Here is a 42307-nt window from a genome sequence, read left to right as displayed (position 1 = left end):
AACCAAGGACTAATCAGCTTGTATGAGACATATCGGAAACTCTGTAGTGTTTCATGAACCGCCGTATACCGAACGGTACGTACGGTGGTGTGAGAGGACGGGGGTTAGCCGCCCCCTCCTACTCGATTCAGAACGGTGATAAGCTAGTTTGGGGGAGGAATACCGATTGGGGGTAAGAATAGGGATCACTTGCTCTTTTGAGCCGGACGAAAACCGTCATAACCTGAGAAGGGACTACATAGACAAGATACTGAACGCCGGGGGTGTGCCTGTAATCCTGCCGCCGACGAATGACAGAGATGTTATAACGGAATACAAGAAAACTTGTCATGGCTTGCTCCTAGCCGGGGGTGGGGATGTTGATCCAGTTAACTGGGGCGAAGAGCCGCATCCTGATTTAGGAACAGTGGATCCAACAAGAGATGAGTTTGAACTGGCCTTGATGAAGTGCGCTATGGAAGAGGATTTGCCTGTTTTGGGAATATGCCGCGGGGCTCAGGTCATAAACGTAGCTTTTGGAGGGAGTCTGTACCAACATTTGGCGGGAGGGATTTCCCACCAGCAGAAAGCGCCCCCAAGTCACGCTTTTCATGGTATATTGGTAGTAAGGGACACCCGCTTGTATCGCATTTCTGGTAGTGATACTTTAAGGGTGAATAGTTTTCATCACCAAGCAGTGCGAGAAATCGGAGAAAATCTCATCATATCTGCGACTGCTCGTGACGGAGTGATAGAAGCGGTAGAGTCGGTATGCCACCGTTTTATTCTTGGGGTGCAGTGGCATCCGGAGTTGATGACGGATAAAGTCTCGGAAAATCTGTTCAAGGCGTTGGTCGATGCTGGCCGAGAAAGGATTAAGAGTTAAGAATTAAGAATTAAGAATTATAAGGCCGGTTTTTGGGAGCGGGTTTTGGGGCGAACCGGGGAAAGACAGTTTTCAAGTTTTCATAGGATAAAGTATGCGGGAGGTTTGGGATGCTAGCGATACGTGGGGGTAGGGTTTATACGATGTCAGCTGCCGGGGTCCTGAACAATGCGACTGTCTTGATTGACGGAGACCGGATAAAGGCAGTTGGCTTCGACGTGGAGATTCCCGCGGGATGCGAGGTCATAGAGGCGGCTGATAAGCACGTGTGCCCAGGGCTGATCGACGCCCACTGCCACCTGGGATTGGAGGAAGAAGTCTACCGGGTGGAAGGGGATGACCTGAACGAAACCACAGACCCTCTGACTCCGTACCTTATGGCCTTGGACGGCATCAATTTTTGGGATATCGGGTTTACCGATGCGGTTCGTGCCGGAGTGACAACGGTCTTGGTATTGCCGGGAAGTGCCAACGTTATCGGGGGGCAGGCGGCTTTGCTCAAGACTTGGGGCCCCAGACCTTTGGATATGGTTTACCGCAGTTCTTGGGGCTTAAAGGCGGCACTGGGAGAAAACCCCAAAAGAGTCTACGGATCCCAGAACAAGGCCCCGCGTACCCGCATGGCCAGCGCTGCCATGTTAAGGGAAGCGTTCTATGTTGCGGCCAAGTCATTAGATCAGCCTAAGGACTTGAAAGCCAAAGACGAATTCGAGCAAATGCCTTTGGGTAAAGTGTTACAGGGGAAAATGCCTCTTTATATACATGTCCACCGAGCGGATGATATTTTGACTGCTTTGCGTTTGAAGGACGAGTTCGGGATTGATATGGTCATACAGCACGGAACCGAGGCTTTCATGGTAGCTGACGAGCTGGCGGCAAGAGGAGTAAAGGTGGCATTGGGCCCGCTTTTGGTCAATCGGGCGAAAGTGGAGCTGAAGGAGGTTTCGTTCAGAAACGCGCGGCGCCTTCACGAGGCCGGGGTCGAGTTTTGCTTTATTACGGACCACCCGGTAATTCCCATTCAGTATTTGAGCGTTTGCGCGGGACTGGCGGTAAGGGAAGGACTGGATGAAGAGGTTGCGATGGCGGCGATTACTTCTCGGGCAGCTGTCATATTGGGGATGCAAGACGAAATAGGCACGATTGAGGAAGGGAAAAAGGCGGATATTGTGATTTTTTCCCACCATCCACTGGAAATCAAAGCCAGAGCTGAAGCCGTACTGGTGGGTGGGCGGCTGTGGAGGGATACTTGTCATGGATAAAGGGGATCTGTTTACCGTTTACTTAGATGGGGTTCAGATGACCGTGTGTATAGTGAATATTTATAAAGAAGAGCCGTCGGGGCGTGATGTGGCGGTATTGGCGGTTATTGACCAGGATAATCTTATTCACATTCCGGTGTCTGATCTAAAAGCGTTTTTTGCATCTAAACAATGGGCTAACTAGTGCGGATAAGGGGTGAACGGGACCGGTTGCGTTTAGCTAGGTACTTGGCGGCTGCAGGTATAACCTCGCGTCGCAAGGCTGAAACCTTGATTCAAGCGGGAAGGGTTAAGGTCAACGGCCGGGTGGTCAGGGAGTTAGGATTTGTAATAAACGAAGAGAAAGACCAAGTGGAACTGGATGGGTGGCTTTTGCACAGGGAGGAGCCTGTCTACATTTTGCTGAACAAGCCTTCAGGTTATCTATGTACTTTGGCCGATACCCACGGGCGACCCACGGTACTAGACTTATTAAGGGGCGTGACCCAACGGGTGTACCCGGTCGGGAGGTTGGATTATGATACCGAGGGCCTGCTTTTGCTTTCAAATGACGGTGATTTTACCCATTTGATGACGCACCCCCGCTTTGAGATAGAAAAAGTGTACGAAGCTTGGGTTCAGGGGATGGTCAGCCGCAAGGCGATAGAACGGCTTAGAGCAGGGGTAATAATTGACGCGGTTAAGACAGCCCCGGCTAAGGTTAGAGTACTAGCAAAGCGAAAGGATCAGACCTTAATGGAAATAAGGATTCATGAGGGGCGAAAGCGCCAGGTGAAGAAGATGTGCGCTTCCGTAGGACATCCTGTCGTTGCCTTGAAACGGACCAGGTTTGGCGACCTAACCCTAGATGGGTTACGGCCCGGGGAATTTCGCTATTTGACCAAGGATGAGGTGCAATATTTGCAGAATCTAGCAAAAGGACAAATTGGATAGACCGCTTCGAAAACGGAAGGACAAATGGATTTTTTTCTCGAAGTACACTAATTGAACACATATCGGTCAAGTACTTTGTTTTGGAGAAAAACATCAAGGCAGGTGACGAGGGACAGGTGGAGGGTCTGAGAATTAGAGTTCGTTTCGATTACAAGGGGGTACGGGCCGGAAAGCTTTTCGGCGGCAAGAGCGCGGAACAGGTCGCGGAAGAGGTGCGAGAACAGAAGGTAGCTTTTCTGCGTAATGTTCCGTTCCAGGGCATTCATATTGAAGATATTGATTTAAGCCCGGACGTGTATACGGTGATGGATGAGTTTTCTGGGCAAACGGTGGGGTTTGCTCCGGCTAATATAACCTTCTGGGCTGACAGTTTAGACGATGCCCTTCGTTTTATAGTGAAAGAAGAGTTTCGTAAAGTGGAGGTGCTGGAACCGGATCAGGCAGTTTTGACCAGGTATGATATGGAAAGGTTGCTTTTCAAGGCTAATGAGGCACTTAGAGAGTTTAAGGTGTATATGAGGAGAAAGTTAGAGAGAAGCTAGGGGAATGGCGATGACGAACATCACACTGGAACAACTGGTGGCCTCGGTAGATGACATACCGGCCTTACCCAGCGTGACTATCCAGGTTATTAAGCTTACCGAAGATCCCGATTCGACTGCTGAAGACGTCAACCGGGTGATAACCCAGGATCAGGGACTCACCGCCAAGGTTTTGAGGTTGGCCAACTCGGCGTATTACGGGTTTCCACGGAGGATAAGGACTGTAACGGAAGCTACGGTACTCCTCGGTTTCCAAACTATCAAGAGTCTTGCTCTTGCTGCTTCTGTTAGTGAGGTCTTGAATCGGGAAGTGCAAGGCTACGCGCTGCCGGCGGGAGAGCTTTGGCGTCATTCCCAGGCGGTAGCCATTTCTTGCCGGATGATAGCGAGAACCGTAAAGTTCAGGAACCAGGAAGAGGCATATACGGCCGGCTTGCTCCACGATATAGGCAAGGTTATACTTAACCGCCACCTACAGGAGGCGTATCAGGAGGTCATCGACAGTGTCCAAAAGAATGGAACCTCGTTTATAGAAGCGGAGGAGAAGATCCTTGGGTTTAACCACGCCCAGGTCGGCTCTCGGATTGCAGAAAAGTGGAACCTCCCTGACGGATTGGTGGAAGCCATAGCTTGTCATCACTCGCCGGGTGCCGCCCGTATTAATTCTACTTTAACCTCGATTGTTCATTTAGCTGATGCTATGGTCATGATGATGGGGATAGGTTTAGGGGTGGACGGACTCGATTATTCATTTGAGTTCAGTACATTACACGCGCTGGGGCTCTCAGACAAGAGTGTCGAAGAGATGATGGCTAGGCTGAGCGAAATTCTGGCTGACGAAAGCTGCTTTCTTTTGTAAACGAATCCGAATGCAAAACGGGAAGACACAGCCAGGAGATACTCGGATCGAGTATCTCCTGGTATGTCATTTTTATTTATTAGTTAGACTACCGAATAGGTAATGGGTTTTCTCACCGGCTCCGGAATAAGATCTCCGACCTTACCGGAAGCTACACAGACGTGCGTATCGGCAGCGCCGTAGTATACGAGGATTTCGTCTTCGGCACCGAGAACAGGTTTATCCTCTACCGGAACAGCTCCGCAGGTGAAAACGACATTCGGGACCCACGATTCTCCCGGTTTGCCTATTTCATATTCGGTTTCGGGGGAAAGTATAGGGTTGGGTGAACGGTACAGAACCCGCGCGGGGTTGTTGTGATCCACCAGTATTACTCCCAGACGATAAACCCGATTACGATCTACCCCGTGGTAGATCATCAACCATCCGTATCTGGTCTTAATGGGCTGAGTCCCCGCTCCGATCTTCAGAGAGTCCCACATCCGCCCGGAGCGCGGACCGAATATGATGGCATGTTTCTCTTTCGGAACTGGGAAGGCCAGCTCATCCATGTAAGAGACCCATACGCTGGGCTCGATTCGGTGATAAATGACGTACTTGTTATTTATCTTTTCCGGGAATATAATGGCGTCTTTATTCCATATATCTTCGAAAGCCAGGCCAATTCGTTTCCAACGGTCAAAACGGCGGTTCAGAAAGTCGTCCAGGCTGATGGAGGCCGCGGCGATCTGGGCAATCTGGCCGTCATAAGCGGTGTAAACCATGTACAGCTCGTTATCGATGACTACTACCCTCGGGTCTTCACATCCCTTTTTCTCTTTGGCATCAGCCGGGAAGTATACCGGTTCGGGCAGCCTTTCCAGGATGTTATAACCGTCAGATATTGCCAGCCCGATACGCGATACCTCATCATCTCCGTAAGCCCGGTAGAGGATATAGACTTTATCTTTGAGACGGAAGGTACCGGCATTGAGGACGTATTTGCTTTCCCAAGGATGGTCTTTTATGGGAGAAAGGATGGGGTTGCCTTCGTATCTCACCAGGGGCTTGGCTGGAGGATAATCTGCCATTTCCTGTGGTACCACTATTACGTCTTTGGGTATGCCGCCAACCAGTGCTTGTAACAAGTTTTCGCTGGCTTTACCTTCACCGATGAGTTGGACCGTCAGTTGCATGATGTCCTGCACGTCATAGCCGAGTTCACTATAAATATCTTCGAGCAGGTCATGGTTGAACCATTTTTCCTCTACGTGGCTGGAAAGAGGAGTTGGTATCCCTTTGCCTCCTTTATAACTGTAACTGGCCCAGGTCCAGGCAGAGCAGGGAAGGAAAGTACCATCATCAAGAATCTGGCTGAGTCCATAGCTTTCAGCCATCAACTCGAGGGCACGCGCGTTGTCGAGTTGATCTTGGGTACGCAGCTTTTGCGCCAGTTCTCTTAGCATGTTCACCAAAGCCCGATGATGGGAATTCTCGAAAATATTGTGAGCAGAAAAGGCGTCGGTCTGATAGCGACCGATCAAGGAGTTCCGGATTTTCTCACCGAGGTTTTTCTTTTCACGTGCATACGTTTTCCAGAGCAGAGAATAGTTTTGGGCTATCATTATGTGTCGCAATATATGCAGGCAGTATCGCAGCCGCGGAAATTCGCCACCTAGTCCTTTGCTCAAGGGGTTAACAGTTATGCGGGTTGTAATCTTGTTGATATCAGAAATGCTGCCCTGACGAACTGTTCCTCCCAGAACCTTGCTCCCCAGGACAATCGGCTTGATGTCAACCTCAGCCATGTCCTCAGGCGTAATGTTGTCCAGAATCCACAACAAGGCCCGGTCCACGTATTTCCTGTTTTCCATAAGATTGGCCAGGCTGGTAGCATCACGGGCATCCATGTTATCTATGAGCTCGCGGGCTGTCTTGAAGCCGGCAGGAATGATGACGTTGAGCGGCGGAAAACGGAGGAGCATTTCTTTGAAGACATCGGTCTTGATGCTGAACATCTTAGGTATGGGCATCAACCCGAAGATGCCTTGTACCACTGCTTCTGCTCCTTCCTCGGCGTAGAGATCTCCCGGAATCATGCGCTCTAAGACTATTTCTAATTCGTACATAAAATCCCGTAGAGCCCGGACGATGGCACCGGGATCCGCATCTTGTGCGAGCCCTAGGCCGGAAGTGATAAACCGGTTAAAAGCATCCTGGTACTTGTTTTGCAGTCTATTGAACACACCTTCCGTCCAGACGACCCGGCCGCCCCTGCCTTCGATTCGTTTAGGCAAGATGACCGGCATGCCGGGGATAAACTCTAAGTAATAAGTTGGGGTCAGTGGAGGTTTTATCTCTTGGGCTTTTTCCAACCAAGTTTTCGTAAAGTCTTCTTTCAGTTTGCGAAATTCATCGCTTTGCTGGGTTTTCAAGGCGTTAGCTGCCGCTTTCATGAAGGTCGGTAAGCTAACCGGGACCGCGGTCTTACCAAAGGATTCTTCTATTTCTGTTAACTCTGAGACAAAGCAGGCCAGCCTGCCGTCGAAGGCGAAGGTGAGGGCGTTCAAAATGTCATCCCGCTGTATGCCGTTGTCAAACCAGTAATGGATAAGGAAACGGTTGACCAGCTGAGCCCAGATGTTGGCGTTGAAACTGCACACCGGGTCAGTGTGGTTAAAGTCCCTGGTAGGCGTATAAACTATTTTTTCTAAAACGTTGTACACTTCTTGAGACAGAGTTTTTCGGTAAAGAACGTTGTAGTGATTGAAACTGCGCTTGAAAGTCAAAACGAGGTCTCGCAGAGAAAAAGACGCTGCATAAGGAGTGTCGCGATATTCGCACCCGGATATGTCGGGAGTTCGAGCTATGGAACTCGGGCGAGCGGCCCAGTAGTCTTCATCTTTCTTTAAGCAAGTAAAGAGCGAAGCCGCGGTTTCTTTGAAGACGTAGTTAACTTTTTCCAGGGAAGCAGCGGCCAGTTTGGCTCCGAGCTTGACTTCGCAAATTTTCTTATTCCAAATAATAGCTCGGGTGACTAGCCAGGGGTCGATGCCGTAACCCTGGGTGATGTCAGTCCAAAACTTGATTTCTATAGCATAGTTTTCTACTAGATCGTGGGACATGGCGTAGACACCGCTCAAGGGATCTTGAAACCGGTAGCCGTAATAGGTTTCAAGCAAAGGAGCCGCGAAGAGCCCTCCGATGACATCTTCGAAGTGATGCCGTTCGAAATTACCTACGGCCAGATCGTGTTCTTCTCTTATAGGTGTCAGCAAGCGGCGAATCCAGTCGGGTTGAAAACCCCGCAATCCTTCTTGCTTAAGGTCGGCAGCTAGTATGACCAAGTCGGCTGTAAGCAGGTTCGCTATCTCAATTATGGCCCTGATACTTGATCCCCGTCCGTTGATACCGGGTTTCATCAGGAACCCGCAAAAAGGAACGTTCAAGCCTGCCTGGTTGATTACTTCCAGCACTTCAGCTCCAGCCGGATCCCCTACACAGAGGAGAAGGGCAGCCCTAAGAGGCTCGATATCTTGAAGGCCTTTTTGTACCAGGGCCAAGACCTCAGGCAGGACTTCTTTTTCGTTGTAAAAGGGTATACCGATGATGAGGTCGACGTCCTGCATCGTCTGCACTTGTTTTGCTGCTTCTTCTATGCTTTGATCAAATAAGGCTTCCAGAATTGCGCTTTGTTCTGAAGACATTACGATCCTCCCCAAGACGTTTATCTACTTATACTTCATTGTAATGCACTTGTCCTGCCGGGTCACCAGTCTTGGCGCCGATTTTTTTGGCTCGACGGGTAAAGTCGAACCCGGCAATTTCATGTTGCTTTTGCGGGTAATGTATTCTATATTATCGATTAGTATTAGGGATTCGGGAAGGTAGAGGTATTGGGCAATATCACTATATTTGCCGGCGGGTTTGGGAGCGGTAAGAGCGAGACCGCTCTGAATTATGCTCTGAAGCTGGTTCGTAGCTGCGAGCAGGTGGTTTTGGCCGACCTGGACATGGTAAACCCCTACTTCTGCTCGCGGGAATTGGAAAAGGTATTAAGTGTAAACCGGGTGAAGCTGCTGGCTCCTGTGGAGCGGCTTCGTTTCGGGGACGTGCCTCAGGTGCCGCCCGAAATAGTGGGTTACCTCGGGATGGAAAACGAGATGGTGCTGGATGTGGGAGGCGATGAGGTAGGAGCACAGGTCTTGGGATATCTTCGTCCCTATATGCGTGACCGTCCTTACAAGATGTTTTTGGTTGTTAATCCATACCGTTCTTTTGCGAGGGAACTGGGTGCGGTTGCGGAGCTGAAAGATGCTTTGGAGAGGGCTTCGCGGCTGCGGTTTACCGGAATAGTGAGCAACCCTAACCTGGCTGGCGATACCGACGTGGAGATTATTATTTCCGGGCATGAACGGGTACGGGAATATGCCCAGGGGATGAATTTACCAGTAGTTTTCTTGGTAGTAGAGAACTGCTTTTACGAAGCGGTTCGAGTTCGGTTACCGGACACGGAGGTCAAACCCTTAACGCTTTATTTGCGGCCGGAATGGTTATAGCATGAGGAGGAGACAAGTTATGGCCCAGGGGAGAGTTTTGTTTGATGAAGGACGGTGCAAAGCGTGCGAGCTTTGCGTGCACTTTTGTCCTAAAGGTGTCATAGGCATCGACAAGATCAGGATAAACAGTCTGGGGTATCACCCGGCCAGCGCGGTTAACCCGGAAAACTGCAACGGCTGTGCGATCTGCGCCCGCATGTGCCCAGATCTGGTTATCGAAGTGGAAAGGGAGTGATGACATGGCCAAGGTTTTGATGAAAGGCAACGAGGCTTTGGGAGAAGGAGCAGTCATAGCCGGATGCAGGTATTTTTTTGGCTATCCCATTACTCCCCAGAGTGAGGTAGCGGAATACCTGGCTCGTCGGTTGCCCCAAGTGGGCGGGGTTTTCCTGCAGGCTGAAAGCGAGCTGGCAGCTATAAACATGGTCTACGGGGGAGCGGCTGCGGGAGCCCGGGTGATGACAGGATCGTCAGGCCCCGGTATCAGTCTAAAACAAGAGGGCATCTCTTTTATCGCGGAGGCGGAACTGCCTTGCGTGATTGCTAACATATCTCGGGGCGGACCGGGACTCGGGGGAATCCAACCTGCTCAATCCGACTATTTCCAAGCCTGCAAAGGAGGAGGGCACGGGGATTACCATTTAATAGTATTGGCCCCTTCCAGCGTGCAGGACATGATGGATTTCGCTCTTTTGGCTTTTGACTTGGCAGATCGGCACCGGTCACCGGTCATGATCATGAGCGAAGGCATGTTGGGGCAGATGATGGAACCAGTTGAGGTACGTGAACCGGTAGTCGAGCAGTACGCGAAGCACTGGGCTACTACCGGTTGCGCCGGCCGGAGTCCCAACATAGTGAACACCCTGCACCTGCCACCCGATGAGCTGGAAATGCGGAATCTTCACCTGCAGCAAAAATACGCGCGAATACGCGCTGAAGAAAAGAGAGCCGAATCCTTTATGACCGAAGACGCGGAGCTGGTGGTGGTTGCCTTCGGGTTGTTATCGCGGGTGGTCAAGAAGGCGGTCACCGAACTGAGAAGTAAAGGGTTAAAGGTGGGGTTGGTTCGTCCTATTACCCTGTGGCCTTTCCCCGACGATACGATAAAGCAGTGTTTGGATACGGCTAAGATGTTTATGACGGTGGAAATCAACATGGGGCAGATGATCGAAGACGTGCGACTGGCGGTAAACGGTCGAGCCCCCGTGGACTTCTACGGGCGAGTAGGGGTTATTCCTAGTCCTCGGGAAGTAGAGGCAGCGATTATGAACGTGGCAGCAAAGGGGGGGCTTGTATGAAAAAGGTGTTCCAGAAGCCGGAGAGTTTGACCGGCAAGCTCTGGCATTATTGTCCGGGATGTGGTCACGGCATTATCCACAGGCTTATAGCCGAGTCGATGGACGAACTAGGCATTCGAGAAAAGACAGTGGGGGTGTGTCCGGTAGGCTGCGCGGTTTTGGCTTACGATTATTTCAACTGCGACATGTTAGAAGCTGCTCATGGACGAGCCCCGGCGGTAGCCACAGGTCTGAAAAGGGTGCTGAAAGATAGGGTGGTTTTTACGTATCAAGGAGACGGGGATCTGGCTTCTATTGGTATGGCAGAGATAGTGCACGCCGCGTCAAGAGGGGAGCGGATCAGCGTCTTTTTCGTAAACAACACTGTATACGGGATGACCGGGGGGCAGATGGCACCGACTACTCTGTTAGGACAGGTCACCACCACTTCGCCTTACGGGCGTGACAAGGATCGGGAAGGGTATCCGATTAGAATAGCAGAAATACTGGCTCCATTTGAGGGAGCGGCCTACGTCAGCCGTGTGGCTATCAACAATCCCGCCAACGTAGTTCGGGCCAAGCGGGCCATCAAGAAGGCTTTTGAGGTCCAACTGCAAGGAACAGGGTTTTCTCTAGTCGAAATTCTTTCAACCTGTCCCACCAACTGGGGATTGGGAGCGGTTGAGGCCATGAAGTGGCTGGAGGATAACATGATTCCGTACTACCCTTTGGGCGACCTTAAGGTTAAGGAGGGTTAGACGTGGAGAAGCAGGTCTTAGTAGCAGGTTTTGGCGGGCAGGGGGTTCTATTCATAGGCCTATTTCTTACTCACGCGGCGATGCTAGAAGGGATGAACGTGTCCTACGTTCCCTCCTACGGCGCAGAAATGAGGGGTGGTACTGCCAACTGCATAGTGACCATTTCCGACAGCTATATAAGCTCACCGTTAACCGACAGCCCTTTTCATTCGATCATACTGAATCGTCCTTCGCTAGACCGGTTTGAGAACAGTGTGCAACCAGGTGGGGTTTTGGTGGTTAACTCTTCGCTGGTGGACCGAATGCCGGTAAGGCAGGATATTGAAGTGTATTCGCTGCCGCTCAACCAATTGGCAGAGGAACACGGTTTTGCTCGGGGGGCTAACATGATAATCCTGGGGGCTTACATTGCCAGAACCGGAATCGTTAACCTGGATTCAGTCGCCAATAGTTTTGACGCTATTTTCAAGGGCAAACGTAAGCAGGTGATTGAGGAAAACAGGCAGGCCTTTTTGGTAGGAGTAGAGTATGCTCGTAATAACTGGTAACAACCGGCGCCGGCAGGTAACTGAAAATTGTGTGTTTAGGCTTAGCCTCATCGGGGATCGATAACCGGCTTGCTTCGGCAATTTCTTCTTTACCAAAGCTTTTTCGAAAATGGCTTCACAATTATCATCGGAACTGCTTGTGAAGAATACAAGTCAAGAAATTGGTGGGGTTAGGCCGGTCAACCTTTTGTGCTGAATCGTAGCGTAGGCGCAAAAGGTTGATTGTTTATGTGATTGATTTAATTATGTGACTGGAAGGTGAGTGGGACGGTACTATTTTGGGGAGGGGGTACGGCGGGTGGACAAAGAGCGCTTGAGGGTGTTGTTGGAGGAGGTAGCCACGGGTCGGGTCACAGTGGAAGAGGCGTTGTCGCAGTTGAAGCTGCTTCCTTATGAAGACCTAGGGTTTGCCAAGATTGATTATCACCGGGGAGTAAGAGATGTTTTCCCCGAGGTTATATTTTGCCCGGGCAAGACTCCGGAACAGATAGCGGTAATCTTTAACAAACTGGCAGCGCAAGGTACCAACGTACTGGCAACTCGCGCCACGGAAGAGGTTTTTGACGTGGTGAAGAATGAGGTAAGAGATGCGGTCTTCCACCCTGTAGCCCGCCTGATAACAGTCAAAAAAAAGGACTTTCCTAGGGCAGGAAAAGTGGCGGTGGTAACTGCGGGAACTTCTGACCTGCCGGTGGCGGAGGAAGCGGCTATTAGTCTCGAGTTGATGGGAGCGGAGGTAGTTCGCATCTACGATGTGGGAGTGGCCGGGATTCACCGGCTGTTTGACCGCTTGGAGGACATCAACGAAGCCCGGGTTCTTATCGTCGTGGCTGGGATGGAAGGAGCTTTGGCCAGTGTGGTCGGGGGTTTGACCCGGCGGCCGGTGGTGGCAGTTCCTACCAGCGTCGGATACGGTGCCAATTTTGGTGGACTGTCTGCACTTTTATCCATGCTGAACACTTGTGCTACGGGTGTGGGCGTGGTCAATATTGATAACGGCTTCGGAGCTGCAGCTTTAGCTTTCTCCATATTGAAGTCAGCCGAGGACTAGCCAGGGATAATCTTTTGCTTGCAGGCATAACATAAAGCAAAAAGCTGCAAGCGGGAGATGATAGCTTGAAGCAACTCCTGGACAAAGTGGAGAAGTACCTGATCCGGGGGGTTGTCTTAGGGGTAGTAGCCTTGGTGGTGGTCCAGGCCATGATGACCAAGGAGCCCTTGCGTTTTTACCTGAGTCTGGGTGAACGCTTGGAAGGACAAAGCATCGAATACCCTGCGGGTAATGTGAATTCGGAGAAGACCGCAGTGAATAAAAAAAGGGAGGGAGCAGAGGGTTACTCCCCATGGGGTAAACTGACCATTTCGTTAAAAGACTATTCTGCTCTAGCGAAGGCCAAGGTGTTGGTGAATAACGAAGAGGTGGCCAGTTTTTCTTCAAAAACCGTAGAAGTGAGGGTGATGGGCGGGGATGTGGTGGAGATAGATTCGACCTACTATAACTTCCCGGTCACGTTTGAAATCACCGGGGTATCTAAGAATTTGGCTACTCCTTCGCTGCATCAGGTTTTTACTTCTAACCAAGGGATGGTTATGGTCGGCAAAGTGATAGTAAAATAAGGTCATGTGAATATCTTCCCTACGCGTGAAGCAGGATAACAACCATCACAGCAAGAATATGTTGATTTAAACCGAAAGGGGGCCCTGCAACTCGAGGAATTTGTTGCAAAGGGGGAAGAGGATGGTCGAGACTGGTAGTAAGGCAGTGGCAGCCGCAGCGATAAAGATGGCTCTGACTGCGACCCGGAGTGAAGAGATGGAACTCAAAAAGCGACTGTGGGAGGAGAAAAGCATCAGGGCTGTGGCCGTGGACTATGGAGGAGAATTCATATACTCGGTGAGCAAGATAGTAGAAAGAGCAGTGGTAGCGGCTAAAAGAGAAGGAGTAATCAAAGACACTCATCCTGACGAAGGCGCGGTAGCAGGGGCTACGAGAGAGGCTATAAGCCAGATAATTCCCAAGGCCTTGGGCCTGAACGTAGGAGGGAAGATAGGTATTGCCAGGTACCAAGACCATATCAGCGTGGCCATATTCTTGGGTATTGGATTGTTGCATCTGGATGAGGTGGCGATCGGACTGGGCCACCGGGCTGTACCGTGATGGCTTTGCAAAGCAAACCAGGTGGGAAGGGTAGGATGGTGGAATGTTGGTGGTGAGGGGTATAAGAGGAGCTACTACGGTCGAGCGTGACTGTCCCGAGGACATCACGGAAGCCGCTACAGAGCTCTTGCATGAAATTGTCAAACGGAATGAGATTGAGTTAGACGATGTGGTTGCCGTGATTTTTACTGCCACGAAGGATTTGTCCTCAGCTTACCCAGCGGTAGCCGCACGCAAGATGGGTTGGAACCACATCCCTTTGCTGTGTTGTCAGGAAATGGCAGTTGCGGAGGCTTTACCTCGGTGCATCCGGGTGCTGATGCTGGCGAATACGAGACTTGCGATACAGGATGTGAGACACGTGTATCTGCGCGGGGCCAAGTGCCTGCGCACAGACATCAGCGGGTAAAGCCTCAGCCACAGATGAACACTGATGGGCGCAGATTAGCACAGATTTTTGTTTGCTGAACGCAGATTGACGCAGATTTTTAATCGCAGAAGAATATAACTCTGAATTTCTTTATTGAAACAGTCAATAACAGAATCCATGTCCTGCGTGTGGTTTTTTGTAATGAGTACTTGGCCCATGCACTGCATGTGAAAAAGGGGTACTGCACTATTTTTTAGGGCCATAGGGTCAGGGCAAAGCCCTAAAAAGTCATAAATATATTTGTTTTTTATATACGTCTGCGTAAATCAGCGTCTTTTCAATGTGTACAAATCGGTGCGGCGATGACGAAGCAGGGGAAGGGCTTTGCGCACCTGTTCGATGCGGCTGAGATCTAGGTCTGCCCACAGGACGGTTTCTGTGCTACCAGTCGAGGCGAGCACGGATCCCCACGGGTCTACCACCATGGAATGGCCCCAGGCATGGTAGCTAGCGACGGGATTAGTGGCTGGGGCGGCTCCTACCACGAAGACCTGGTTGTCGATGGCTCGGGTTCGGAGCAGGATTTCCCAGTGAGCAGGCCCGGTAGTCGTGTTGAAGGCGGCAGGCACCACGAGCACGTGAACACCGGACAGCGATAGCAGGCGGGTCAGTTCGGGGAAACGGATGTCATAGCAGATAAGTATCCCCAGGGTAGCCGCTGGTGTGGGTATAATGGTCAGATTGTTCCCCGCTTTCAGAGTGTCGGATTCTCGAAAAGAAAGCCCGCTCTCCAGGTCTACATCGAACAAATGGACTTTGCGGTGACGGCCGAGAAACTGCCCATTGGGACCGAAGACCGGACACGAGTTGAAGATGCGACCGCCGGAGTCGATTTCCGGTATAGATCCCCCCACCAGATAGATGTTTTCTTCACGTGCAGTTTTGGACAGCAGTAACGAGGTCTCACCGTTAGGGATTGGCTCGGCATAAGAGGGGAAGGCCGTGCTTTCGTAAGGGCAGTTAAACATCTCCGGTAGTACAACCAGGTTACATCCTTGACGTGATGCTTCGCGGATCATTTCCCGCGCCTTTCTCAGATTGCTCTCCTTGTCGTCAACGACCATCATCTGGCAGATCCCGATTCTTAAGTTAGCCTTCACTTGCATACCCCCGCATTTTCAACTGTTTACCCGTTTTGTCTCCTTGCTATCGGTTCCAAATCATTGCCCATCATGTTGCCGTCCCATACCACAAGTATGGCAATTTGTGACGGTGGTGGTCAACTCCAGGCTGTGTTCGGAATAGTTGCCGGCCCTCGGGTCCAAAGAATCAGGTGGTTGGCCGAGATCACTGGTTGTAAATTGAACCGCTTTCGGCTATAAGTATGGCAGGGAGGTTTTAAACGATGAAGTATGTGAGCACAAGAGGCCAAGCGCAACCCGTAAGTTCAGCTGAGGCTATAAAGTTGGGTATAGCTCCTGACGGCGGATTGTTCGTTCCCGAAGAAGAAGTTCGCCTGAAATCCGACGAACTAGCAGCGATGCGTGGAATGAATTACCAGGAAAGGGCTGTAATGGTTTTAACCAAGTTTTTGACCGATTTCTTGGAGAAAGAGATCAAGGAATACGTCGACGCTGCTTACAGCCCCGAAAGATTCGACCATCCTCATGTCGCTCCAGTGGCCAGGCTCGACAACAGTACCTACATCTTAGAGCTTTGGCATGGCCCGACCTGCGCTTTTAAAGACATGGCCTTGCAGCTTTTGCCACACCTGCTCACTGCCAGTACCCGTAAAACGGGAGAAAAGGCCCACATCGCTGTGTTGGTAGCAACTTCTGGCGATACAGGCAAAGCGGCCTTGGAAGGATTCAAAGACGTGCCAGGGACCAGTATCATCGTTTTTTATCCGGCTCAAGGGGTGAGCCAGGTCCAGGAGCGGCAGATGGTAACCCAGGAAGGGTCCAACGTGCATGTGGTTGCTGTGGAGGGCAACTTCGATGACGCCCAGAACGGGGTCAAAGCCATATTCCAGAACCGGGGTCTGGAGACGGCAATGGCGGCGCGTGGGATAAAATTTTCTTCGGCCAACTCTATTAACTGGGGGCGCCTGGTTCCACAGGTAGTATATTATATTTCTGCTTACCTTGATCTCGTAAGCGCGGACGTCATAGAAGAAGGAATGCCAGTCAACTTCGTGGTTCCCACCGGCAACTTCGGCAACATTTTGGCAGCGTTCTATTCGAAACAGATGGGTTTGCCCATAAACAAGCTGATATGCGCGGCTAATGCCAACAATGTTTTGACCGATTTCATAAATAGCGGAGTTTATGACCGTAACCGGTCTTTCAAAAAGACCATCTCGCCTTCAATGGATATTCTGATATCGAGCAACCTGGAAAGGCTCCTATACGAGATTACAGAACACAATGATCAAAAGGTGCGGGACTGGATGGACAGCCTGCGGGAGCGGGGGAGATATGAAGTGGACTCCTGGGTTCTGGAGAGGATTCAGAATTCTTTCTGGAGCGATTTTGCAACCGATGAAGAAACGAAGGCAACTATCCGCGATACTTACAACACATATGGTTATCTCTTAGACACACATACGGCGGTAGGCAAGAAGGTCTACGACCGGTATGTAAGGGTTACTGGGGACACTACTCCCACCGTTATAGCTTCTACGGCCAGTCCATTCAAGTTTGCCGGAAGCGTAGCTGAAGCTGTCTTCGGCATGGAGATAGCCGCAGAGCATGACGAATTTGGTCTATCACGACTGCTGTCAGAAAAATGTAACCTGTCCATCCCGAAGGGCTTGCAGGGGCTTGAAACCAGACCTATCAGACACTACCGTAAGGTATTGCCCGAAGAGATGGCGAACGTAGTGCTAGATATACTTAGTGGTTAGCGTGCTAACAGGGGACGATTAATCAAAGACCGTCTCCTCTTTGCGTTTTTGGTTTGTTACTAAAAGTTACGAATGAATTGGGCTCCGGCTTCCATTGCTGCGAGGTTGAGGGGCATCATGTTAAGATACTTACCACGAAAGGTTTTAACGAGGTAGTCTTCGCTGGCGGCAAAATCGAGCACTTTACTGATTTCTAGCAAGGCTCCCAGCATAACCATGTTGGCTCCTCGCGGCAGTCCAACCTGGTTGGCGATTTCCTGGGCCGGAATCGAATAAGAGGTTATGTCCTGCCGCTCGGCCGGGCGGTGGGCTAGGGAGGAGTTGATGAGTAGGACTCCCCCGGGCCGTACAACCGGCTCAAACTTGGCGAGAGAAGGCTGATTCATGGCGATTACGATACCAGGATCGGAGATCAGGGGGGAACTGATGTCCCTATCCGAGAGGATGACCAGGCAGTTGGCGGTGCCTCCCCTCATTTCAGCTCCGTAAGACGGGACATAGGTGACTTTCTTCCCTTCCGCGATCCCTCCGTATGCGAGAAAAAGGCCCATCGACAAAACGCCCTGGCCACCAAAGCCGGCAATCAAGAATTCTTTTTTCATCATGATTTCACCTCTTCAGGCACTTTGAACTCTCCCAAGGGGTATACGGGAACCATTTTTTCCTCAACGAACTTTAGGGCCTCCAATGGAGTTAAGCCCCAGTTGGTGGGACAGGCTGAAAGAACTTCAACTAGGCTGAAGCCGAGTCCTGCCATCTGAGTTTCGAAGGCTCGGCGAATAGCCTTTTTAGCCCGGTTGACCTGGACAGGATTATATAAGGCCACCCTTGCAATATATGCTGCTCCTTCGGCTGTTGCTAGCATCTCACAAACCCGGAAAGGAAAGCCTTGCTGTCTGCCTCGCCCTGTGGGTGTGGTCGTGGTTACCTGCCCCATCAACGTGGTGGGGGCCATTTGTCCGCCAGTCATACCATAGAGGGTGTTGTTGATGAAGATAATGGTTATGTTCTCACCGCGTACCGCAGAATGCACCATTTCTGTGGTCCCAATAGCTGCCAGGTCGCCGTCGCCTTGGTAAGTGAACACCAGGCGGTCAGGCAGAACTCGCTTGACCCCGGTAGCTACCGCCGGGGCCCGCCCGTGGGAAGGACCTACGCCGTCGAAGTTGAAGTATTCATAGGAAAAGACGCCGCAACCAACTGACCCTACGCCGACCGTTTTATTCTGCAGTCCCATTTCTTCTATAACTTCGGCCACCAGGCGGTGAGCAATGCCGTGGTTGCAGCCCGGGCAGAAATGCCATGGCTTGTCAAGAAGGGTAGAAGGACGTCGGTAACCTTTCTTAGCCATTTGCCATCACCCCCTGTGCCTTGGCTTTAATATCGGCGTAGATCTCATCGGGGTTGGGCACCCGGCCGATGCGGTTAAACAGGTGCACCGGAACCCGTTTGCCCAAAGCCAGGCGGACATCCTCTATCATCTGCCCCATGCTTATTTCGGCTGCTATCACCACGCGTGCGTTAGCTGCTGCCTCTTCCAGGGCCGTGTCCGGGAAAGGCCACAAGGTTAGTGGACGGAACAGCCCGACTTTGAGACCATCGTCTCTGGCCATTTCCACGGCAGCCTTTGCCACCCGGCTCATAATCCCGTAGGCAACGACCAGAATCTCGGCATCTTCGGTAAGGTATTTAATGCTGCGTTTTTCTTTTTGCTCGATTTCCCTGTATTTGGCAAACAACCGGTTGCAGTGAGCTTCCAGTTTATCTGCCGGAAGATACAGGGTATGGACTATGTTGGGTTCACGTCCTTCCATACCAGTGGTGGCCCAGGGCCGGTTAGGAGGCGGGAGTTCGGCTTCAGGCATGAGGACAGGCTCCATCATTTGGCCCATCATGGCGTCGCCGAAAACGACCACTGGAGTACGGTAGGTTTCGGCCAATTCGAAAGCCAGGATGGTGTGGTCAATGAGTTCTTGAACCGATGAGGGGGCGAGAACGATCAGCCGGTAATCCCCATGGCCTCCGCCCTTAACCGATTGGAAATAATCGGCTTGCGAGGGATGGATGCCGCCCAGGCCGGGGGCCCCCCGCATGATGTTGACAATGACGACTGAAAAAATTGCCTTGAAAAGAAATGTTCCTAAAAGCACATGCAAACTTGACGGAAGATAACAAATGAGGTTGAATAAGTGAAGAAAGCCGGCTGAAGTCGCGGCTCGTGACCAGGCTTGGGGCGAGCATCCTATCTGGCCTGGTTTTTTTGCGCGGAAGCGGTCAATCTCAGCGGAGGAATCAAGATGGACACCGTAATCCCTTTTTTGGCTACAGAAAAGAATGAAATCTTAGAAATAGTCCGGTTGTCCCTCGTGGTATCAGGTTCCGCTACCATTCTAGGGTCATTAGCAGGGATACCCCTGGGAACTTGGCTGGGAATGAGAAATTTTAAGGGGAAACAGGTCTTCTTACGTGTTATTTATACCCTGATGGCGTTGCCTCCAGTGCTGGCAGGGCTGCTGATATATATCTTGCTGTCTCGAAGCGGTCCTTTGGGGAGTTTGGGGCTTCTCTTTACACCCTGGGCTATGATCAGCGCCCAGTTTGTGCTCGTACTTCCTATAGTTACAGGGCTTACTGCAGCAGCGATAGCTGGTCGAGAGCGGCTCATATTTGAAACTGCACTCAGTTTGGGGGCCAGCCGGTGGCAAGGTAATTGGGCGGTAGTGCAGGAGGCCCGAACCGGCATAATAGCGGCGGTGATGACCGGATTCGGAAGGGCCTTGGCCGAGGTGGGTGCGGTTATGCTGGTGGGGGGGAACATAAGGCACCAGACAAGGGTATTGACAACCGCCATAATGTTAGAAACGCGCCAGGGTAACTTTGACCTGGCAGTGGCCCTGGGCTTGATATTATTAATTGTTTCTTTTTTGGTAAGTTCGGTGGCTTTGCTCAAAACTGACGAATTCAGCTCCGGTTGAATCGGGTTGTTGCTGTACTCGAGATGGGGTGGTTGGTTTAGGCGCGAGGATTGATACCATTGCAAGCAGGCGGGCAAAGGTATTTGTTACTATAACTTCGGACTCCTTTATTAGGGAGATGTATGGGCGGTTTTGAAACAACATAGTCTGTTTTAAGCGGAATTCAGGGGTGAAAAGATGAAACTGTTCGAGCTGGCCGGAGTTACCAAACAATTCGGAAGCCGCACCGTTCTCGACATTTCCGAGCTCACACTGTACCCGGACAGGATTTACGCGATTTTGGGACCTAACGGTGCCGGCAAGACCACGCTTTTGCGCGTTCTCAACCTCCTATTGCCTCCTGATTCGGGTAAGATAAGATTTATGGAAGTTGATGTCGACCACTCGGAGAGGACCAGACTGGCGTTATCTCGGGAAATGTGTATGGTTTTCCAAAGGCCTTACATGTTCCGTACCAACGTGTTTGAGAATGTTGCTTACGGGTTAAGGTTGAGAAATATCGCGGGCAGGGAATTGAGGGATAAAGTCACCGAAGCTTTACGCTTTGTAGGTATGCTCGATTTCGCCCGCCGCCCGGCTCACAAACTATCGAGCGGCGAAGCGCAACGGGTTGCCCTAGCCAGAGCCTTGGCCTTACGTCCCCGCGTGTTACTCTTGGACGAGCCTACGGCCAACCTCGATCCGGCGAGTGTCCAGGCTTTGGAGAACATAATAAAGGGCTGCCGCGAGGAATACAGAGCTACAGTGATAATGGTTACGCACAACCTGTTTCAGGCCAAGAGACTTGCCCAGGAGGTAGTGCTTCTGCACGAAGGCAGGATAATAGAGCACCAAGACACGGTAGGATTTTTCAATAGTCCCAAAGATATTAAAACAGTTCAATTTTTGAACGGTACCATGGTTTATTAAGAATGATCAAGCGAGGAAGGATTTTGTCAAGTTATAGAGAAACATATGTACAGGGACGAACAAAATAAATTAACAACTGTTCTCCGAGCTCTCGCGACCTAAGGCGGAAGCTATGGTCCCTGAGCCGATAGGGTATGAGGGGAAACGCTCATGCCTCCCGTTTGGAAAGGAGGGCTGCTTATGCGGGTGCGATCGCGACCAGGCTAGGCTTTCCTTGGGCCTGGCTTTTTTTGTCGCTGGATTTGGGATTGGACCAGCGACAGGACAAGCCTTTTAATGGCAAAACAGGGGTTAAGAAAGAAAGAAAGAGAAGGAGTGAGAAAATGGTGGTTGAAGTAAGACGAGCCCGAAATTTGACTTTGATAGCTTTGGTTATTATTGTATTAGGGACAATATGGTTTCTGGTTAGCGGTTCGCCCCAAGAAAAGAGTCTGACATTGGCCACTACTACCAGTACTCAAGATTCAGGGTTGCTCGATGTGTTGGTTCCCGCTTTTGAAAAAGAAACTGGCATAAAGGTAAGAGTAATAGCAGTAGGAAGCGGTCAGGCGATGGAGTTAGGGAAACGAGGTGACGCCGACGTGCTACTGGTGCACTCGCCTCAAGCTGAGCAGGAGTTTGTTGATGGAGGGTACGGCGTGGACCGGAAGCCGGTCATGCACAACGTATTTTTGATCGTGGGGCCGAAGAGCGACCCGGCTGGGGTAAAAGGGAGTAAAGACGCTTCAAAGGCTTTCCGAACCATAGCAGAGAGTAAGGCCAAGTTCATTTCGCGCGGTGATGATTCCGGAACCCACAAAAAAGAGCTGGGATTGTGGGAAAAGGCGGGAGTGAAACCCCAAGGGGACTGGTACGTGGAGTCAGGACAGGGTATGGGCGATACCCTATTGATGGCTAGTGAGCTGGGAGCTTACACCCTGACCGACGAAGCCACATACCTCAGTATGGCTCCAAAACTGCAGCTGGAAGTAATGGTGCAAGGGGATAAGGCCTTGTCTAATCCTTATTCCGTGATAGCCGTGAATCCAGAGAAGCACAAGAATGTTCACTACAAAGCTGCCACGCAATTCATAAAATTTGTTACTGGAGAAAAAGGACAATCTGTGATAGCTTCCTTTGGCCGCGATAAGTTCGGCAAATCGCTCTTTATCCCCGATGCCAAATAGTTACAGGGGATGGTTCTTGATTTGCATTAAAATATTGAGCAAGGCCGGAGGCAGCAACCTCCCGGCCTTGTCGGATGTTTGTCAGGTGCGCTTTCAGTGTTAGTCAAGTTGTTTCAGACATTCGCCCAGTGACTTCGAAACCGGCCAGTCTCGGTCTATAACCCGCTCGAACTGAAAAGCACGTCCGTTTGTTCTACCGTAAAACGTTGCTCTGATTATTCTCTCCGGACTGGCAAAGGTTTGTGGCCCGTTAATGGTGAGCAATTCTTCTATGAGTTTGCGGTCTGTTACTTCGACCCGCTTTGCTCTTCGGTTTGGTTCGTCGCTTTTACTTTCTTCAGGAAACAGGGTCCGCTCAAGGATGACACGGTCTACTTCCTCTGGAAACAGTACTATATCCTCATAATATCCCTTATTTTTGAGCCACGCTGTAACCGAGCGGTACCCTTCGCGCAAAGCGTACTCCACCGAGTTCCCCTTGATATCTACGATCTTAATGTACACGTTGTCTTCGCTTTCAGACACCAAATCTCCAAAAGTCGCATTGAGCACATCCTGCTTCAAAAGAGCAACAAATTCCTTGATTTCAGGTTTCTGAGTCAAGATGACCGGGCCTTTGGAGGTGCGAATATCCTTAATTTCAACCAGCTTAATGTTGTCGGGATTCTGAGTCACCACGGGGAACCGTGTCCTCTTGTATTCTAGTGACTCGTATATCGGTTTGAGGATGGAAGCGTAACGCTGTTCATCAACGTAGTACCGGCGGATTAAGTACTCGCCGTTTTCCAAAGTATAGGCTATGTAGAGGGTAGTTCCTTCTTTACTGTCGGGGCTTGCCAACAATTGGCGGTGTAATAACACGATGTTTCTTATGTTCTCTTTGTCTTGGAAAAAGTTGACCCCCTCGTATTTAATACCCAACAATTGCGAATTCTTGCGTTTCTCCAGCTGTATCCATTCGTTGAGGTTGGGACCAAAGTAAGCCTTTGTCACCTTCTCAGGGTCGGGAACCCGGTGAACGTAGCCGGTAACGTCGGTGGCGATTCCGACCAAAAGGACCGATATGACCACGGCATAGGCCACAAACCCTTTGTAAGCGGACCAAACTTGCCAGGACTTCCGCAGCAGGATCTCAGCAGTCAGGTACCCTAGCAGGGAACCGAACACGTACCCGAAAACTATGAGGGGATAGTTATCACCGTACACGCTGGCAAAGTACAAGCCCGCCAGCAGCATAGTGCAGAAGGTTACGCCGTACTTGAAAACGGGCCGGATTACCGAAAAGGCTACGACTTCACCGGCTGCTTCCGAAGGCCTTAGCCGGTAGACGTACCCGGCTACTGCCAGAAAAAGAACGGCAGCCGCAAGGTATGCTATTGCGGTACCGGCGGTGAAAAAATCGTTGCCGTGATATCCGGCAAGCATAACCAAAGGGAAATTGTACCGGAATTCACCGGGCAGTCCGGTGCCCGCGTACCCGTAGACCAAATTACGGAGGTTTCCGTCCAGCAGTATCACCAAACCGGTAGGCAAAAGCTGGAGTATATAAGTAAAGGCCACATGGGCAAAGGTGTTACCAGTGAACATCCCCACAAAGACTGTAATTGAAAACATTAGAGCAGCGAACAACGCCGTCAAACCAGCCCATCGCAGGATGTCCAAGAGGGAATAGAGCTCCTTTAGTTCAGTAGTGGCATTAAGAATCATCAATACAAATCCAGTAATGAGGACGGGCAGAAGAATAAGCACCAGCCCGGCTGCCGCATGGCTGCAGAACAGTGTATTGCGGTTTAAGGGCAAGCTGTGCGTTACAGCTACCGCCCGGCTGTCGTGGAGGTAACGGAACAGCAGCACGGCCAGGACGACGGGAACGGTACAGATCAAGATGGCCTGCATCCCGCTCTGACCAGAAAAAATGTCCAGCGACCTCTGTAAAGCCTGTTTGACCCACAAGTCATCGGCCTGAACACCTTGTATCACATGGTGAAAAGGCAGGATCAACAACAGACACAGACCGTAGGCGGCGCTGACCCACCAGAACCTCTTGAGATCACTGGCAACCAAACCCCTGTTAAATAAGAACGCTCTTAATGTCATATCCGATCCCTCCCAGTTCATAAATAAATATTTCCTCGAGTGTAAGGGGCAGGACATCCAGGATAATGGGGTGGGCTCGTCGAACTTCAGACAGGATATTCTCTTTGTCGCCTTTCACAACCATAAGGACGATGCTGCCGTTTTGTTCACGGTGCAAAATCGTTCCGGTCAAAGGCAGCTCACGAGGTGCCTCTCCCGCAAATGCCACCTGGAGTTTGTGGATGTCGGTTTTCAGATCATCGAGGTCTTTTTCCACGAGGATTTTCCCGTTATGCATTATACCTATGTGATCGCACACATCTTCTAATTCCCGAAGGTTATGAGAGGAAACCAGCACCGTGGTTTCGCGTTCGGCCACGTCTTGCAGCACCAAGCTCCATACCTTTTTTCGCATTACTGGGTCAAGACCGTCTACCGGCTCATCCAAGATCATGAGCCGGGGAGAAGCGCAAATGCCTAGCCAGAAGGCAACCTGCTTTTGCATACCTCTTGACAAATGTGCGATTCTTCTATTGGTATCGATTGGGAATACTTGTTTTAGCCGATGGAATCTTTCCCAATCCCAGCCGGGGTACAGGGTGGCATAAAACCTGGCAGTCTCCTCAATGCTGTACTGGGAAAAGAAGTAAAGTTCGTCGGGGATGTAAACCAAGAAGGATTTAACCGCCGTATTCTCATACACCGGTTGACCGTCGATGGTAACTGATCCCGCATCCTGGCGGTAGACTCCAACCAGGTGTTTGATGAGTGTGGTTTTACCGGCACCGTTCGGGCCTAACAAGCCATAAACCGAACCTTTGTTAACAGTAATGTCGACGTTATCCAGGGCTTTAAGTTGTCCGAAGCTCTTGCTGAGCCCTCTAACCTCGATCACGCGGTCATACCTCCCTCTTTTCGTAGATGGTCTGAATGATATTCAAAAGTTGTTCCATCGGTACGTTAAGGTACATCAATTCCGCTACGATTTTCTTAAGTTCCTGCAACAGCTCTTCCCGACGCGGATGACGGACTGACACGTCGAGCGGGCTGACGAAGCTGCCTTTGGCCCTGACAGAGTAGATGAAACCCTCAGCCTCCAGGTCTTTGTATGCTTTTTGAATTGTGTTGGGGTTTACGGTGAGCGACTGGGCCAACTCGCGCACCGACGGTATCCGCTCATCAGGTTTCAAGACCCCGCTGATGATGAGTGTCTTGATTTTTTCTTTGATCTGTTCGTACAAGGGTCGCCGATCCCGAAAGTCCAGCTGAAGCATAGGCACCTCCTTCTGTATTATATAAACTAATACAGTTAATACAGTTTTATTATATGTCTGCCAGCCGTGCTAGTCAAGAAGAAAAAGCGTACCAGGTGACGGTTGTCTGTCACGCTTGGTGGTCAGCAAAAACCCGTTTACCGCAAGGCCGTTACAGGCTGGAAGCTTGAGAATTGACAAACTGGACGAGGAATAGCTATTGAAAATGTCTTAAAAGAGATTCTTATTGACCTGACACGGCTGAGACTATATTGTGTATATCGTATAGCTCGTTAGGTGCAGATGAGCCTTATCGCTACCAAACAAGCGTATGGAGAAAAGGTAAGGATCATTAGACATAAGGTCATAGCCATGGGTGAAAAGTGACGAGCACAAACGGAAACGTGCGGCTGCAGCAAGACATAGCTCCAAATTCTAACACAGGGGACGGAAAAGCTGCGTGTGATTCGATTTTTGTAATTTTACACTTAGGACTTGACAAGAGAGGTGTGGGGGAAATAGACTAAAATGCAGATGAGATCAGCTTTGACATGCTGGTGAGCAGGGAATAGCCTGTAAGACAATTGAAGACCAGACGAGCGAGAAGAGACGAGGAGAGGGGAAGCCGAGATGAGAGGAGACCGGAACATTTGTGCCGGCACTCACCTGGGTGCCGGTTTTGATTTTTCTGCCTTTCACTATACTGAAAAAGAGTTGTTCTTACCTGGTTTTGACCTCTACCGCTATTTTTCGGCGATGGCCGGGAAGAGTCGGAGTCAACCCCTGTTTTTCCTGGAAAGCTTAACCGAAGGCGATAACGCCAGGTATTCCATCCTGGGGTTTGACCCTTTGCTGGTCGTGGAGTACAGACAAGGGAAACTCAGTGTTACAACTGACAACTGGTGCTACGAGATACAAGGTGAGCTATTTACTTACCTCAGGGCTTTTTTAGCTGCTCAGAATGTGGTGCACCTGACAGCATCTGCAAGCGGCTTTGCAGGTGGCTTTGTGGGCTTTTGGGGTTATGACATCGGCTTAGAACAGGAAAAAATACCTCGAAGGAGTGCCTCCTTGTCTTCGGGGCCAGACGCCGCATTTTTCTTCCCCGGAGTGATAGTGGTTCACGACCGTTATACTGACCAGGTGCGGGTTCGTAGCTTTTACCCGAACAGCATCCAGGAAAGGGAGGGGGCGGTGGCCAAGTTGGAACAGGTCGTTGCGGGGTTGTCTTTGAGCCAAGACACGGTGCCGGTAACACATTGCACAAGGAAAGTTACGGGTGATCCTGACGCGGGATTCATCAGCAACACCAGTTACGACCAGTTCATGGATATGGTACGACAGGCCAAGGAATACATCCGGATCGGAGACGCCTTTCAGATTGTTCTTTCTCAGTGTTGGAAAAAGCGGACCCGGGCTAGTCCCTTAGGGGTGTATGCTGAGTTACGGCACGTGAATCCTTCTCCCTACATGTTTTACCTGGGATTTCCTTCGATGACCTTGGTAGGCTCATCCCCAGAAATGCTGGTTAAAGTTGAGGGTGATGTAGTGCAAACTAGGCCGATCGCGGGGACCAGGCCCGTTACTGGAGATGAAAAGCTAGATGATGCTTTGCGCCGAGAGCTGGTTAGGGACGAGAAGGAGAGAGCAGAGCACCTGATGCTGGTTGACCTGGGCCGCAACGATATCGGGAAGGTGAGCCGGCCGGGAACGGTCAAAGTGCTTGAGTTTATGAAGCTCGAGACTTATTCTCACGTAGTGCACTTGGTTTCGAGGGTCCAGGGCCGTTTGAGGCAAGGACTCGATAGCCTAGATGCTTTGCAGGCCTGCTTTCCAGCCGGTACCCTGACCGGGGCGCCCAAACACCGGGCCATGGAGATAATCAATTCACTGGAAAAAGGGCCTCGAGGCCCGTATGGGGGAGCGGTCGGCTACGTGGCATTAGACGGTAACCTGGACTCCTGTATCACCATAAGGTCGGTGCTGTTTAGGGGGGATCACTGTTACCTTCAAGCCGGGGCCGGGATAGTGGCGGACTCAGTTCCGGAGAACGAATACCAGGAAACCATTAACAAGGCAAAGGCTTTGATGCAAGCCGTGTTAAGTGCGGAGGGGAAGCAATGATACTGGTAATCGATAATTATGACTCTTTTACTTATAACTTGGTGCAGTACTTGGAAGAACAGGGAGCCGAGGTTCGGGTGGCCAAGAACGACCAGTTGGAATTGACCGACATCGAAAAAATGCAGCCTCGAGGCGTGGTTATATCTCCCGGTCCGGGGAATCCGGAGCAAGCAGGCATAACCTTGAGTCTGATAAAGGCCTTCACCGGGAAATTCCCGATTCTTGGGGTGTGCTTAGGACACCAGGCGATCGCCCAGGCTTTCGGGGGCGACATACGCATAAATTGGAGGACAATGCACGGGAAAGTATCGGCCATATACCACGACGGGCGGGGGATGCTGGCCGGAGTGAAGAGTCCTTTTCGAGCAGCCCGGTACCATTCCTTGGTGGTTGACGCGACTACTCTGCCTGCCTGTCTCGAAGTTTCGGCCTACTCCGAACAAGGGGAGGTTATGGGAATCAGGCACCGTCATTTTCCGGCTGAAGGCGTGCAGTTTCACCCTGAGTCCATAGCGACCGAAGGGGGGAAGAGGATTATTGCGAACTTTCTTGACTGCGTGGGCAGGTGGCCACAGATAAACACAGATTCTTTCATTTGACGCAGATTAACGCAGAAAACTAAATGAACTTACAATTTCACTGCAAAATACTCCTCGGTTGACCAGTGTCCGCCTGTATATGATGCTAGAATTATAACATGTAAGGTCTAAACCCTGTTATTGACCCTTTTGGCGGTCAAATCACATATGATTATTGTTTTAAAAAAAGAGTCTGCGTAAGTCTGGGTCTTAAAATAATACGAGACGGGATGAGAAGAGAGGAGAGGAGGAGAGATTGTGTTCACTAGGTATCTAAAAAAGGTGATCGGCGGCGATTATTTAACCAGCAGCGAGGCCTATGAGGTCATCAACTTGATGTTAGATACGGAAGTAGCAGAGAGTCAAGTAGCGGCCTTGTTTGCAGCCCTGCGCCTGCGGAAAGAAAGCGGGGAAGAGTTGTTTGGGTTTGCCCGGGCTTTGCTGGACCGAGCCATAAAACACGAGGGTATGGAGGGGCTGCTCGATACCTGTGGCACCGGGGGTGACGGTTGCGGGACCTTTAATGTTTCAACAGCGGCGGCCATTGTCTGTGCCGCCTGCGGAGTACCGGTAGCCAAGCACGGAAACCGAGCTGTCACGAGTCAGGCGGGAAGCGCTGATGTGTTAGAGGCTTTGGGAGTTCGGGTCGACCTAAGCCTGGACGAAGCCAGGATGCTATTAGAAGAAATAGGATTAGCTTTTTTGTTCGCTCCTGGTTTTCACCCGGTAATGAAGCACTTTGGGCCTATGCGCCGCAGCTTAGGAATAGCTACGGCCTTCAATTTCCTGGGGCCTCTGATAAACCCGTTTTGCCCGACGTACCAGTTAATGGGTGTGGCCGACGAGGACATGATCCAACCTGTGGCCGAAGCCCTGGCCAGGTTAGGACGCAAGCAGGCCCTGGTTGTCCATGCGGAGAACGGCATGGATGAGATAGCGCATGTGGGCGTTACCCAAATGGCGAAGGTTGAAGGTGAATCCATTGTTCCGGGCCGTATCATCAGGGGCGGAGCCGTCAACGAGTACCAGGACCAGGGAGTGCGGGGAGGGGATGCAGTTCACAACGCGCGTATAGTGAGGGAAGTATTGGCGGGGAGACCGGGGCCGGCCCGAGAGATGGTTCTGGTTAACGCGGGAGCGGCTTTGATGGTGGCAGAAAGGGCAGAGGACCTGGACTCGGGTATAAGGATGGCGGCAGAAGCCATCGAGTCCGGCCGGGCTCAAGAAAAGCTTAGACAACTGGTGCGGTACAGTCAGGAAAGCCGGGTGGGCCGATGTTAGACGAGATCGTCAGGCATAAGCAGGAACAGATTCGTGCTCATGGAAAAGATATAATGGAGAGGTTTCAAGGAGCAGAGACGTTACCGCCGTTGAGGGAATTTGCCGAGGCCTTAAATGTTAACGGAAGGGTTTCTTTGATTGCCGAGGCAAAGAAGGCTTCTCCGGTCAAAGGCAGGTTAATATCTGAGACTAGGTTCGATCAACTTCCGGTATTATACGAGCAAAATGGGGCTAAAGCCATTTCAGTAATAACCGAAGAGAGGTACTTTGAAGGGAGCCCATTCCTAATTCAGAAGGTTAAGTCTCGCGTGAGCTTGCCGGTCTTGCGCAAAGACTTCATAATAGACCTCAGGCAACTGTATGAGACCAGGCTTTTGGGAGCGGACGCGGTGCTCCTTATCGCTCACCTCTTGCCGAAGGATCTCCCGCTGTTTGTGGAAACGGCGCAACAACTGGGGATTGAACCGGTGGTCGAGGTTCATGACCGGTACGAATTAGAGATGGCCTTGGATACGCCAACCCGGATTATCGGTATAAACAACCGTAACCTGAAAGATTTTACGGTGGATACCCGGGTTTGCCTTGAGCTGGTGGGGTTGGTTGCAAACAAGGTGCAGTGTATTGCCGAAAGCGGTGTCCGGACAGTGGAGGACATGCTGATGTTGGAACAATACGGGTTCTCCGCTGCTCTGGTGGGTGAGGCTTTAGTGACGGCTGCTGATGTTGCTGCTAAAACCGGAGAACTAGCCTGGTATTGGAAGAATGAAGAATGAAGAATGATATTGCGGGTTCTGAACAGTAGGAGAGGAGGTACATGGAAGGTGTACCCTGACGAAAAAGGCTACTACGGCGAATACGGGGGACGGTACGTGCCAGAGACCCTGATGCCGGTACTAGAGGAACTGGCTTGCGAATACGAAAAGCTGAAAGATGACCTGGATTTTAAGAGAGAACTCTCTTACTATCTACACCAGTACGTGGGACGGCCTTCCGGATTACATTTTGCTAAGAGACTGAGCCAGGAACTGGGCGGGGCCAGGATTTACCTCAAGCGCGAAGACCTCAACCACACCGGTTCCCATAAAATAAATAACACCATAGGCCAGGCTCTATTGGCAAAAAAGATGGGAAAGACCAGAGTCATAGCCGAAACCGGGGCTGGCCAGCACGGAGTGGCCACGGCTACAGCGGCGGCCGTACTGGGCCTATCCTGCACCGTTTACATGGGAGCCAGGGACATGGAACGGCAAAGGCTCAACGTGTTTCGGATGAAGGCCCTCAACGCTGAAGTCAAGGCGGTGGCGAAAGGATCCCAGACCTTGAAAGAAGCCACGGACGAGGCTTTCCGCGACTACATCGCGAGCAGCGACTATACCCATTACCTCATCGGATCCGTGGTGGGACCACACCCTTACCCCATGATTGTACGGGATTTCCAGTCTATCATCGGCAGGGAACTGCGCCGGCAGATACTTGAAGAAGAGGGCAAGCTGCCTCAGTACATCATCGCTTGTGTTGGGGGTGGGAGCAATGCCATGGGCATATTCTACGAATTCTTACAAGACGACGTGCGGCTAGTCGGTGTGGAGGCGGGCGGCCTGGGTTTGGAAACCGGGCATCACGCTGCCACCTTGAATTGCGGGTTCAAGGGGGTACTTCATGGGGCTTTGAGTACCGTACTGCAAGACGAAGAAGGGCAGGTGCTGCCTACGCATTCTGTTTCTGCTGGGTTGGATTACCCCGGGGTAGGGCCAGAACACTCGTATCTAAAAGACTCGGGACGGGTAGAGTATACCAGCGTAACTGATGAAGAAGCCCTGTCGGCTTTCCTGACTTTGAGCCGGATGGAGGGAATCATTCCTGCCCTTGAAAGTGCGCATGCCGTAGCCTATGCGCTAAAGATAGCCCCCAGTCTTTCCCGGGACGATTGCATCGTGGTTAACCTGTCGGGGCGGGGCGACAAGGACGTGGAGACGGTGGCTGCCATACTCGAGGGGGTGAGGCCGTGAACCGTTTAGAGCTGAGGTTAAGGCAATTGAAAGGACGGGAAGAAAAAGGCCTCATAGGCTTCATGATGGCGTGTGAACCTGATTTCACTACAGCGGTCGAGTGTGCGAAAGCCCTGGAGGAAGCCGGTTGTGACATCCTCGAAATCGGCGTTCCATACGCTGACCCGATTGCCGATGGTGAGGTTATTGAAAGGGCTCACTTTCGCGGGGTGGAACGAGGGATGAACATGACGAAGGCGTTAGAGTTTGTGCGAGCGGTTCACGACAATTGCTCGCTACCGCTCGTGATGTTTTCATATTTCAACCCTATTCTGCGAAGGGGAGTTGAAGTGTTTGCCCGGGAGCTTGAGACAGCCGGAGCCTCGGCAGTTATTATACCGGATCTCCCGTTGGAGGAGCGGGAAAAATACGACCAAATTGATGTAGACATCATCCCGATGCTGGCCCCGACAGCTGACGAACAGCGTATGGCCAGAGCCGACCACTACGCGCGGAGTTTCATATACTGCGTATCGGTGGCAGGAGTTACCGGCGAGCGCGACCGGTTGCCCGACCTCACAGATTATCTGAGCCGGGTCAGGGCTCGCACATCTCATCCATTGGCGGTCGGGTTTGGAATTTCGTCTGGAGCTCAGGTGGCTAGAATAAAAGACTACGCAGACCTAGTAGTGGTGGGGAGCGCCTTAGTACGTACCATAGAGGAAAACTCAGATGACAAGACACGGCTTCTTTCGGAACTGAGCGCTTTGGCCAGAAACCTTAAGCAGGCCTTAAGATAGTTCTCACCGGTTTTGCGGTGGGGTAGAATATAAACTGGGGGAATGGGATATGAAACCTTTTAAACTAGCGGCCAGAGAAAGTCATGAGGGGGACACCCTGATTGAAATAAACAGTTCGCGAGGTACGGTTAAGATAGGGGAGGGTTACTGTACCGTCATAGCCGGGCCCTGTGCGGTAGAAGGACGCGAGGAGTATCTCAGTATCGCCCGAGCTTTGGCCGACATGGGGGTGCATCTTCTGCGAGGAGGTGCTTTCAAACCGAGGACTTCCCCGTATTCGTTCGCCGGCTTAGGAGAAGAGGGCCTGAAAATACTGGCAGAGGCTAGGGAAGTTACAGGACTGCCGGTTGTAACGGAAGTTCTCGATACCCGTGATGTCGAGCTGGTGCTGGGCTATGTAGATGTGCTCCAGGTAGGAAGCCGTAATATGCAGAACTTCTCTTTGCTGCAGGAGGTAGGCAGGACCGACAAGCCGGTGATACTTAAACGTGGATTTGCCGCCACCATGGAAGAGTGGTTGTTGGCGGCGGAGTACATCATGGCTGCCGGTAACCCGCGGGTTATCTTGTGCGAGCGCGGCATCCGCACCTTTGAAAACTATACCCGCAACACCGTAGACATCGGAGCAGTATCCATGATTAAGGAATTGTCTCATCTCCCGATTATCGTAGATCCCAGCCACGCTACCGGTAGGTGGAAGATGGTGCGCCCGGTGGCCAAGGCCGCCATAGCCGCCGGGGCCGACGGTGTGATGATTGAAGTCCACCAGTGTCCAGAATGCGCTCTTTCCGACGGCAAACAGTCACTAACTCCAGAAAACTTTGCGGTTCTCTTGGAGGACATAAAGAAGCTGGCCGAGGTAGAAGGGAAAAAGATATGACAGCGGGCTAACTAAAAAAACGTTTAATGAAAATGGCGAGAGCGAGGAGAAAGAGAGAGGTCAGGATTACTGCTGCCCCGGGCGGCAGGTCCAGATAAAAGGCCAAGGTTATCCCTATCATCACGCTGATTAATGCCACTGTCACGGAGATCGCCACAGCTGACCGGAAACTGCGGGCCAGCTGAATGCTGGCGGCGACCGGAACGATCATAAGCGATGAAACCAAGAGGGCTCCCACAATTCTCATGGAAACGGCTACCGTCATTGCCACCATGAAAGTAAAGAAGAGATTGATTTTGGTTACCGGGATGCCGGCCACGGTAGCCGCCTCTTCATCAAAGCAGATGTAAAACAGCTGGCGGTGAAGCAGTGAAACCAGTATAGCTACCGTTAAGCCAACCGCGGTTATTATGTAGATGTCAAAACCGCTGAGAGCGACTATGCTGCCAAAAAGGAAGCTCAAAACCGTGGCTGTTGTTCCCCGACCCAGGCTGATGAGGACGACGGCTAGGCTCATTCCGGCGGCGATGATGATGGCCAGGGACAGTTCGGCATACCTGCGGTAGAACCGGTGTAGGTATTCGATACCGAATGCTCCGATCCCTGAAAAAACCAGGCCAGCGGCGGTCGGGTTAATGCCGGCTACGAGACCGAAGGCAACCCCGGCTAAGGATACGTGGGCCAGAGCATCGCCGATGAGCGACAGGCGGCGCAGGACCAAAACTATCCCGATTAACGGGCATATTATTCCTACCACGATTCCGGCCCATACTGCCCGCTGCATAAAAGTATAATGTAGCATTTCCAACGCGATCTTCTCCCTCACGAAAAGTTCAGGCTATTGGTTATTCCGCTCGAGGACGATTCTTTGAAGGAAGACCCGGTTTAGGCTAAGGTTGTAAAAAGGTTGTTTGTTTGACATGCCGGTGAGGCTGCAGTTCGTGCCTAATTTCTTCCGGGCTGTCGTGTACGAAAAGATGTCCTTCCTCCAGGCAGGCCAGCCGATTTATCAAGTCGGCCACTGGCTCCGGGTTATGGGTTACCATGAGTACGGTAATTCCGAGTTCGCGGTTAAAGTATTCTAGAGAAGAACAGAAAAGCTCTTGTGAACCCGCATCGATACCGACCAGGGGCTCGTCCAAAAGCAAGATTTCCGGTTCGCTAACCAGGACCCGGGCCAGGAATACCCGCTGTTGCTGGCCGCCTGACAGCTCGCCGACCATTTGATGGCGGAGGTCAGAAAGACCGGTCAAGGCTAAAGCCCGTTCAACTTTGGCCCTTGCCCCGCTTTGGTCCAGTTTCCTGCTCAGGCTGGCCTGAACCAGGAAGTGATTGCGCACGATTTCCTGAACTGTGGCAGGGAAACTCGGATTGAAAAAAGAAGCTTTTTGCGATAGATAGCCGATACGGTGCCATTCATGGAATTGAGCTAAATCCTTACCCAGCAGTTTTACCAGCCCTGACTGCGGTTTGAGCAGCCCCACGATGATTTTGATCAAAGTGCTCTTGCCCGACCCGTTAACCCCGATTACGCCGACGAAGTCTCCGGAGTAGACTTTGAGGTCCACGCCTTTCAATATCTGGTGATGACCGTAACTGAAATGTACGTCGTGAAGTTCTATTGCCACGTTGTTCATGGCTCATACCCCAGTGCTATTCTCAAATTCTCCAGATTCGAGTACATGATGGAAAAATAGTCTTCGCCAGCCTTCAGCTGTTCCTCGGTCAGAGTGCCTAGCGGATCCAGAACCAGAACCTTGGCACCAGTTTCCTCAGCTATCACCTGGGCTAAGCGGGGAGTAGTCGTCTTTTCAAAAAATATGTAATGCACGTCGTTTCTACGACAGAACTCGGTTATTCGTGCCATGGCAGAAGGGGTCGGCTCAGCTTCGGCAGAAACCCCCATCAGAGCCTGCTGATTCAACCCGTAACGGCGGGCCATATACCCGAAGGCCTGGTGGGTTACGACTATGTCGTGTTTTTGACACTTTTCGATAACAGCACGATAGGCCCTGTCCAGGTTCTCTAGTTTCTGAACCAGCTGGGCGCAGTTCTTCTCGTAAAACTCGCGGTTCTTCGGGTCGGCGGTCGATAAGCCGCTGGCGATATTCTTTGCCATGTCCTGGGCCAAAACCGGGTCCAGCCACACGTGAGGGTCCCAATCCTGGTCGTGAGGGTGGGTATCACTATGGGTGGTATCAGCGGGCAGCAAGGGCAAACCACGGGTAGCTTCGACAACCACCATCGACTTTGTGTCCAAGGCCCCCAAAATCTTGTCGATCCAAGGCTCCATGCCCGCGCCGTTATATACCAAGACCTGCGCCCTTTGCAGTTCAGCCAAGTCCTGGGGTGACGGCTCCCAGGAGTGAGGATCCGCTCCCGGCGGGACCATGCATTTTACGTTTACCCGATCACCGCCGATTTTTTTGGTAAAATCGTAGACCGGATATAGAGTAGCATATACGGTGATCTTTGAAGAAAGCGGGTATTGATTTGAGGTTTGGGAAGAGTCTTTACAACCGGTCAGCGAGCATGCCAAAACGGCAATCAGGACCAAAGAAACAACAGAGTAAAGTCTTCTCAACTTCATCAGGCCTTCCTTTTCCACAACTACATAGTCTCAGCGGTGCTAGAGAAAAAGCACTACGGCGAACACCCACAACATTTTCCACAATAACCGAAGACTTCGAGGCTGTGGTCAATTACCCGGAAATTAACTTTTTCCGCGGCATCCCCGAGGACATTCTTCAGGTCACAACCGGGAAACTCCACGAGTTTGCCGCACCTCATACAAACCAAATGATGGTGATGGGAGTCGTTGAGCTCATACCGCGCGCGCCCGTCGCGAAAATCAACGGCAGTAACAATGCGTAGCCGCATCAAGAGGGCAAGGTTGCGGTAGACGGTTCCCAGCGAGATGTTAGGTTCTTTTTGCTTTAACATGGCACAGATATCTTCGGCGCTGGCATGCCGGTTTTCGCGCAGCATTTCGAGTATAAGGCGCCGTTGGGGAGTAATCTTGTAGCCGTTCGCACTTAATTGCTGGAGCAAGGCATCCAATGATAGAGCCTCCTAAATAAGAATCATTCTTAATCTTAAGAACATTATAATCTTATCGGGATAAGTGATGCAAGCCAAGATCGGATTTCTTTTCAATTCTTCAAATAATCTTTGAGAAAGAGAACCGTCAATGGGCCCACTTTTCCGGGTAACTTTAAGTCGTTCGTAACGAACAAGGTTGCCTGGCTTTCGATGGCTGTGGCCAACTGTATGGCATCAGGCGTGCGTAAACGGTATTCAGCCCGGATCTGGGCGGACCGGACAGCTATGGGCAGGGTGAGCAGATTCAAGCTTTTGCTTCCGGAAGCTGGAAGGGATCGGACCATTGATTTTGACGCTGCTCTGTGCTAAGTTATAAACGTAGGATGGCTAGTTAGGTTACTGAGCAGGTAGGTAGGACGGTAGGGAATCAGATGGTGGCAAAGGGTACCATTTGGCGGATTCCTGCCGGGTGGTATTTTTTTATTTTAGGCTAGAGGAGGTAGGTAGGATGGGGCTATATCAATTGAGAATTAAGAATTAAGAATAATTAGGAATTGAGAATGGGAGGATGGTTTGTTAATCAGCATCTGTCTTAGTTTGCGACAAGCACGTATGTATGTAACTCATTTTCTAAACAGTCAACGAAGGAGGAAGGCAGGATGGTTATTGTAATGGAAAAGAGTGCCACCCCGGAGCAGGTCAGGAGGGTGGAGGAAAAACTAAAAGACAGGGGGTTTTCTACTCACCTGTCGCAGGGCGTAGAAAGGACCATAATTGGGGCTATCGGTGACCGCGATGCGGCTTTGATGGAATCTTTGGCGACTTTGTCCGGAGTGGAGAGGGTAGTCCCAATATTGAAGCCTTTCAAGCTGTGTTCGCGGGAGTTCAAGGGAGAAGACACCGTAGTGAGAGTAGGTGACGTAGAAATAGGTGGAGGAGAGCTTCAGGTTATAGCCGGGCCCTGTGCGGTGGAATCCAGGGAAGGGTTCTTGGAGGTTGCGGAAATGGTCAAGGCAGCAGGGGCCACTGTGCTGCGGGGAGGGGCTTTTAAACCCCGTACTTCGCCCTACTCTTTCCAGGGGCTAGAAGAAGAGGGGCTGAAGATACTGCGGGAGGCCAGGCAGTTAACAGGGCTGCCTGTGATTACGGAAGTTATGGATCCGCGGCTGGTTTCCACTGTCTGCGAATACGTCGACGTGCTGCAAATCGGCGCCAGGAACATGCAGAATTTCTTTTTGTTGAGGGAAGTAGGTAAAATCAAGAGCCCAGTAGTTTTAAAACGGGGGCCCTCCGCTACCATCGAGGAATGGCTCATGGCAGCAGAATACATTATTTCTAGCGGCAACACCAACGTCATTTTGTGTGAGCGGGGAATCAGGACTTTTGAGACCTACACCCGCAATACCCTGGATCTGGCAGCGGTGCCTCTGGTAAAACAGCTGACCCACCTTCCGGTTCTGGTCGACCCCAGTCACGGGACCGGTAAGTGGAAGCTGGTAGGACCTATGGCCTGCGCGGCTGTAGCGGCGGGATGTGATGGGCTGATGGTCGAAGTCCATCAAAACCCGTCTGAAGCCCTCTCAGATGGGCCCCAGTCGCTGACTCCCTCCAACTTCGAGCGCATGATGGAGAATGTGAGGCGTGTCTTTGAGGCAGTTTCCTGCGCTTCTTGAGCAAGGCCGGGTATAATTTAGGCCGAGGGGGAAGGCAGAATGGGTTTTGTGGTTACCATTGTTGGGCTGGGGGTCATAGGAGCATCGCTGGGGCTGGCTTTAAAGGACTCACCTTTGGTTGAAGAGCTGATCGGGGTTGACCCCCAGGACCATGTTGGGAAAGAGGCAGTTGCTCTGGGGGCGGTGCGCCGCACGGAGAAGCTAGAGGCAGGAATCGAAAACGCAGATGTGGTATTCCTGTGCTGTCCTCTAGAACGGCTGGAGGAGGTCATCAAACAAGCTGCCCCGGTCCTGAAGCCGGGGGCTGTTGTAACCGATGTGGGCAGTGTTAAACAGGTGGTCATGGAATGGTTTCGCCGGTGGCTGCCCGGCGGGGTTTACGGCATCGGCGGCCACCCTATGGCTGGCTCTGAGAGAACAGGTTTGGCAGGGGCAGACAGGTACCTGTTTGAGAATGCGGTGTATGTTCTGGTGCTTCCACCGGGCATTCCATCCGGACCGTTCGAAACCTTAAGTCAGCTTATCAGTTGTACCGGAGCGAAAATAATAACAATGGATGCGGCTCAACACGACCGCCTGGTAGCCACGGCCAGCCATCTTCCGCACCTGGCAGCGGTGGCCTTGGTAAACCAGGCCGGGAAAGCGCCTGAGGCCCTCGGGCTAGCAGGAGGAGGTTTTAGGGATACAACCCGTGTAGCATCGTCTAACCCGGCTATGTGGGAGGAAATCTTCATGTTTAACCGGGAGGCGGTACTGGACCAACTGGACGGTTTTGTCGGGGAATTGAACCGCTTGCGTGGGTATATAGCTGCCGCTGACCGCCAGCGACTCAGGCAAGAACTGCAAGCTGCTCAGGCTTTACGGGAGTCTGTACCAAGGGGGGCAAGAGGAGCTTTGCCCAGTGCTTGCGAAATCATTACTGTGGTGCCCGACCGTCCCGGGGTGATAGGTTACCTGGGTACGGTTCTAGGTGAAGGTGGGATAAACATAGTTGACATCGAGATCTTACGGGTGCGCGAGGGTGACGGGGGTACCATACGCTTAGGGGTGCCTTCAGTGGAAGATGGGGAGAAGGCAGTGAAACTCTTGCGGGACCAGGGAATTAAAGCATGGATGAGGTGAGCAGATGGATGTAACTGTACGTCGCGCCCCAAAGGGGTTGAGGGGGACTATTACGCTGCCGGCAGACAAATCGATATCGCACCGCAGCGTCATGCTGGCGGCCCTGGCTCAGGGAAAGAGCCGGGTAAAGAATTTCTTGCGGGCGCGAGACACACTAGCCACGGTTCGGTGCGTGCGAGCACTCGGGGTTAACATTATGGACAACGGCGAGGACCTCATAATCGAAGGGCGCGGGCTAGGCGGATTTCTACAGCCAGAAGACATTCTGGACTGTGAGAACTCCGGAACAACTATGCGCTTGATGTCAGGAACTCTATCGGCCTGCTCGTTTTTTTCGGTATTAACCGGGGATTCATCCTTGCGCTCCCGCCCTATGGCTCGGGTAGTGGAACCTCTGCGTTTAATGGGAGCACGCATCGACGGACGAGACGGGGGCCGACTTGCACCGCTGGCTATTCGAGGGGGCAACTTAAAAGGGATCGACTACACCCTGCCGGTGCCGAGCGCTCAGGTCAAATCTGCTGTTCTTTTAGCTGGTTTGGGAGCTGAAGGGGAGACGGTGGTAAGGGAAAAGGTGCCTTCAAGGGACCACACGGAACGGATGCTGGCAGGGATGGGGGCAGAGATTTTTGCCGAAAACGGGGTGATTCGGCTGCAACCGGGAAGAGAGCTCGAACCTTTTGATATGTCCGTTCCAGCCGACATTTCATCCGCGGCTTTCTGGATAGTGGCAGCGACGCTAGTTCCGGAGTCAGAGGTCCTAATCCCTGGGGTAGGAGTTAACCCTACGCGAAGCGGGGTACTAAGAGTGCTTGCTTCTATGGGTGCTAGAATCGAACTTCAGAACCAGAGGGTTGTCGGTGGCGAGCCGGTAGCCGATATACGGGTGGTCTCGGCTGGGAACCTAATCGGCACAACCGTGGCAGGGGAGATTGTACCGTCTCTAATTGACGAAATTCCGGTGCTGGCAGTTGCTATGGCCATGGCTCGGGGTGAATCGGTTGTACGGGATGCGTCGGAATTGAGGGTTAAAGAAACTGACCGGATACTGGCTGTCTGCACCTGCCTGCGCCAGCTCGGAGTAGAGGTAGAGGAGACCGAGGACGGGTTTTATGTTCGGGGGCAGGGCAGGCTTACCGGGGCGAAGGTGGACAGCTACGGGGATCACCGCATTGCCATGGCTATGGGTATCGCTGGGCTGGTAGCCGAGGGGGAAACCATAGTCAAAGGGGCAGAAGCCGTTAACATATCCTATCCCGGTTTCTGGGCGGAGCTCGCCCGTTTTGCCGGCCCGTAAATGTGTAGGGCGGGATCGGGCGGGATCAGGGGGACGGTTCTTGTGGTTTATTTTGAAAAATAAACCACAAGAACCGTCCCCCTGATCCAAGCTTAATTCATCTGCATCTCATCGGCGATGGAAGCGATCTCTTCGATGGAGTTGGCCAGTTCTTGAACAGCTTTGGCCTGTTCCTGGGCGATGACTGATGCTTCTTCTACCTTGCTGAAAGCGGCAGCCAGAATGTCGGCAGCGGCTGTTGCTACTTCAGTTCCTTGCGCCACGACTGTTCGGAGTTCTGATATGCTCTTGCCCACGAGAACTCGAAGTTGACCGATCTGGTTTACCTGATCGGTGGCCTGCTGGTTGGACTTGGCCGCCATGCCGGCGGTTTCATCGGCCTTGCGGCAGGCTGCTTCAGACTGGCTGATGTCGCCCACAACTTTGCCAATCTGAATCTGGATGTCCCGCACCAGGTCCTTTATTTTATCCGCATTTTCGGCAGATTCCGTAGCCAGGTTGCGGATGTCGTTCGCGACCACGGAAAAGCCCCGACCGTGCTCGCCGGCCGTAGCGGCTTCTACGAACCCGTTTACGGCCAGCATGTTGGTCTGAATGGAAACGTTTTCGATGGTATCGACGATTTTCTCGATGCGGCGGATCTTGTCTTGCAGAGAGGCTACGGCAGAGTTAGTGGCGCTGTAAGAGGCGATACCTTCTCTGATCCCGGCCCATACCTTCCGGGCACTGGCCCGGCTGGCTTCTAGAGTCTCTGCTATCTCGGCGTGGATGTTCCCGGCAGCAGAACTTATTTCGGCAATGGTTTCTACCAGTTGCTGGCTCTCTTGCCCGATATCCTGCGCCTTGCGGGCTTCTGCTACCGCGATACGAGCACTTTGGGTCAGCTCGTTCAAGCCTGATGCTATTTGGGTAGCCGAGGAACTGATTTCCTCTATGTTGGCAGAAAGCTGCTCGGCCGTAGCCGCTATCTCTTCGGCCGATTTGTTGATGTTGGTGGAGGTCCTTAGTTCCTCGGCCATGTCGGTCAGATCATGGGTCGCGGCGGTTACTTCGGACAAGGCTTTGGTCTGTTCGGCTACAGCTTTAGCCGCCTCCTGCGTCGCCCCGGCTATCTGAAGGGCGGCGCTGGCTATAGCCTCACCCGAGGTCAGTAGCTCGCCTGCTTTGCCGGTCATCGTTACCCCTCCGGCAACCGCTTCGTCAATCTTGCTTGCATACTGGGCGAAAAGCTGACCTACCTGGGCAAAGCCCTGGTTGGTGTTGGCAAGTTCGTCCTGGAGACGTTCAAAGTTGTTTACAACCTCGCCTATGTCCTTAACTATTTCTTCAACCACTGACCGTATTTCTTCAACTACTCCCCGGATATCCCGGGCCGATCTTTCTGATATCTCAGCCAGGTTTCTCACTTCATCGGCTACCACCGCAAACCCTCGCCCGTGCTCACCGGCCCGGGCAGCCTCAATAGCGGCGTTCAGAGCCAACAGGTTAGTCTGATCCGCAATCATCACTACCGCCTGCACGATGTCGCCGATTTTTTCAGACTGAATTTCCAGTTCTTTTATGCGCTGGCCCGACTGCTGGTTTTTGGCAACGGCTTCCTTCATCTGGTCCATCATGGTCTCCATGCCTCTACGCGACCGCTCGGCTGCTTCCACTCCGCTCAAAGCGTACTGGTGGAGGACCTGTAAGTTCTTGTGGAACTCTTCTACAACCTGATTGACTCTGGTAGCCCCGGTTCGCATCTGCTCGGCGTTTTGGCCGACATCGTTTCCCATAGAGGCCACTTCGGTCATAAGGCGCGCAAACTCTTGGACCGATGCGTTGGTTTCCTCAACTGCGGCCAGAAGCTGCTGTGATGATGCGGCAATGCGTTCGGCCATGGCCTGCTGCTTGGCCAGGGTACGGGCCTTGGCCTTTTCCTGAGCCATTTTGCGAGCCTGCTCTCGCTTGCGGGCTAATTCCGCTGTCTCATCTTGTCTAAGAGCTATTCCGGTTTTGCTAGAGGTTGGCTCGGGGTCCAAACCCGGTGGCTTTTCCAACTGTTTCCGCATTACTTCTTCCCCTCCTCGGCATGGTCTGTTACCTCCCTCGCCACCGAATTGACCGCAAAGAAAACAAGTATATGTCT

43 protein-coding genes and 1 riboswitch are annotated in these 42307 nt (G+C 51.8%); of the genes, 29 read left to right on the top strand and 14 right to left on the bottom strand.

Annotated elements, in window-relative coordinates; genetic code table 11:
- The first annotated feature begins 166 nt into the window (after positions 1-166).
- From HPY90_RS09370 to HPY90_RS09345, 6 genes are all read left to right on the top strand, one after another.
- Positions 167-865, top strand: coding sequence for a gamma-glutamyl-gamma-aminobutyrate hydrolase family protein (locus HPY90_RS09370; RefSeq protein ID WP_287193901.1), 699 nt, complete (start codon positions 167-169; stop codon positions 863-865).
- Between the two features lie 110 nt (positions 866-975).
- Complete coding sequence (locus HPY90_RS09365) at positions 976-2127, top strand: amidohydrolase (RefSeq protein ID WP_013175937.1); 1152 nt, start codon at positions 976-978, stop codon at positions 2125-2127.
- On the top strand, positions 2120-2311 hold the full coding sequence (locus HPY90_RS09360) for a hypothetical protein (protein ID WP_013175936.1): 192 nt from the start codon (positions 2120-2122) through the stop codon (positions 2309-2311). The genes HPY90_RS09365 and HPY90_RS09360 overlap by 8 nt, the downstream gene beginning before the upstream one ends.
- A 26-nt stretch (positions 2312-2337) precedes the next feature.
- Positions 2338-3060: a pseudouridine synthase gene (locus tag HPY90_RS09355; RefSeq protein WP_287193897.1), complete on the top strand. Its 723-nt coding sequence runs from the start codon at positions 2338-2340 to the stop codon at positions 3058-3060.
- Positions 3061-3176: 116 nt separating this feature from the next.
- Positions 3177-3602, top strand: a complete 426-nt coding sequence (locus HPY90_RS09350; protein ID WP_242649094.1) for a hypothetical protein — start codon at positions 3177-3179, stop codon at positions 3600-3602.
- 10 nt (positions 3603-3612) lie between these two features.
- Positions 3613-4461: an HDOD domain-containing protein gene (locus HPY90_RS09345; RefSeq protein WP_041432950.1), complete on the top strand. Its 849-nt coding sequence runs from the start codon at positions 3613-3615 to the stop codon at positions 4459-4461.
- A gap of 83 nt (positions 4462-4544) precedes the next feature.
- Here the strand turns inward: HPY90_RS09345 and HPY90_RS09340 are convergent, their stop codons facing one another.
- Entirely contained in the window at positions 4545-8147 is a 3603-nt protein-coding gene (locus HPY90_RS09340; protein WP_287193893.1) for a glycoside hydrolase family 130 protein, read from the bottom strand.
- Positions 8148-8336: 189 nt separating this feature from the next.
- Between HPY90_RS09340 and HPY90_RS09335 the strand changes: the two genes are divergently transcribed.
- The 9 genes from HPY90_RS09335 (at position 8337) to aroH (ending at position 14149) form a co-directional block, all read left to right on the top strand.
- Positions 8337-8999, top strand: coding sequence for a hypothetical protein (locus HPY90_RS09335; protein WP_287193891.1), 663 nt, complete (start codon positions 8337-8339; stop codon positions 8997-8999).
- A gap of 19 nt (positions 9000-9018) precedes the next feature.
- On the top strand, positions 9019-9234 hold the full coding sequence (locus tag HPY90_RS09330) for a 4Fe-4S binding protein (protein WP_013175930.1): 216 nt from the start codon (positions 9019-9021) through the stop codon (positions 9232-9234).
- A gap of 4 nt (positions 9235-9238) precedes the next feature.
- Positions 9239-10297, top strand: coding sequence for a 3-methyl-2-oxobutanoate dehydrogenase subunit VorB (locus HPY90_RS09325; RefSeq protein ID WP_287193889.1), 1059 nt, complete (start codon positions 9239-9241; stop codon positions 10295-10297).
- A complete protein-coding gene (locus tag HPY90_RS09320; protein WP_013175928.1) occupies positions 10294-11034 on the top strand; it encodes a thiamine pyrophosphate-dependent enzyme in 741 nt (246 codons plus the stop codon). The genes HPY90_RS09325 and HPY90_RS09320 overlap by 4 nt, the downstream gene beginning before the upstream one ends.
- A 2-nt stretch (positions 11035-11036) precedes the next feature.
- A complete protein-coding gene (locus tag HPY90_RS09315) occupies positions 11037-11582 on the top strand; it encodes a 2-oxoacid:ferredoxin oxidoreductase subunit gamma family protein (protein ID WP_287193885.1) in 546 nt (181 codons plus the stop codon).
- Positions 11583-11880: 298 nt separating this feature from the next.
- Positions 11881-12633: a nickel pincer cofactor biosynthesis protein LarB gene (gene larB / locus HPY90_RS09310; protein ID WP_013175926.1), complete on the top strand. Its 753-nt coding sequence runs from the start codon at positions 11881-11883 to the stop codon at positions 12631-12633.
- A 65-nt stretch (positions 12634-12698) separates the two neighbouring features.
- The gene (locus HPY90_RS09305) at positions 12699-13199 is read left to right on the top strand and encodes a hypothetical protein (protein WP_273698694.1); all 501 of its coding nucleotides are present in this window, start codon (positions 12699-12701) and stop codon (positions 13197-13199) included.
- A 121-nt stretch (positions 13200-13320) separates the two neighbouring features.
- Positions 13321-13740, top strand: coding sequence for a HutP family protein (locus HPY90_RS09300; RefSeq protein ID WP_013175924.1), 420 nt, complete (start codon positions 13321-13323; stop codon positions 13738-13740).
- Between the two features lie 43 nt (positions 13741-13783).
- Positions 13784-14149: a chorismate mutase gene (gene aroH, locus HPY90_RS09295; RefSeq protein ID WP_013175923.1), complete on the top strand. Its 366-nt coding sequence runs from the start codon at positions 13784-13786 to the stop codon at positions 14147-14149.
- A gap of 287 nt (positions 14150-14436) precedes the next feature.
- Here the strand turns inward: aroH and HPY90_RS09290 are convergent, their stop codons facing one another.
- Entirely contained in the window at positions 14437-15270 is an 834-nt protein-coding gene (locus tag HPY90_RS09290; protein WP_273698696.1) for a carbon-nitrogen hydrolase family protein, read from the bottom strand.
- Positions 15271-15515: 245 nt separating this feature from the next.
- Here HPY90_RS09290 and thrC point away from each other — a divergent pair, with 245 nt between their 5' ends.
- A complete protein-coding gene (gene thrC / locus HPY90_RS09285) occupies positions 15516-17015 on the top strand; it encodes a threonine synthase (protein ID WP_287193879.1) in 1500 nt (499 codons plus the stop codon).
- A gap of 59 nt (positions 17016-17074) precedes the next feature.
- On the opposite strand, the gene HPY90_RS09280 is transcribed toward thrC, so the two are convergent.
- The 3 genes from HPY90_RS09280 to HPY90_RS09270 are packed head-to-tail and all read right to left on the bottom strand — an operon-like array spanning position 17075 to position 19165.
- Entirely contained in the window at positions 17075-17620 is a 546-nt protein-coding gene (locus tag HPY90_RS09280; protein ID WP_287193877.1) for a 2-oxoacid:ferredoxin oxidoreductase subunit gamma family protein, read from the bottom strand.
- Positions 17617-18366, bottom strand: coding sequence for a thiamine pyrophosphate-dependent enzyme (locus HPY90_RS09275; protein WP_287193875.1), 750 nt, complete (start codon positions 18364-18366; stop codon positions 17617-17619). The genes HPY90_RS09280 and HPY90_RS09275 overlap by 4 nt, the downstream gene beginning before the upstream one ends.
- Positions 18359-19165, bottom strand: a complete 807-nt coding sequence (locus tag HPY90_RS09270; RefSeq protein ID WP_287193873.1) for a transketolase C-terminal domain-containing protein — start codon at positions 19163-19165, stop codon at positions 18359-18361. The genes HPY90_RS09275 and HPY90_RS09270 overlap by 8 nt, the downstream gene beginning before the upstream one ends.
- Before the next feature lie 147 nt (positions 19166-19312).
- On the opposite strand from HPY90_RS09270, the gene HPY90_RS09265 reads away from it, so the two are divergent.
- The 3 genes from HPY90_RS09265 to HPY90_RS09255 all read left to right on the top strand — a co-directional run bounded on the left by HPY90_RS09265 (position 19313) and on the right by HPY90_RS09255 (position 22065).
- A complete protein-coding gene (locus HPY90_RS09265; RefSeq protein ID WP_013175918.1) occupies positions 19313-19990 on the top strand; it encodes an ABC transporter permease in 678 nt (225 codons plus the stop codon).
- A gap of 177 nt (positions 19991-20167) precedes the next feature.
- Positions 20168-20899, top strand: coding sequence for an ABC transporter ATP-binding protein (locus HPY90_RS09260; protein ID WP_273698698.1), 732 nt, complete (start codon positions 20168-20170; stop codon positions 20897-20899).
- Between the two features lie 69 nt (positions 20900-20968).
- Positions 20969-21087: riboswitch (molybdenum cofactor riboswitch) on the top strand.
- Between the two features lie 135 nt (positions 21088-21222).
- On the top strand, positions 21223-22065 hold the full coding sequence (locus tag HPY90_RS09255) for an ABC transporter substrate-binding protein (protein WP_287193870.1): 843 nt from the start codon (positions 21223-21225) through the stop codon (positions 22063-22065).
- A gap of 99 nt (positions 22066-22164) precedes the next feature.
- Here HPY90_RS09255 and HPY90_RS09250 read toward each other — a convergent pair whose 3' ends face one another.
- Genes HPY90_RS09250 through HPY90_RS09240 form a run of 3 tightly spaced genes read right to left on the bottom strand, consistent with a single transcriptional unit; the run spans position 22165 to position 25415 of the window.
- Positions 22165-24162, bottom strand: a complete 1998-nt coding sequence (locus HPY90_RS09250; RefSeq protein ID WP_287193869.1) for a DUF6449 domain-containing protein — start codon at positions 24160-24162, stop codon at positions 22165-22167.
- Positions 24137-25036, bottom strand: a complete 900-nt coding sequence (locus HPY90_RS09245) for an ABC transporter ATP-binding protein (RefSeq protein WP_287193867.1) — start codon at positions 25034-25036, stop codon at positions 24137-24139. The genes HPY90_RS09250 and HPY90_RS09245 overlap by 26 nt, the downstream gene beginning before the upstream one ends.
- 4 nt (positions 25037-25040) lie before the next feature.
- Entirely contained in the window at positions 25041-25415 is a 375-nt protein-coding gene (locus tag HPY90_RS09240) for a GntR family transcriptional regulator (RefSeq protein WP_287193865.1), read from the bottom strand.
- 609 nt (positions 25416-26024) lie between these two features.
- Here HPY90_RS09240 and HPY90_RS09235 point away from each other — a divergent pair.
- The 7 genes from HPY90_RS09235 to aroF (HPY90_RS09205) all read left to right on the top strand — a co-directional run bounded on the left by HPY90_RS09235 (position 26025) and on the right by aroF (HPY90_RS09205) (position 33045).
- A complete protein-coding gene (locus HPY90_RS09235; protein WP_287193863.1) occupies positions 26025-27518 on the top strand; it encodes an anthranilate synthase component I family protein in 1494 nt (497 codons plus the stop codon).
- Entirely contained in the window at positions 27515-28117 is a 603-nt protein-coding gene (locus HPY90_RS09230; protein WP_287193858.1) for an anthranilate synthase component II, read from the top strand. Before HPY90_RS09235 ends, HPY90_RS09230 begins: the two co-directional genes overlap by 4 nt.
- Before the next feature lie 237 nt (positions 28118-28354).
- Positions 28355-29377 (top strand): anthranilate phosphoribosyltransferase, encoded by a 1023-nt coding sequence (trpD, locus tag HPY90_RS09225; protein ID WP_287193856.1) that lies wholly within the window; start codon positions 28355-28357, stop codon positions 29375-29377.
- Complete coding sequence (trpC, locus tag HPY90_RS09220; protein ID WP_287193854.1) at positions 29371-30150, top strand: indole-3-glycerol phosphate synthase TrpC; 780 nt, start codon at positions 29371-29373, stop codon at positions 30148-30150. The genes trpD and trpC overlap by 7 nt, the downstream gene beginning before the upstream one ends.
- A 48-nt stretch (positions 30151-30198) precedes the next feature.
- Entirely contained in the window at positions 30199-31386 is a 1188-nt protein-coding gene (gene trpB, locus HPY90_RS09215) for a tryptophan synthase subunit beta (RefSeq protein ID WP_287193853.1), read from the top strand.
- The gene (gene trpA / locus HPY90_RS09210; RefSeq protein ID WP_287193852.1) at positions 31383-32165 is read left to right on the top strand and encodes a tryptophan synthase subunit alpha; all 783 of its coding nucleotides are present in this window, start codon (positions 31383-31385) and stop codon (positions 32163-32165) included. Before trpB ends, trpA begins: the two co-directional genes overlap by 4 nt.
- Before the next feature lie 49 nt (positions 32166-32214).
- The gene (aroF, locus tag HPY90_RS09205) at positions 32215-33045 is read left to right on the top strand and encodes a 3-deoxy-7-phosphoheptulonate synthase (protein ID WP_287193850.1); all 831 of its coding nucleotides are present in this window, start codon (positions 32215-32217) and stop codon (positions 33043-33045) included.
- Between the two features lie 7 nt (positions 33046-33052).
- On the opposite strand, the gene HPY90_RS09200 is transcribed toward aroF (HPY90_RS09205), so the two are convergent.
- The 5 genes from HPY90_RS09200 to HPY90_RS09180 form a co-directional block, all read right to left on the bottom strand.
- The gene (locus HPY90_RS09200; RefSeq protein WP_287193903.1) at positions 33053-33847 is read right to left on the bottom strand and encodes a metal ABC transporter permease; all 795 of its coding nucleotides are present in this window, start codon (positions 33845-33847) and stop codon (positions 33053-33055) included.
- Between the two features lie 88 nt (positions 33848-33935).
- Positions 33936-34682, bottom strand: a complete 747-nt coding sequence (locus tag HPY90_RS09195; RefSeq protein WP_287193848.1) for a metal ABC transporter ATP-binding protein — start codon at positions 34680-34682, stop codon at positions 33936-33938.
- A complete protein-coding gene (locus HPY90_RS09190) occupies positions 34679-35635 on the bottom strand; it encodes a metal ABC transporter substrate-binding protein (RefSeq protein WP_287193846.1) in 957 nt (318 codons plus the stop codon). Before HPY90_RS09190 ends, HPY90_RS09195 begins: the two co-directional genes overlap by 4 nt.
- Before the next feature lie 53 nt (positions 35636-35688).
- Positions 35689-36105, bottom strand: coding sequence for a Fur family transcriptional regulator (locus HPY90_RS09185; protein ID WP_013175902.1), 417 nt, complete (start codon positions 36103-36105; stop codon positions 35689-35691).
- A gap of 92 nt (positions 36106-36197) precedes the next feature.
- On the bottom strand, positions 36198-36395 hold the full coding sequence (locus HPY90_RS09180; protein WP_273698707.1) for a type II toxin-antitoxin system VapC family toxin: 198 nt from the start codon (positions 36393-36395) through the stop codon (positions 36198-36200).
- Positions 36396-36746: 351 nt separating this feature from the next.
- On the opposite strand from HPY90_RS09180, the gene aroF (HPY90_RS09175) reads away from it, so the two are divergent.
- The 3 genes from aroF (HPY90_RS09175) to aroA are packed head-to-tail and all read left to right on the top strand — an operon-like array spanning position 36747 to position 40179.
- Positions 36747-37760 (top strand): 3-deoxy-7-phosphoheptulonate synthase, encoded by a 1014-nt coding sequence (gene aroF, locus HPY90_RS09175; protein ID WP_013175901.1) that lies wholly within the window; start codon positions 36747-36749, stop codon positions 37758-37760.
- A 39-nt stretch (positions 37761-37799) separates the two neighbouring features.
- Positions 37800-38882, top strand: coding sequence for a prephenate dehydrogenase (locus HPY90_RS09170; RefSeq protein WP_273698709.1), 1083 nt, complete (start codon positions 37800-37802; stop codon positions 38880-38882).
- 4 nt (positions 38883-38886) lie between these two features.
- Entirely contained in the window at positions 38887-40179 is a 1293-nt protein-coding gene (aroA, locus tag HPY90_RS09165) for a 3-phosphoshikimate 1-carboxyvinyltransferase (RefSeq protein WP_273698710.1), read from the top strand.
- Positions 40180-40271: 92 nt separating this feature from the next.
- Here the strand turns inward: aroA and HPY90_RS09160 are convergent, their stop codons facing one another.
- Complete coding sequence (locus tag HPY90_RS09160) at positions 40272-42230, bottom strand: methyl-accepting chemotaxis protein (protein WP_287193842.1); 1959 nt, start codon at positions 42228-42230, stop codon at positions 40272-40274.
- Between the last annotated feature and the right edge of the window lie 77 nt (positions 42231-42307).

It is taken from the genome of Syntrophothermus sp., assembly GCF_013314835.1.
Taxonomy (GTDB): Bacteria; Bacillota; Syntrophomonadia; order Syntrophomonadales; family Syntrophothermaceae; genus Syntrophothermus; species Syntrophothermus lipocalidus.
Note: the sequence above shows the minus strand (reverse complement) of the source record. Positions and strands in the feature narration are given on the sequence as shown.

Coding starts and splice junctions, on each gene's coding strand:
- aroH (WP_013175923.1), top strand. CDS start 13,784: ATGTTGGTGGTGAGGGGTATAAGAGGAGCTACTACGGTCGAGCGTGAC.
- HPY90_RS09280 (WP_287193877.1), bottom strand. CDS start 17,620: ATGATGAAAAAAGAATTCTTGATTGCCGGCTTTGGTGGCCAGGGCGTT.
- HPY90_RS09255 (WP_287193870.1), top strand. CDS start 21,223: ATGGTGGTTGAAGTAAGACGAGCCCGAAATTTGACTTTGATAGCTTTG.
- aroF (WP_287193850.1), top strand. CDS start 32,215: ATGAAACCTTTTAAACTAGCGGCCAGAGAAAGTCATGAGGGGGACACC.
- HPY90_RS09365 (WP_013175937.1), top strand. CDS start 976: ATGCTAGCGATACGTGGGGGTAGGGTTTATACGATGTCAGCTGCCGGG.
- HPY90_RS09360 (WP_013175936.1), top strand. CDS start 2,120: ATGGATAAAGGGGATCTGTTTACCGTTTACTTAGATGGGGTTCAGATG.
- HPY90_RS09275 (WP_287193875.1), bottom strand. CDS start 18,366: ATGGCTAAGAAAGGTTACCGACGTCCTTCTACCCTTCTTGACAAGCCA.
- HPY90_RS09230 (WP_287193858.1), top strand. CDS start 27,515: ATGATACTGGTAATCGATAATTATGACTCTTTTACTTATAACTTGGTG.
- HPY90_RS09330 (WP_013175930.1), top strand. CDS start 9,019: ATGGCCCAGGGGAGAGTTTTGTTTGATGAAGGACGGTGCAAAGCGTGC.
- aroA (WP_273698710.1), top strand. CDS start 38,887: ATGGATGTAACTGTACGTCGCGCCCCAAAGGGGTTGAGGGGGACTATT.
- aroF (WP_013175901.1), top strand. CDS start 36,747: ATGGTTATTGTAATGGAAAAGAGTGCCACCCCGGAGCAGGTCAGGAGG.
- HPY90_RS09265 (WP_013175918.1), top strand. CDS start 19,313: ATGGACACCGTAATCCCTTTTTTGGCTACAGAAAAGAATGAAATCTTA.
- HPY90_RS09260 (WP_273698698.1), top strand. CDS start 20,168: ATGAAACTGTTCGAGCTGGCCGGAGTTACCAAACAATTCGGAAGCCGC.
- HPY90_RS09240 (WP_287193865.1), bottom strand. CDS start 25,415: ATGCTTCAGCTGGACTTTCGGGATCGGCGACCCTTGTACGAACAGATC.
- HPY90_RS09345 (WP_041432950.1), top strand. CDS start 3,613: ATGACGAACATCACACTGGAACAACTGGTGGCCTCGGTAGATGACATA.
- HPY90_RS09200 (WP_287193903.1), bottom strand. CDS start 33,847: ATGCTACATTATACTTTTATGCAGCGGGCAGTATGGGCCGGAATCGTG.
- HPY90_RS09250 (WP_287193869.1), bottom strand. CDS start 24,162: ATGACATTAAGAGCGTTCTTATTTAACAGGGGTTTGGTTGCCAGTGAT.
- HPY90_RS09300 (WP_013175924.1), top strand. CDS start 13,321: ATGGTCGAGACTGGTAGTAAGGCAGTGGCAGCCGCAGCGATAAAGATG.
- HPY90_RS09190 (WP_287193846.1), bottom strand. CDS start 35,635: ATGAAGTTGAGAAGACTTTACTCTGTTGTTTCTTTGGTCCTGATTGCC.
- HPY90_RS09160 (WP_287193842.1), bottom strand. CDS start 42,230: ATGCGGAAACAGTTGGAAAAGCCACCGGGTTTGGACCCCGAGCCAACC.
- HPY90_RS09340 (WP_287193893.1), bottom strand. CDS start 8,147: ATGTCTTCAGAACAAAGCGCAATTCTGGAAGCCTTATTTGATCAAAGC.
- HPY90_RS09325 (WP_287193889.1), top strand. CDS start 9,239: ATGGCCAAGGTTTTGATGAAAGGCAACGAGGCTTTGGGAGAAGGAGCA.
- thrC (WP_287193879.1), top strand. CDS start 15,516: ATGAAGTATGTGAGCACAAGAGGCCAAGCGCAACCCGTAAGTTCAGCT.
- HPY90_RS09235 (WP_287193863.1), top strand. CDS start 26,025: ATGAGAGGAGACCGGAACATTTGTGCCGGCACTCACCTGGGTGCCGGT.
- HPY90_RS09320 (WP_013175928.1), top strand. CDS start 10,294: ATGAAAAAGGTGTTCCAGAAGCCGGAGAGTTTGACCGGCAAGCTCTGG.
- HPY90_RS09170 (WP_273698709.1), top strand. CDS start 37,800: ATGGGTTTTGTGGTTACCATTGTTGGGCTGGGGGTCATAGGAGCATCG.
- trpC (WP_287193854.1), top strand. CDS start 29,371: ATGTTAGACGAGATCGTCAGGCATAAGCAGGAACAGATTCGTGCTCAT.
- HPY90_RS09195 (WP_287193848.1), bottom strand. CDS start 34,682: ATGAACAACGTGGCAATAGAACTTCACGACGTACATTTCAGTTACGGT.